Here is a 57,671-nt window from a genome sequence, read left to right on the forward strand (position 1 = left end):
GAGACGATGCCGCCCTTGGTCGCCGCATAGGCCACGGAGCCGCCGAAGCCGCCGCTCATCCAGCCCTGCGAGGTGAAGTTGATGATCCTGCCGCCCGTGCCTTGCTCTTTCATGGTGCGGGCAACAGCCTGGCACAGGAAGAACGAGGCCTTGAGGTTGACGTCGTGCTGAATGTCCCAGTCGGCTTCGCTGACATCGAAGACGCTTGCCCTGCGGATCAGCACAGCCGCCGTCTGCACCAGCACGTCAAGTCTGCCGAATGCTCCTACCACCTGTGCGATCAGTTCGGCATGACCACTGACTGGCCGCAGGTCGTGGCCGATCGCCAGATGCGGTCCGCCTTCCATTTCCCCCACCTGCGCGTCGACACGGCCCTGGTCGATGTCGACCACAGCAACGCGCGATCCGGCCGCAGCAAAGGCCAGGCAGACCTCGCGGCCGATGCCGCCCGAACCGCCGGTGACCAATACGGCTTTTCCTTCGAGGCCGGAGCCGATGTCGAACGCCATGGGTTCCTCCTGTCAGCTTTCCGACGGTGGCGCGATCACCGTCTGTTCGGTGACGAAACACGATTGCGCCTCGCGCATGAATTTCTTGCGGTCTTCCACCAGCATCGAGTGGAACGGCTCGGTGGCGAAGGCCTTGTGCGCGTCCTCGATGCTGTCGAACCAGACCTCGCCGACGCCGTCCCACGCGGCGTCTTCCGGAGACCAGCTCTGCACGCGCCCGAAGCGCAAGCCACGGACACCAGGCATCTGGCGGACAATATCGGCATGCGGGCCGGTCCAGTGGGCGAAGAACTCTTCCTTGCTGAGCCCCTCCTTGCGACGCAGGAAACTGACGCGCTTGATCATGATGTGGCTGCCTTTGGCGGAATCTGGAACAGCTCCAGCGTAATGCCGTCATGGATGCGCAGATAGGCCGCTTGCGCGCCGATGTTGGGGCCACCGTCTATGGCGACCGGACCGTCTGGAGAGATCGGCCGGGCGCCGCAGCTGACGGCCCGCTGCCAGACCGCGCGGGCATCGGAAACCTTGAGGCAGAGATGCACATTGCCGGGGTTGGCCGTCACTTCGTCATTGGAGCTGCGCTCTACGGCCTGATAGTCGAGCAACTCGATCACGCCACCGCCGGGCAAGTCGACAAATGCCGCCTTGATGGTGATCCCGGGATAGCCGACGACCCGGCTGAGATAGGGCCGGTCGAGCACCGTGCTCCAGCGTGCCGGCCTGCCGAGAAAGCCCTCCCAAAAGTCGAGCGCGGCCTGCAGGCTGGCGACGCTCATCCCGATGTGATGGACACCTTCGATCGCTTCGATAGCGTCAGGCATGTTGCCGCCTCATATCCTGAACAGGCGCTCGGCATTGCCCGAGAACATCGCTGTTTGTTCCGCCGTGGAAAATCCGGAAATGATCTCGGCATACGCATTGATCACATCCGGATAGGAACTGAACATGCGGTCCACCGGCCAGTTGGTGCCGAAGACGACACGGCCGGTTCCGAACGCCTCGATGCTGCCGAGCACATAGGGACGGATCGAATCCACCGTCCAAAGCGGATCACCCATGCCGAGCCCGGATATTTTCATGGTAACATTCGGGGACTTGGCCATCACATCCATTGCCGCCCTCCAGCGCTGGAAGCTCGCGGCATTGCGGCCCAACGGGATCGCGCAATGGTCGATGCAGATTTGTATTTCTGGGAAGCTGCGCGCTAGGTCGAGGATGTCGTCGGCCAGTTCGGCGCGGGTGTCTATGCACGAAACAAGGTTGCGCGGTCCGAGTTCGGCAAAGCCGCGGCGCCATGCCTTGTCGATCAGATAGCGCCCGTCGCCGAAATTGCGGATGCCGCGCACATTGGCGAACTTCAGGTGCCGGTCCAGCACCTGCGCCGCGTCGGGCCGGGCCAGATGGCATTCCGCGACAACGCCTTGCGGATAGCCGGTCTTGTCGGCGAAGCTCTGCAGCCATTCGGTCTCGACCACCGGGTCGGGCGTGTTGACCGCCGCCTGCACATGCACGGCCTTGGGGACGTTGGCGAAGCGGATTTCGGCGATGTAATCCTTGATGAAATAGTGCTGGGATTTCAGCGGGTCGGTGTCGGGCAGGAAACCGTGCACCGCATCGGGCTCCAGCCAGCCGTAGCGCAATTGCGCATGCTTCATGTCGTGCAGATGGAAATGCGTGTCGACGAAAGGAATATCAGCCATGGCGGCGTGCCTCGACCGGGTGAATGGACACCGCATCGGCAATGGCTTGGCCGAGCGAGGTTGTCGACGCATTGCCACCCATGTCAGGCGTCAGGTTTTCGACGGAAGCCAGCACGCGCTCGATGGCCACGACAATCGCGTCGGCGGCATCCTTGGCACCGAGATGTTCCAGCATCATGGCGCCCGACCAGATCTGGCCGATCGGGTTGGCGATGTTCTTGCCAGCAATGTCGGGTGCGGAGCCGTGCACCGGCTCGAACATGGACGGGAACCTTCGCTCCGGGTTGAGATTGGCTGAAGGCGCGATGCCAATCGTTCCGGTTACAGCCGGACCAAGGTCGGACAGGATATCGCCGAACAGGTTGCTGGCCACCACGACATCGAAGCTTGAGGGGCGGCGCACGAAATGCGCGGTCAGGATGTCGATGTGGTATTGCTCGGTGGCAATATCGGGAAAATCGCCTGCGACAGCGCGAAACCGCTCGTCCCAGAATGGCATCGTGTGGATGATGCCGTTGGATTTCGTCGCGGAAGTCAACCTGCGCTTGCGCTTGCGCGCCAGTTCGAAGGCGAACTTCATCACCCGGTCGCAGCCGAAGCGCGTCAGCACCGTGTCCTGGATGACCATTTCCTGGTCGGTGTCGGGGAACATGCGGCCGCCGACCTCGGAATACTCACCCTCGTTATTTTCGCGCACGATGTAGAAATCGATCGCGCCTGGCCGTGCCAGCGGTGAGGGCACGCCCTCGAAGAGCCGCACCGGCCGCAGATTCACATATTGCTGGAAATTGCGTCGGATCGGCATCAGCAGCGTCCACAGCGATTCCACATCGGAGACGGTCGGCCAGCCGATGGCGCCGAGAAAGATCGCATCATGTCCGGCAATGCGGTCGAGCCCGTTCTCCGGCATCATCCTGCCAAGTCTGGCATGATGATCGCAGCCCCAGTCGAGATGATCCCATGCCAGATCGATGCCGAAGACACGCGCGGCCGCCTCGACGACTTTCACGCCCTCCGGAACGACTTCCTTTCCGATTCCGTCTCCTTCGATGACCGCGATCTTCGCTGAAGGCATGGTTCTCTCTTCTCTGGTGCGGTCTGGGGGTTCAGGAAAAATATCGTTTCAATTAATAGCCAGCCTGCAGGAGCATTGCAAGTGCGTCTTGTGCGGGCCGCGTGGCCTCGCCGCCATTCGTCGATTGTCGGCGAGAAAGGCATGGTTTCGATTCTATGGGGCTCAAAATGGGCAAGAGCGGCAATTGAATTTCGCATATATGCCTTGAATCTCCTGTCTTCGACGGGAAATTCAGCGCCGCCCTGGCGTGGCACCATGCGCTTATCGGCGGACTCCGCGGCGGTGGCCGGCGCGGTCGCTCCAAAAATCGCTTGCATCAAACAATAACGTTTCAATATAGTCAGTCGGGAGTGGGAGCTTGGCTCCCGGAGGAGCATGCAGACATCGGGTCTCGATCTCGTCGCAACGCGGTGAGGTGATAGCCACGCGTTGTTGGCATGTCGAAAGACAGGGAGCACCATGGGTTCGCCAATGCGCAGCCGCCGCGCCATTGTAACCGGAGCCGGCAGCGGCATCGGCAAGGCAGTTGCTTTGCGCCTCCTGCGTGAGGGCGTCGATGTGCTGGCGGTCGACATCGATGCGGCCAGGCTGGACGATCTGGCGAGCGCCGATTGCCGGATCAAGAGCGTGGATCTCACCGACCCGGCCGGGCGCGCAAAGCTGGCGGAGGCCGCCGACGGCGCCGACTACCTGGTCAATTCCCACGGCATCATCATGGTCAAGTCGATCTTCGACATCACCCTGGAGGACTGGCGCCAGGTACAGGCTGTGAATGCCGAGTCGGTGTTTTTCCTGTGCCAGGCCATCGGGCCGAAGCTGAAGCCGGGCGGCGCCATCGTCAATCTGTCGTCCAGCTCTTCCAAGCTCGCCTCCACGGTCGAAGTCGCGGCCTATGCCGCGTCCAAGACGACGATCCTGTCGATCACCCGATCCTTCGCCTATGCGCTCGCCTCCCGGCCGGTCCGGGTCAATGCCATCTGCCCTGGGATCATCGATACGCCGATGCAGGACAATGTGCTCGCCAGTGTCTCCAGGCTGCGCCGGACGGAGATCGCCACACTCGAGGAGGCGCGCACGCGCACCGTGCCGCTGGGGCGCGCCGCCAGTGCCGATGAATGCGCCGGCGCCATCTGGTTCCTGCTGTCGGACGAGGCAGCCTACATGACCGGGCAAGCGGTGAACTTCACCGGCGGCCTGGTGACCTGGTGAACGGAGGATAAGCATGAAGAAGCCGATGATCACACGGGCCAGGGGGCTTGGACATCCGGAAGGTCCCTACGAACTCGACGATGGGCGCGTGATCTATGCCAACACCTATGCCAGCGAGATTGGCGTCTGGGATCCGAAGACCAACAACCAGGCTACTTATGCCTTTGTCGGCGGTGGTCCGAACGCATGCATGCTTGGCAGCGATGGCGCCGTCTATTCGACGCAGACGCCGAATGTTGGCACCTGGGTCGCCCCGGTCCACCGGCCGCCATCGATCCAGAAGACATCGGCTGGCGGCAAGGTCGAGATATTGGTGAGCGAGGCCGATGGCGTGAAATTCGACGGCCCCAACGATCTGACTTTCGGTCCGGACGGGCGGCTCTATTTCACCGATTCAGGTGACTGGAACCAGGCCGAAAAGCCGCATCCGGGACGCATCATCGTCATCGAAAAGAACGGCGTGGCCAGAATTCTGGAAGAGCTCGACCATGTCTATCCCAACGGCATCGTCGCCGAGCCGGACGGATCGATCGTGTGGGTGGAATCTTACACGTTGAGCGTTGTCAGGCGGAAGCCTGACGGCACCAAGACGGTCATCCACACGCTGGCCGAAGGGCATATTCCCGACGGCCTGAAGATCGATGTCGACGGCAATCTGTGGATCACGACGGTCGCCTCGGGCGGCGTCGACGTGCTCTCCCGGGAAGGCAAACACCTGCACTTCCTCGACGTCGGCGGCACCTTGCTCAATTGCTGTTTCGGCAAGGGCGGCAAGCTGTTCGTCTGCGACATGGGGCCGTTCGACACCTCCGGCGCCGCCATGACCGGCCAACTGGTCGAAGTCGATGTCGGGGTAGAAGGCATGCCGTTGTTTCGCGGCGCGATTGGTTAGGAAAGTCCATCATGAAGATTGCCAAGGTCGAAGCGATTCCGGTCAGCTATCCAGAACCGAACGACTTCAACGCGCTGCGTCATCTGTGCCTGGCCAAGATCACCGCCGATGATGGCCAGGTCGGCTGGGGTGAATCCATTACCCAGTTTCCGGAGGCGAATTTCGCCGCCAAGGCGATTATCGAGGGCATGGCGCCCAATCTGATCGGCAAGGACCCGGTGCAGACCGAGGCGCTGTGGCGGCAGAACAAGCAGCAGGCTTGGTGGTATGGCTATCATGGCGGCATTGCCTCCTATGCCACCGCAGCGATCGACATCGCGCTCTGGGACCTGAAGGGCAAGGCGCTCGGCCGCAGCGTGCTCGATCTGCTAGGTGGCTGCGTGCATGAGCGGCTGCCGGCAATCGCATCGTGCCATGCCCATTACGAATCCATCGAGGAGATGGCGCAGGAAACGGCGGAGTGGGTCTCCACCGGACTTCAAGGGCTGAAGACCGGTTTCGGCAAGCGCGGCAACGCCAATCTCGGCTACGACCACAAGCGCGACGTCGCCTATGTCAAGGCGATGCGCGAAGTGCTCGGCGACAAGATGCTGATGATCGACAATGGTATCAACATCAAATGGGACGTCACGGATGCCGTGCGTCGCGCCAAGGCGATGGAGGAGTACAACCTCGCCTGGATCGAGGAACCGCTGGGCGCCTGGGACCCGGAAGGTTACGCCAACCTGCGCTCCAAGACCACCACGCGTATCGCCTATGGCGAGCGGGAGTGGACCCTGGAGCAGTTCGAGCGCGTGCTGGCCACCGGCACGGTCGATGTCATCGGCGTCGATCCCGGCCGCGCCGAGGGTATCACCGGCTTCAAGAAGGTGACCGAACGCTGCGAGTTCTATCGCAGGCAGGCCAACGCGCATGCCTGGTCGTCGGCCATCGTCACCGCCGCCAGTCTCGCCATCTCGTTCAATTCGCCGGCGTGCAAGCTTTTCGAGTTCAAGCCGCTGCGCAATCCGATGCAGCACGACCTCGTCACCAAGCCTTTCGAGCATGTCGACGGCTGGGTCTACCCGCCGACCGGGCCTGGCCTCGGCATCGAGGTCATCGAAGAGGTGGTCGAGGGATATCGAAGCGAAAAGGTGCTCGGCAGACTTTAGACCGGAAGCAGAAGCTCAATTCAAAATGGGAGGAAATCGTGAGGAAAATCGTACAATACGGAATGGCCGCGGCACTTGGTTGCACCATGCTCTCCGCCGGTCATGCATCGGCGCAGAATGTCGACACGCAGATCCCTTTGACCGGCGAGAAGGTCGAGGGCGCGCCCTTCACGGTCAAGCGTGACTGGGGAACCTTCAAGCTGGCGGATCGCATCGCCGCCAAGGTCAAGGCCGGCGAAAAGATCAACTATGTGTTTTCCTATCAGGCATCGGGCATTCCGCTGTTCTCGCCGCAATTCGCCGCGGGCTTCGACATGGGCTGCAAGATGGCGCAGCCGATCTATCCGATGAACTGCGCCTCCATCGCGCCGGTTCAGAACGATCCGAACCAGCAGGTGTCGCAGATCGAGGCCAAGCTCGCCGCGGGCGAGATCGATTGCATCGGCATCGAGCCCGTTAGCGGCGACTCCATGACCGCCATCACCAACAAGCTGATGGACATGGGCATCCCTGTCTTCACGTCGGGCGTGCCTTCCAACGGGCATGAGTTCACCCGTTTCACGCAGATACCTCTCCAGGAAGGCAAGTATGCCGCCGAGACGGTGCTCAAGTGGATCAAGGACAACAACAAGACCGATATCAAGGTCTTTGCCGTTTCGGGTGGCGATCCCACGGTTGAATGGGCTCAGGGCCGCATGAAAAGCTTCGTCGATACAATCAAGGCCGCCATCCCCGACGCCACCTTCGTTACGACCGAGGCCAACGGTCTCAACACCAGCTACGAACCCGGCCAGACCTACGACACTTACCGCTCGTTCCTGACCGCCAATCCTAACGTCCAGTTCATTGAAAACGTCGACATCGGCGCCGAGCATGCCGACCGTGCCATTGAGAGCCTTGGCCTTGTCGGCAAGGTGTTCACGATCGGATGGAACTCATCGCTCGGCCAGCTCGACGGTATCGAGAAGGGTATCCAGGTGGCGCAACTCGATCAGCGCTGGCCCGATCAGGCTGGCTTCGGTTCGGTGGCCTGTGCCGCCTTCCTGAAGAACGGTGAAATCCTGCCCAATACGCAGACGCTGAAGGCCGTGCTGAAGGACGGCGTCGCAAAGGCCCGCGAAGAACTGAACCGCACGATGGGCCAGTAAGGTCTATAGGATAAGGCGAGCCGCGCGACCCGCGGCTCGCCTTCTGCTTTTTCTGCCATGAGGATGCGATGACCAACACCGAAACCACGCAGTCCGCGCCGCGCCCGTCAATGTCCATGGCCGGCAAGGCAACGATCGACGTCGCCTTGCGGCTCGGGGGGCTGTTTGCCGCCATTGTTGTCGTCGCGCTCATCTTCATCGCCATCAATCCGAACGTCGCCAATCTCAACATGGGCGGCTCTGTTCTGCGCTCGATGAGCTCGGTCGCCATCATGGCGCTTGGTTTGACGCTGGTGATCGTCGTTGGCGAGATCGACCTGTCGTTTGGCGCGATTTACGGGCTTGCCATCAACTCCCTGGCCGTGATGTGGATCGTCCACGGCATACCCGTCTATTTCGCGATGCCGCTGGCCATTCTCGTTGGCGCCCTTGTCGGTCTCTTCAACGGCATGCTGGTGACGCAGCTCAAGATCCCATCCTTCATCGTCACGCTAGGCAGTTACAACCTCCTGTACGGTGTCACCTTGTGGGTCTCGAATACAGGGACCTTCAACCCCGCCTATCCTCCGGCCGGGAAGACCGTGCCCAAGGGGGAGCTCGACTTCTTCGTCGGCCTCACGCAAAGCATCGGTTCTTTCCAGCTCTCTATCGAAGTGATCTGGATGATCGCCATCGCTATAGTCGTCGGACTGCTTCTCCATCGATCGCTGTTCGGCTTCCGGCTGATGGCCATCGGTGGCAATCCGGTCGCGGCGTCGCTAGCCCGCTTGCCGGTGCGCAGCTACAAGGTAATGGCTTTCGTGCTTTGCGGCGTGCTGGCCGCGGTCGCGGGCGTGCTCGATTTCTCCTTCATCCAGACCAGCCAGCCCAACACCGGATTGTCCGCCACGTTTCCCGTCTTTGCGGCGGTTATCATCGGTGGCGCCAGCCTTTCCGGCGGCAAGGGCACCGTGATTGGAACGCTGGGCGGCGCTTTGCTTCTGGCGGAACTGCAGCTCGGCCTCTCGATCCTGTCGCCCGGCGCCTATGTCCAGCAGATTTTCCTCGGCGCGGTAACAATCGGCGCGGTGGCGCTGGACCTGTTCCTGACCAAGCTGCGCAAGAGCCGCTCGTCATGACCCCTGTCCTGGAGCGCGGCATTTCACTTCGTGGCGTGGCCAAGGCCTATGGCGCGACATTGGCATTGGCGGGCGTCGATCTGGATCTCAGGCCCGGAGAAGTCCTCGGTGTCGCCGGACCCAACGGCGCCGGCAAATCAACGCTGGTGCGCATGATCGCGGGCGAGGAGCGGCCGACCCTCGGCAAGCTCACCTTCGACGGCCGCTCCTGGTCGCCGGCCGATGAATGGCAGGCCGTTGCCGTCGTACACCAGGAGCCGCAGCTCTTCCCAAACCTAACCGTGGCCGAGAACGTCATGGTTGGCCGCGAGGGTAGTGGCAACAGCCATCCTGTCCTCAGCGCAGCCGACGCCGCGGTGATGGACGCGCTTGGCATCGGGCACCTCAAGGACAAGGCGCTGGAGGATTGTTCACTGGCGACGCAACAGCGTACCGAAATCGCCCGCGCCGTGGCCCGGGATTCCAGGGTGTTCTTGTTCGATGAGCCGAATTCGGCGTTGACCGCCGAAGAATCCGATGAGCTTTTCCGAGAAATCCACAAGCTGGCGGCATCGGGGCGCATCGTCGTCCTGGTTACGCATCGCCTCGCCGACTTCGTGGCTCATTGCGACCGTGTCGCGGTGGTGCGTGATGGCAAGGTGCGCGTCATTCTGGAAGGCGATGCGCTGACCGAGGATGCCATAGCGAGGCAACTGGTCACGGAAAGCGCCGCCAGCTTGACTCTGGCAGTGCGCGATCGCGGCCATGACTTTGCCGGCCACCCGCCGCTTTTTCAGACGCTCGACTGGACGCATCGGACGGCATTTTCAGATATCGCCTTCGAAGGTCTTCCGGGCGAGATCATCGCCTTGATCGGCGTCGAAGGTTCGGGCGCGCGCGAGTTGCTGCGCTCGTTGGCCGGGCTTGAGAAGTGCACGGGATCGATCCAGATCGGCACCATGTCGGGATCGGTGGCACTAGACATGCTGACGGCCTATGTGCCGGCGACGCGTCAACTCAGCCTTTACAGCAACTTTTCCGTTGGTGAAAATCTGTTGGTGCGCCTGGGTTATCCGCAGATTGCAGGCGCGGGCTACATGTTGAAGATGCGGCAAATGAAATCGCTGGCCAAGGCGGCGGTGTCGCGCTTCCTCGTCAAGACAGGAACCACGACTCAACCAATCCGCTCGCTGTCAGGCGGCAACCAGCAGAAGGTCGCCATCGCGCAGGCGCTTCACTGCGCCCCGAAACTGCTGCTGCTCGAAGAGCCGACACGCGGCGTCGACATCCACAGCAAGGCCGAGATCTATCGCCTGCTGCGCGACTATGCCGACCAGGGCAACACGGTGGTGATTTTCTGCACCGAAGTGCTGGAAGTCTACGAAGCCGCCGACCGGGTGCATGTCGTGGCGGACGGTGCCATGGCGCATTCGTTGCGGATCGCCGATTATGCACAGGTCGAGCAACTGGCGACCGATATCACACGCCTTGAGCAGGAAAGTCGCAAGGACGAGGCCGCCTAGAGCAATTCCGGGAAAAGTGTGAAACGGTTTTCCCCTTGGGAACTGCGTCAAAAAAAGAGATAGAATGGTTCGGCGTTTCCGTGAAATGATGAACCGCTCTAGGGAAATTCGGGAACAGGGGGTCCCGAAAAGGCCATTCAACCATCGCCGCGGCCCGCGGCGATCCTCCTTGGTCGCAAAGCACCGCCTACACGCGATATTTGCTGATCGTGCTCTGATCGAGGACGAGTCCGAAGCCGGCCCCTTGCGGCACGTCGTAGCTGCCATTGTCGAATTTCGACCGGTTGGCGACGAGGGCGTAGAACATTGGATCGCGGTCCGGGTGAAACGTTTCCAAATATGTGCCGTTCGGAATCGAGGCCAGCAGGTGGGCGGATATCTGCGGTTCCTCGTGGTGGCCCATCTCGACGGTGAAGCAGGAGGCAAGTGCTGCGACGCGGCGCCACTCCGTCGGCCCGCCGCCCCAACTGGCGTCGAAATTGCAGACGTCGATGGCGCCCGACATCATCAGGTCGCGGCAGCCGGCGCGGCTGATCTCGCTCTGCCCGGCGGCGATCGGAATGCCCGTCTGGTTGCGGGCCGCCGCCATGTCGAGCCGGTCATTGTACCAGCGCACCGGTTCCTCGAACCAGCGGATGTTGAGGTCCGCGGCAAGGCGCGAAAACGCCACGGCTTCCGCCAGGCTCCAGCCCTGGTTGGCATCGACCAGCAGTGTGAAGTCGTCGCCCACCGCACTGCGCGCGGCCCGCACGCGCTCGGCATCCTCCTTCGGCGTGCGGCCGCCAACCTTGAACTTGCAGCCGGAATAGCCACTGGCGCGGATCTGCTCCATCTCGCGGCCGAAATCGGCTAACGTCTTGTTTTCCTCATAATATCCGGCGATACAAATGACCGGGAGCTTGTCCTTGTAGCCGCCCCAGAGCTTGTGCAGAGGCATGTCCAGCGCCTTGCCGATCGTGTCCCAAAGCGCGCTGTCGACACAGGCCTGCGCGCACATGGCAAGCTTGCGGTCCCGCAATATGTTGTAGCTCGGCTTGCGCATCGCTTCCCAGCAGCCTTCGATGTTGAAGGCGTCCTTGCCGATCAGCAGCGGCTGGATTTCATCGAGGATGATCCTGACCACCTCGGCCTGGGTTTCGAATTCGTCCCCATTGTAGACCTCGCCGACAATTCCCTGCGCGGTGTAGATGCGGGTGATGATCGTGCAGCGGTGGGTCATGAAATAATTGCTGCCCCGGAACGTGCGGGGCAGGGGCATGCAAAGCGGCACGCATTCTATGCGTTCGATCTTCAGCTGTGCGACCATGATGAGCTCTGATGTTGAAACAGAAATAGAAACGTTTCCAGAATAGTCCGGCCACTCTCCGGAGGTCAAGTGCCGGCGCGTTGCTAATCTCCTTGCCCGAATGGCCTTGGACACGTTAGACTCAAGTTTTATATGAGTTTCGGCGGCTTGATGCGACGTCTGACCCGAGGGGTCGACAAGGGGGCTGCGTGAGGAAGGGCATGGACAAGCCGGCGACAATACGGGATGTGGCGCGCGTTTCCGGCGTCTCTGTCGGAACCGTTTCACGGAGTTTGAACGCACCTGAGACCGTCAGGCCGGGAACGCTTGGCAAGGTGCGCGCAGCGATCCAGCAGCTCGGTTTCCAGCCCGATTCGCGTGCGCAGAACATGCGTCGTCGAAATACCATGACTGTCGGCTTCGTCATCGACGATATTGCCAACCCCTGGCATGCCAGCTGCTTCAAGGCGGTTGACGCGGAAATGCGCCAGCGCGGCTACTCGCTCTATCTGATGAGCACCAACGGCCGCGCCGCCGAAGAGGCGGCCGCCATCGACATGCTGCAGCATGGTCGCGCCGATGGCATGATCATGACCATCAACAACGAACAGGATGCCCGCACCATCAAGCGCCTGAAGGAATTGCGCGTTCCCTCGGTACTGCTCGACCGCGACATCCCGCTCGATATCGACGCCGTGCTGACCGAGCATGCCACCGGACTGCGGCAGGCGACGAGCTACCTGATCGAACTCGGACATCGCCGCATCGCCATTATCACCGCCGGCAGCGACATCCGGCCGGGACGTGAGCGGGTACGCGGCTTCATCGAGGCGTTCCAGCGCAGCGGGTTGCCGGTGCCGGAAGATCTGATCCGTTCGCAAAGCCTGTCGGTGGATTTCGGTTTCCGCGAGGCGACAGCCCTCCTGCAGATGCCGGAACGCCCGACAGCCATCATCGCTGCCGGCAACCGCATCCTTGTCGGCGTGCTGCGAGCCATCCAGCAGCAGGGCGTGTCCGTGCCCCAGGACATTTCGCTGATCGGCTGCGACCGCTCGGATGTCGCGTTGCTTTATCCGGGACCGATCACGCTCATCGACCGGCCCGTGGAGGAAATCGGCCGCACCGCAGCGCAGCTTCTGCTCGAGCGGCTCGGCGGCCACAGCGATCGTCCGGCACAACGCATAGCGTTCCCGACGCAACTGATCATGGGTGGATCCTGCCTGCCTGTTCCGAAGCGATAGAGCATGATCCCGAAAGGTGGCGTTCGGCTTTCTCGGACAAACGGTCCCGTTTGTCGAGAGATCACGCTCAAGCAAAAAAGATTGAGCCTGCCTCAGGCGTGGAAATTTTCCTTACCGAGCTCGATGCGCCTTGTGCGCTGGAACTTGATCAGCCGGTCCAGCGACACCGCCATCACCGTCACCGCTCCGGTGACGAAGGTGCTCCATGTCGCATCGATGCCGAAGAAGATCAGCCCGCTTGAGATCACCTGGATGATCATCATGCCGATCACCGCGCCGATGATCGTGCCGTGACCACCCGACAGCGGCGTGCCGCCGATGATCACGGCGGCGATCACCACCAGTACGAAATCGCTCCCTTCGTTGGGATCGATGGCGCCGCGGAAGCCGACATACATCACGCCCGAAAGCCCGCAGATGGCACCCATCAGCACCAGCGTCTGCAGGCGCACCCAGGCGGTTGGAATGCCGGCATGGGCGGCGGCTTCGGGGTTGCTGCCGACGGCTTGCACGCGGTAGCCGAAGCGGGTGCGGTGAAGTACGACATGCATGGCGAGCGCCAGTGCGATGAAAACCAGTGCCGCCACCGGCACGATGCCAAACAGCTTGTCGGAGATCATCGAGAAGAAGCTGCTGCTCTGGTCCGCGGGCACGATTGCGCGTCCCTTGTTGACCACCAGCGACAGGCCTTGGAACATCGAATAGGTGCCCAGCGTCACGATGATGGCGGGCAGTCGCAACGTGACGGCGATCAGGCCGTTGATCAGGCCGAGGCCGGCGCCGAACAGCACCCCGGCAAAGGCGGAAAGCCAGGGGTCGATGCCCGCGACCATCAGCAGCGCCGCGAAGACCGCGGAGAAGTTGAACATCCAGCCCACCGAAAGGTCGATCTCGCGGATGGCAAGCAGGAACACCATGCCGATGGCCAGCATGCCAAGGAACGTCGTGTTGCCCAGAAGCGAAAACAGGTTGATCGGATTGAGGAAGCGGGGCCGGGCAAAGCCGATGATCGCCATCATTCCGACCAACGCGATGATGACGCCGATTTCCTCGGGAATGCGAAAACCACGCCGGGCAGCGCGGGTGGCCGATCCGGCGAGCGGCGGAATGAGATCGGTCTTGCTCATGCCATGTCCCCCTGGCGCACTGGCTTGCTACGGTTCGCACCGGGCATTTCGCCGGTATTGGTCAGATGCAGAACCGTGTGGCTGTTCATCTCGGCTCCCGTGACCTCGCCGGCGAGCCGGCCTTGATAGAGGACGAGGATGCGGTCGCAGAGCCCGATCAGTTCGGGCAGTTCGGTCGAGCTGAACAGCACGATGCCGCCATTGGCCGACATCTCGCGGATCAGCGCGTAGATTTCTCGCTTGGCGCCGATATCGACACCGCGCGTCGGATCATCGAGCAGGAAAACCTGGGGCCCGATCTCCAGCCATTTGCCGATGACGACCTTCTGCTGGTTGCCGCCCGACAGCGAGTTCGCCAATGCATGCGGCAATCCCTTGATGCGCAGTGCGTCGATCTGGCGGTTGGAGCGGTCAAGCGCGGTCTTAGGCGAATACCAAGGCGTGCCCCAGTCACGCGCGCCGACGACCACGTTGGAGATGTTGAACAGGATGGATTTGTCCAGCATCAGCCCGTTGCGGCGGCGGTCTGCCGGAACGAGGCAGACATTGCGCCGTGCCGCCTCGGTCGCGCTTTTCGGCAGGCTGCTGCCGTCGGGAAACTGCACTTCGCCGCCGCGCGCCCTGCGCATGCCGAACAGCATGTCGAGAAGATCAGCTACGCCGGACCCTTCAAGTCCGGCCAACCCGACGATCTCGCCGGAACGCGCGGTGAAGCTGACATCGGCCAGCCTGCCGCCCGCCAGGCCCTTGACCGTCATCTGCGGCCGTGTCGCGCCTACCGTCGACGGCAAGGGAGGTGGGAACAATGCCTCGCGCTGCTGACCGATCATGCCTTCGATGACCTGGGGTATGGTCAGTTCCGAACGATCCTTCGTCAGCACATCGCGTCCGTTGCGGGTGATCGTGACGCGATCGGAGATGGCGAAAACCTCCTCCAGCCGATGCGAGACGTACAGCATGGTGATGCCCTTGGCCCGCAGCCCTTCCAGCACCGTGAACAGCCGCTCGGTCTCGCGCTGGTTGAGCGCGGAATTCGGTTCGTCAAGGATCAGCAGCCGGGGATGCTCGAGCAGCACGCGGGCGAGTTCCACGAGTTGACGCTCGCCGATGCTGAGACGGCTGACGGGTGCGTGCACATCGACGTGCAGACCGAGTTGCCGAAGCAAGTCGCTGCTGCGCGCCTCCATTTCGCGCTTGGAGATCAGGCCGCTTCGCACCGGCTCGCGGTTGACGAACAGATTGGCCAGCACCGACCGCTCGGGAAACAGGCTGAGTTCCTGATAGACCATGCCGATGCCATGCTGGCGCGCGGCATTGGGGCTGTCGATGGTCACAGCGTGGCCGTCGAGTTCGATGGCGCCACTATCAGGCCGGACGACGCCGGCAAGCACCTTCATCAGCGTCGATTTGCCGGCGCCGTTCTCGCCCACGACGGCGTGGATCGTGGCCCGCTCGACGTGCAGGCTCATGTCCTGGAGCGCGATAACGCCGCCATAGCGCTTGGCAAGATTGCGCACGGAAATCATCGGCGGACCGGACATGATCTTCCCACGAGATAAGGGGCGGTCCTGAGACCGCCCCCGATCTTGAAATGGATTGCCGAAGCCGTCACTCGGATTCCGCGGAGATCGGCTTTGGCGTTGCGGAGAGCATGTCGGCGGTAAGCGTCGTGGTCCATGCCTTGTAATAGGCTGCCGTCGCGGCCGGATCGGCCGCCAGCTTTTGCGCCTCATCGAACGAGACGGATGGCAAGCCGTTACCCATATCGACCTTGTCGGCGGTGACGATCTGCGAGCCGGCATTGTAGAAGCCAGCGCTGAGCTTCTTGCCGCCCTTGATCGCATTGACCAGCAGGGCAACGGGCAGGTAACCCTGTACGAAAGCGCTCTGGCCGATCGTCACATAGGCATGGCCTTCCTTGACCGCTTTGAGGTTGAGTTCCGTCAAGTCGTAGCCGCCGGCGACGAACTTGTCGCCATTGGCGGCGTTCAGCTTGCCAAGGCTGGTGACGTCCGGCGCGCACAGGCCGATCAGCGCCACGGCTTCAGGATTGGCGCCATAAAGCTGTTCCCAGCGGTTATAATTGTCGACGGCGGAAACCTTGACGTCGAACGGACCGAGCACCTTCAGACCTGGCGCTTTCTTCAGCGATTCCTCGACGCCCTTGGCGCGGTTCTCCAGAACCGGGAAGCCGGGGAAGCAATTGCCAAGGATAACCGTGCCCTTGGCGCTGGCACCGCCAAGCTTGTCGACCACCATCCGGCCGAGGATGCGGCCGCTTTCGACGGATTTCTCGCCGACATAGGGAGCATTGACCTCCGTCGACAGCAGGTTGAACTGCACGATCGGCACGCCACCGCCGATGATTTGGTTGAGGCCCTTGGCCATGGATTCGCCGGGCACTGATGTCGCGATGCCTTGCGCGCCCGAATTGGCGAAGGTCTGTACCAGTTTCAGTTGACCTTCGGGCGCGCCGCCCGCTTGCTGGGCGACGACGAGCTTGACGCCGAGATCGGCTGCGGCGGCCTGCGCGCCGTCCTGTATCTGCTGGACGAAGGGGTCGCCCTGCGCATGGGCGACGAAACCTATGGTGATGTCTTCGGCATGGGCGCTCGACATGCCAAGCGCCAGCGCGATGGCGCCGGGTACGAGTGTCGGTCTGGTCTTTTTGATGGCCATTGATCGTTCCTCCCTGATTGTCGTTTAAGGCTGCAGTGCGCGGTCGGGCGCCATGGCGTCCAGAATTCCGGTCGCTCAGATGGCCGTCAGGCCGCCATCGACGAACATGAACGAGCCCGTCATGTAGGAGGCGTCGTCCGACGCCAGGAACGCTACGGCGCCGGCGATTTCCTCTGGTTCGGCGCCGCGCTTCAGAGGTATGTTCTGCACCTGCCACTCATAGACCTTGGGGTCGGCCACAAGTTCGCGTACGATGGGCGTCAGTGTGAAGCCGGGCACCACGACGTTGACGCGGATGCCTTCGGGAGCATGGTCGACAGCCATCACGCGCGACAGTCCATGGACGCCGCCCTTGCTGGAGCCGTAGGCGACATTGGCGGGCGTGCAGCCGGACATGCCGGTCGGCGAGCCCGTCAACACCACCGCGCCCTTGCCGGCGGTGGCCTTGATGGCGGCGACGCCATGCTTGCAGGTCAGGTACATGCCGGTCAGGTTGACGCCGACGATCTCATCCCACGCGGCCTTGGGCAGCCCGTCCACCTTGCCGTCGCGTTCGCCCGAAAAGATGGCGGCATTGGAAACGAGGATATCGAGCCGCCCAAATGTATTGACGATGCGTGAAAACGCGGCTTCAACCTGAGCCTCTTGCGTGACGTCGGTCTTGATGGCGATGGCGCTGCCGCCGGCCTTTTCTATCTGCTCGGCGGTTGCAGCCGCTCCCTCGCCGTTCCAGTCGAGGATCGCTACCTTGCAACCTTCGTCTCCAAGCCGCAACGCAGCGGCCCGGCCAATTCCCGAGCCGGCGCCAGTGATCGCAGCGACCTTGCCCCGCAGGCCCCGCATTCGACACCTCCATCATTCGCCAAGTCGACATCTGGTCGCTCTAAGCTCAGCAGCTCAAAACAATATCGTTTCCGAGAAACCTGTCAAGACGGCAGGACACCAGCATGAAATCAGCAAAAAACCCTAAATTTGTGACGAAAAGAAGCTGATGAATTGAAATATCGTTTCCATCATTTTGTGTTATGCCGGCTAGATGTCGCCATCCCGTCGATAAGGCTCATGTGACGATGGGCTGTTGACCGCATCCGGTTCCGCCCTGCACATAGGCGGTTCGGGCGGTCTAGGTGTGCAGTCCCTAGGTGTGATGGTGCATCATCAAACCTGAGTCGTCAGGATGAGGATGCTCAATGGCAAGTGTTCTTCACGGCAGCGCCCGCACGACGCCGCGTCCTCGAGCCGAGTTCCAAGCGTCGCAAGAGAGCACCCGCTCCCTTGCCGCCCGCTACGGGGTGAACCCCAAGACGGTTGCCAAGTGGCGCGGTCGGCTTAAGCCCGGCGGTTTCACCATCTGCCAAGCGCTTTGGTATCTCGCCAGCGCATGTCGGGCGATTGCTGAAAGATGCCGGGAGCGAGGGCCTGCTTGGCTATCTAAAGCCGGCATCGCCCTTGAGCCGCGCCCTCGTCACGACCTCCGATCGCCCCTTTGGTCGAAGCCGAACTTCACGTGGGGCTAGGCCTACTGCACACCTGTCCCCACCGCTCGCGCAGTATGAAGTAGCAAGATTGAAGCCGTTTCACAGGATGGTGGCTGCTCGCCAAGCGGTACCCCCAAATTGCCCACAACTGGCCCTGTTCAGGCAAGCCACTGATTTTTAGTCTCGGCTTATGTTCGCGACCGTAGCGGTTAAAACTCGAGCCGAATATGCCACTGGCGCGTACAAACGGCTGCCTCAAAGCTGCACGATGAGGAATGTGGTCTGCCAAACAGCGCTCAAGGGGAGAAACCGGACATGGAAAGAAGAACATTTCTCAAGGCGTCGCTTAGCGGGGGCCTGCTCCTGGCGGCTCCCTACATTGCAAGAGCCTCGGCCAACGAGCTGAGAATCCAGACTTGGGAGGGTTACACGGAGCCTGAATGGCTCAAGCCATTCGAGGAGAAGCACAATGTCGTGTGCAGGGTAGCTTTTACGACCTCCGATGATGATCTGTTCACGAAGGCTCTGGCAAGCAAGGGCGCCGACTTCGATGTGTTTGCCCTGAACACCTCTCTGGTGCCGCGCTACGTCAAGGCCGGACTTTATCAGCCTCTCGATCGCAAAAAGCTTCCCAACTACGAAAATCTGGCACCGGTATTCCACGACAATCCACTGACGTTCGTTGACGGAGAGGTTCGAAGCCTGCCCTTCGCTTGGGGATCGAATCCGTTGATCTACGACCAGAACTATTTCAAGACGCCGCCGGAAAGTTGGGGCGTGCTTTGGGATCCGAAACTCAATCAACAAGTAATGATGGTGGACGATTCCATCAGTGCAATTTCGATGACAGCGCTCTATCTAGGTTTCGAGGATCCTTTCAATTTAAACTCCGATCAATACGATGCTATAAAGAAAAAACTGATCGAACAGAAGAAGGTATTGCTGACTTATTATGCCGGATTTGCCGATGGCGTCAGCTTATTTGCCCAGAATAGCGTAAAGGCCATGTATTCGATGGGCGAGCCGCAGGTGAAAAGCCTGAAGGACAAGGGCGTCAACGCGGCGCTGACAATTCCCAAGGAAAAGGCGACGGGCTGGCTCGACGGATGGATGCTCAGCCCCGGGTGCCGTAATGTCGAGCTTGCTTACGCCTGGTTCGATGCCTGTCTTGCCAAGGATACCGGCAAGTCCATGACCACCAAACTTGGCTATGGCAACACCACCGATCTGGCCGCCAACCAGGCTGCCGGGCTAACCTATGCGGATAAGCTGGTTTGGTACCGAATGACCGATGACTTGCCCTTGCGGACCAAGCTTTGGAATGAGGTCAAGAACGCATGAGGGCGGCGGTGATCGCTGATCCCAGGACTGATACCTCTCGCGGCACGCATCCCGATACGGGGCCGGTCTTCATGCGGGCTTCATCAGGGGAACGTGGCGACCGGACAGGGTCTGCCGGCGAGAACTGCTTGCTGCTACGGGCAATATCGAAGACCTATGGCGGCGAGCATGCGCTGCATCCGACTGACCTTGAGGTGAAGAACGGCGAGTTCCTCACCATTCTTGGGCCGTCAGGGTCTGGAAAAACGACGATTCTGCGACTGGTGGGTGGCTTTGCCCGCGCATCGTCGGGCCGGATCGTTCTTGATGGGGAAGATATCACCGAGCTTCCTTCAAGCAAACGGCCTTGCAACACGGTGTTTCAGGACTATGCGCTCTTCCCCCACAAGACCGCTGCCGACAACGTCGGCTACGGTCTCATGGTCAGGGGTATACCAGCGCAGAAGACGGCGGCGAAAGTCAGCGAGGCGCTCCGCTTCGTCGGCTTGGAGGGCATGGCCAGAAAATATCCTTCGCAGCTTTCGGGCGGACAGCAACAGCGTGTCGCGCTCGCCCGTTCGCTTATCTGCGCTCCGCGGGTGCTGCTGCTGGACGAGCCCCTGTCGGCGCTCGATGCCGATATGCGCCGGCAGATGCAGCATTTTCTGAAGCGTATCCAGAAGGAAATCCGCACGACGTTCATTTTCGTGACGCACGATCAAGAAGAGGCGATCACCTTATCCGATCGGATCGCGGTCATGAATCAGGGGCGGTTGGAGCAACTCGGCACGCCGTCCGAGATTTACTACCGGCCAGCGACGCATTTCGTGGCTACGTTTTTAGGCGACAACAACATCATGGAGGCCACGGTGCTCACAAACGGTGCGCTCTCGCTTCCGGTCGGCCCGGTCGAGCGCCCGGTTTTCCATGGCCAAGGCGCGCAAGCTTTCTGGGCCGCCATTCGGCCTGAACGCATCAGCCTTCCCAAGGAACCGGTTTCGGGATCAATCAACATTCCGGCCAAGGTTGTCGACGTCGCTTTTTCCGGCGCGCTGACGACGTTGCGGATATCGCCCATAGACACGCCGGACCACACGTTCATGGTCAAACTCACCAGTTGCCGAGGAACCGAAGAATTCACCACCGGATCATCGGTGCTGGCCGCCTTCGATCCTGCCGACCTCTCGTTCTTCCCGAGAAAACCCTCGTGAGCGGTACCATCGCACCCGGTCGTGTTGTACGCGCCCAGCATAAGGCACAAAATCCAATGGCTGGCGGTTGCTGTGCCGGATGGTCGAACGGAGGCGCGAAGTACATCCCATGATTTCAACGGCTGCGCCCAACGAAAGCGCGAAGCAAACCTGGTCGGGTATTTACACCACAAGGGCGCGCGCTGCGCGGGCTGGCCTGTTCGTGCTCGTCGCGCTTGTGCCGTCAGTGCTGGTCCTTCTCCCGACACTCACCTTTGTGGCGAATTCGTTTTTCGTCGTCGACAACGGCGAAATCGTCAAGACCTTCACGCTGTCGAACTACGCAACATTTTTCCGTGACGCCGAATATTGGAATGTTTTCATCAATACACTCTGGCTCTGTTTTCAAGTTGCGCTGGCTTCGTTGATTCTTGCCTACCCGATTGCCTGGTTTATCTGGCGCCTCCCGGAGCGATACAGGTACGGGTTGCTGTTTCTGATAATTCTACCGCTGTTCATGAGCTACGTGGTCAAACTTTTTGCCATCCGATCGATCCTCGGGCTTGATGGTTTTCTCAATCAATTCCTGGTTTTCACCGGGTTTATCGACAGACCGTACATGGCGTTTCTGTTCAGCCGCAACGCGATCATCGCGGCGCAGACAATAATGTTCCTGCCTTACATGGTGCTGCCGATCTTTCTCAATCTGGAGCGGATTCCGCCTTCGCTCATCCAGGCCTCGTCGGACCTGGGTGCCTCGGCGGGTACGACCTTTCGGCACATTGTCCTGCCGCTGTCGCTGCCGGGCGTCGCAGGCGGTCTCGTCTTCGTCTTCATCATGTCGCTGGGCGACTACATAACGCCCCAGATGGTCGGCGGCATGACGGGACATACATTCGGGCGAGTTGTGTGGTCGCAATTCGGGGTAACATATGACTGGCCCCTCGGCGCGGCGTTCGGCGTGGTGCTTGTGCTGATCTGCACGACGTTGGTGGCGGGCGTCGGGCTGCTATCGCGCCAACGGAGGATTTAGCATGCTGACCACGACTGAGCGCGTCGCCATCGTGCTCGCCGGTGCCGTATTCGCCTTCGGGATTGCGGTGACGTTTGCGCCGATAGCCATAACGCTCATGCTTTCGATATTCCCGCTGCAGGCCGGGACGCCCGATTTCCATGCCGGAAGCTTTGATGCCTATTGGGCGCTCGGAAATGAACGCGATCTGCTCGAGGCACTGGTGAATAGCATCGTGGTCGGCGGGGCGGCGACCGTCATCTCCGCCATTTTGGCGATTGTCCTGGCACTCTACGTCGATAGTCGCCGGGCGATTGGCAGGCCTTTTCTCGAGGCGGTTATTTACCTGCCCTTCATAATGCCACCGATCATAACAGGTCTGGCGCTGCTTCTGTTCCTCTCGGCGACGCATGTCGAGCGTAGCCTTATCACCGTCGTGGTTGGCCATGTCGTCCTCGTGGAGGCGGTAACCTATCGGCTCGTCTCCACGCGACTGGGTAACTTACCGCTGTCCCTGTACGAAGCGTCGGCCGATCTGGGGGCAAGCAGCGTACAGACGTTTCGGCATATCGTCCTGCCGCAACTCTACGCGCCTTTGATTGTCGGAATGATGCTGTCCTTTACGATTTCATTCGACGAGACGCTGTTGACGCTGTTTCTGGCTGGGGCCAATACCACGCTGCCGCTTACGCTGCTTGCCATGATGCGGGTCGGCTTTTCGATGGATATCAATGCATTGGTCGTGCTGGTCATCGCCACCACGATTTTGATAGCATGCCTCGCGGCAGCGATTTTCCGCAAAACGGCAATGCGGTTTTGATACGGATGTCATTCAAGATCAGACCCCCAAGCGGGCTGGTAGATTATCTGCTGATTTCAATAAAGGCCGCTTTCAGGGCCGCGATACCTATCCGCGTCGCTTTTTCGTCAATCCCGGCGTAGCCGAAAATCGCCCCGTGTTGACGCGGAAGGTGACTGTATTGCCGAGACAAGGGCGAGAAATCGACGCCTTGGTGCTGGGCCGCGCTCAAGAGCTCGAGGTCGTCCAAGGGCTTCTTCAGGTGGCCGACCAACTGCATGCCGGCGTCGCTCTCGGCGATCGTCAGCCATTCGGCCAAATGCGCCCGAGACTGCTCGATGAAGAATTTTTGGCGGCCGGCGTAAAGCTTTCGCATGCGTTTCAGATGGCTGGCGAAAAAACCTTCGTCCATGAAATCGGCCAGCGCAACCTGCAGCAGCAGCGGAGGGTAGTGGGCGGTGTTGCTGACGACGCGCTTCAGGCCCTGCGTCAGTTGTGGAGGCACAACGATAAAGCCGATGCGCAAGGACGGGAACAGTGTCTTGGCAAAGGTTCCCATGTAAATGACGCGGCCAGACTTATCCAATCCCTGCATGGCTGGGATCGGGCGCCCCCGAAACCTGTACTCGCTGTCGTAATCGTCCTCGACCACCCATGCGTCGTGACGCTCGGCAATCTGTAGAAGCCGAAGCCTTTCTTCCATGCGCATGACATACCCCAGGGGCCACTGACACGACGGAGTGACGAAGATCAGGCGCGGGGCCGCTCTGTTGTCGTCTTCGAGCGACCATCCGCCTGGCAGAACCGGGAGTGGCACAGGCCGACCGCCGGCACTGCGAATTGCGCTGTGAGCGCCCAGATAGCCAGGCTCCTCAATCCAGCAGACGTCCCCGTCGTCGATCAGCAGTCGCGCCAGAATGTCGAGGGCGGCCTGCGTCCCGTTGACCACGACAACGTGATCCGGCTCGCATTCAACGCTGCGCGACACGCGCAGATACTCGGCGATCGCAGCCCTCAAACGCGGATGACCCGCGACCCAATGGTAGCCGTAGAGATCTTCATGGGCATAGCGGGCATGCCGCTTCAGCAGCCTTGCCCAGGTTGCGAAAGGAAACGACTTGATTTCGGGGTAGCCTGGATGAAAAGCGATCCGGTTTGGTATCGTCCGATCGCGAGGCTGGCTGACCATGACCTCGCCACGCCTGGAAAGAGATGGGGTTTTCGCACGCACAACCGCATTGCGCGAACGGACGGCATCAGACGGTAACGTCGCAACCCATGTTCCGGACCCCAGTCTGGATTCGAGATAGCCTTCAGCCAGCAACGCGTCATATGTCGCCAGTACCGTATTGCGGCTGATACCGAGGTTTTGCGCAAGAGCGCGGGTAGCGGGAACGCGGGTGTTCGGCTTGATGTCGCCGGAGAGGATTTTTGCTCTCAGGCTATCGTAAAGCTGCCGATGGATCGGGGCGCTCGCGCTTCGCTCAATCGTCAACATGTCCAGCAGGGACTCATTTCGTCGTGCGGCCAGACGTCGTGCGACCAAGTGGTTCCCCCGCAATGGCATATTCTACAAATGCGCGCCAAGCCACTATGGCTGCCTAGGCGAGACCGATCAACAGCACTCCTTTCATGCGAAGGCTCATCGCGAAAAATTCACCACCGGCTTTTGCAAGTGGTACCTGCCGATTTGTAGAAACCGGCACTTATGCGGAGCCACGGCATCGATTAGCAGGTTGAGCAGGAAATTTGTGAAGGTGGTGACATGTATATTGTCGGACAAGAGGAAATCGATGCCGTCACAGAGGTGATGCGTTCGGGCAAGTTGTTCAGATATGGCGAAGGCAGCCAGTGCGATGTTTTCGAACGCCGCTATGCAGGTTACCTCGGAGTTGACCATTTCGCGCTGTCGGCGAGCGGCACTTTCGGATTGGCTGCCGGTCTCATCGGCCTCGGCATTGGTCCTGGCGACGAAGTTCTTGTTCCCGCACATACCTATATGGCAACGGCGACGGCGGTGCTCGGTGTTGGCGCGATTCCGATTATCGTCGATATTGACGAAAGCCTCACGATCGATCCGATGGCGGCCGAAGCAGCGATAGGACCTCATACGCGCGCCATCATTCCCGTCCATATGTGGGGGGCCGCTTGCGACATGGACGCCATCATGGCGCTTGCCGAAAAGCATGACCTCCTGGTGCTCGAGGACGCCTGTCAGGGCGTTGGCGGAGGATATGAAAGCCGCAAGTTCGGTTCGATCGGCCATGCCGGTGCCTTCAGCTTCAACTACTATAAGAACATGACCAGCGGCGAGGGTGGCGGGATCGCGATCAACGATCCCAAGGTCTTCGAGCGCGCAAAATGCGCCATTGATCCCTGCGGCTTCTACTGGAACGGCCGTAGCGACTCGGTCTTGCCCTTCGCCGGCATCGGCGCGCGGGCGTCTGAGATCTCCGGTGCGATGCTGAATGCGCAACTCGACCGGCTGGATGGAATGATCGAGACGATGCGGGCCGAAAAAAAGCGGATTCTGGCTGGAACGGCTCACCTTGGCAATCTTGGCCTGCGGCCAAACAAGATGAACAGCCCGGATTACGACTGCGCGACGCAGGTCATGTATCTGTTGCCGTCAGCCGACGCGGCGCGTCGTTTTGCGGACATTTTTCCGAGTGTTATCGCGAGCAAAACCGGACGCCACACCTACACACAGTGGGACCAGATCATGACCGGCGAGGGGGCCGCGCATCCTGCTCTAAATCCCTTCGATCTGCCACAGAACAAAGAGTGCCGCAAAAGCTACAGCAAGGATATGTGCGCTCGCTCGCTCGATGTTCTGGACCGTACCGTGATGATCGCCACCCACCCGCTACATTCGGATCAGGAAGTTGAAGATACCATTCACGATATCGGTGTCGCCGCCCGGGTCGTTCTCGGCGACCTCGCTGCCGATCGGGCCGAAATGCGCGGTAAAAATGCGGTCGATGCCCGCAAGTTCGACATGAAAAGTGAAATCACAAAAGGGGTGTGAGCACTCTCCACCGCAATGCAGACGACGCGATCTAAATAACGTTGGCAAGATGGAGGACGCATTGGTGAGGCGTTCATATCAAGGAGGCCAGTTTGATGCAAAAATCAGCTAGTTTGCTTGCGGCGCTCGGTGACCACATTGAAGATATTAAAAAGCATATTTCCTCGATGGAGGAACAGACTTTACGCGATCTCGCGACAAATCTGCCATCGAGAGCCCCCGTTGGAAGCCCCGAAATGGTAATGTCAGTGCTGGTTTATCGCGAGATCGAGAGGCGGGTTCTGGAAAATCAGACGGCGGACGTTCTGTCATTTCCCAGCCAGCCACAATAGTTGATTTGGCGTGCAGACCTTCGATAAGCTGACTGAGAGGTTGATCAAAATCGCGAACTTGGACAATGCAATAGCGATTGTCGACCGGGCAGCCGACCGGAAGGCGTCGTTGCTCAAGGCCTATTCCGCTGGAGATGGTGACCTTTGTCCGCAATGCGCTTTGTGCAACGGAGCGTTTTTAGCAATGCGAGCAAAACCTGGTGACGCGAAGGCCTATAACCTGTTCGAATGCATAGGCTGTGGCCTTGAGGTCGAGGTCCATTTCCGTTGACGCTCAACGCTTGCGACCCTTGGGCCCGATAATTTCTTTCTAGACTAGCCATTCTTAAAGAGGTCCATTCGTAAGTCGGTCGCGCGCATTACGGGTCCCCACGCGTAGCGGCTCCGCACGAGCAGTCGCCACGATTGGCGCGTCGATCATCTGGCTATCGGCAAACCGAGCCGCACAGTTGCTATCGCAGCAACAACGTGCTTGGCAAAGTTGCCTCGGATATGCAGGCCTGGCCCAATACCCGGGGACCGCACGCTGACTTGGACAGCGAGGGTTCTCCATAGCGAAAGCGTATAGAGCGCATTTGAAAAATGTATTACCTCCAAAGTCCTGATTGCCCGATAGTCCCTCCCGGGTTCCGCTGAACTCAGCGTGCACAAGGCTCAACGCCCGGCACTAAGGGAGGAAAAATTGACGAAATTCGCAACTGCGTTGCGATCGCTTGCCGTTGTCGCAACGATCGCCAGCTTCAGCCCGGCAATTGCCGGCGGCGTGGACGAGCTGCCGAAAAACATCCAGGACGAACTTTACAACAAAGACATGATGGATCCGATGCAGCCGCTCGCGGAGAGCGCCTATCGCGATTGGAAGCCGAAGAAGGGTCCCCCGTGGACGATCGGTTATGCCAGCTCATACGCAGGCAATACGTGGCGCGCTGACGTGATGAAACGCCTGCAAGAGGAGCTGATTCCGAAATGGAAAAAGCTCGGTCTAGTCAAGGATGTGATCATTACCCAATCGAACTTGAATGACTCGACGCAAATCCAGCAGATGCGTCAGCTTGTCGACCAGGGCGTCGATGCTATCATCGTCTGCTGCTCTAATCCGACTTCGCTCAACCAGACTGTTGAATACGCTCACCAGCGTGACATCCCGGTGTTTTCGGCAACCGGGTATCTGACATCTCCATATGCTGTAAACGCTTCGGCGAATTTCGTGGTCGGCGGCAGTATGCTCGGCGAATGGATGGCCAAGCAGATCAATGGCAAGGGGAATGTTCTCGTCGTCGAAGGTATTCCTGGCGCTTCCGCATCGGACTCACAGAACGTTGGCGTGCTGAAGGCGTTGGCGAAATACCCAGATATCAAAGTGGTGGGCCAGGTCGCCGGCATGTGGACCGACCAGGTTGCACAGTCCGAGATTCAGAAGTGGCTGGCCACCAATCCTGGCGATCTGAACGGCATCATCATACAGTCGGCGTCCGAACTGGGTGCTTTGCGCGCGTTACAACAGAGCGGACGCGATATGGTGCCTTTCTCGATCGGCGGAGAAGTCGGCGCGCTTTGCTATTGGCGCAACAACAAGGATTTCGTGAGCCAGGCGGTCCAGGCGTGGCCCCCAGGGGATGACTTTGAGTTTGCTTGGAACATCATGATGCGCACTCTTGAGGGACAGGGCCCGAAGGTCCAGTCCATCCTCACAAAGCCGCAGACGCTCACTTATGAGCAGCTCGAAAAGGCTATTCCTGCCGACTGCAGCGAAGATTCTGACGGCTGGTACAACGTCGGTGCTCAGAATTGGGCGAGCAAGGAGTATCTCGACCAGTTCTTCCTGCGCCCGGCCGACCCGGAAGCCTTCAAGGCTCAGTGACCGCCATAGGTCCGGCCACCCCGTCGCATGTCGGCGGGGTGGCATTTCCGTCATCCCATGTAAGTCTAGCCGATCACACGTCGGCCATTTGGACCTGTAATGTCGTACCCCACTGTTGAACTCTCATCGGTCAGGAAGACCTTCGGGCCGACTGTGGCGCTGGGCGGCTGCAGCCTGACGGCCTATGCCGGCGAGGTTCACGCGATAATTGGTGGCAATGGCTCGGGCAAAAGCACGCTGGCCAAAGTCATCTCGGGCGTGCTGATCCCGGACAGCGGCCAGGTTTCAATCCTCGGCAAATCGGCCACGTCCCCGCATGAAGCCCGGCAGCTCGGCATCTCCAATGTGTTTCAGGAGGTGCTTGTCGCCGACGAGTGCTCCGTGCTCGACAACCTTTATTTGGGCGCGGACGGTCTACTGGGTTCGTCGATGAACAGGGAGGAAAAGGAAGCCAAGGCTGCTGCGCTGATGCGTGAGCTGCTGGGCTTCGACATCGACCTTTCCGGTCTTGTCGGTGAACTGCCGCTCAGCGTCAAGCAGTGGGTCACCATTGCCAGGGCCCTTCTGACCGATCCGAAAGTGCTGATTCTCGATGAGTCATCCGCCGCGCTCGACTTCGATTCGACGGAGCGGCTGTTCCGCAAGATGCGGCAGCTGAAGCAGCGTGGAGCCAGCATCCTGATCGTCACCCATCGCATCGCGGAATTGGTGCGCATCGCGGACCGGGCGACGGTTCTGAGAGACGGTGTGGATGTCGGCAAACTGGCTAAGGAAGAGATCACCGAGGCCAGGATCCTCGAGCTGATCGCGGGTGCTGAGCGCAGCGAGACGAGCCGGGATCAGCCTTTGCCGACGCGTCTGGGTGACAGGCCGGTGCTTCGTGCCACCGATTTCCGGGTCTGGCCGGACGCGACGGCGATCAATTTCAGCGCCTATCCCGGCGAGGTCATCGGGATCACCGGCCTGGACGGGCAGGGGCAGGCGGATTTCGTGAGATGCATCGCGGGCATCCAGTCACCGGTTGCCGGCCGGCTGGTGGTAGTGAACGACGGCAAGGCCAGCGAGATCGCCGATCTCGCGTCGGCACGCCGCAACAACATCAGCTATGTCAGCGGCGATCGTAAGAAAGAGGGCATCTTTGCCAATCTGAGCATCTACGAAAATCTGCTGCTCCCGGTCTACCGCGAGTTTCGCTCTGGCGGCGTGTTGAACTTCATCAACCGGACCAAGCTGACGCCGGTGTTCGAGTGGGAGTCCAGCAAACTGGCCGTGAAGATGGGCAGTCCGCAGAACCTGATCACGTCATTGTCCGGTGGCAACCAGCAGAAGGTGCTGATTGCGCGGGCGTTTGCCGAGAAGCCGGTTGTGCTGGTGCTCAACGACCCGGCGCGCGGCATCGATGTCGGGGCGAAACTGGACCTGTACCGCAACCTCAAGGAATTTGCGGCCCGCGGGAATGCCGTGGTCTTCCTTTCCAGCGAACTGGAAGAATTTCTGAATCTGTGCACGCGGGTTCATGTGTTTCGCAACGGTGCAATCTCAGCCGATTTCGAGCCGCCGTTCGATGGGCATGCCATCCTCAATGCCATGTTCGGCCGTCGCGCCACCGCGCGGTTGCCCGGGGAAGCCGCTAACGAGAATGGCCCGGGCAACCCGGCCAGGGTCACCGATAACCACAGTCCGCGACTTGAGCAGGGTCGGCCGGTGCCGAGGTCTGTGACCTTGCTGAACCAGGAGGTGAACCATATGGCAGCAACACCATCTTTTGTGCTGAGTTGTGCGGATATTGCGCCCGGCCGCGTCATTCCCGACCGGTTTACCGAGGACAACCGCCTTTCACCGAGATTGACCTGGTCCGGCCCACCGGAAGGCACGCGCAGTTTTGCCCTGGCCATCACGGATCCTGACCTGCCGGAGGCCTTCAATCTCCCCCGCTCGTTTGCCCACTGGTTGGTGGCGAACATCCCCATCGAAGCCAGAGAGCTCCCGGAAGGTGCGAGCGGAAGTCCGCGCATGCCCGACGGTGCCGTCGAGTTCAACAGCGACTTTGTCACATTCAAAATTCCAGGATTTGGCAAGGGATATGGCGGTCCCTGGCCACCGGATAGAGCGCACCGCTACTTCTTCACGCTCTATGCGCTGAAGGTGGACAAGGTCGAGCTGCCGGCAGACGCAGATCTTGGGGCATTCGCGGCCGCCGTGATGCCGGTTGCGATCGATGCCGCGTCGTTTGTTGCAGTTTACGGGCCCGCAAAGAAGTCATTGCCCGGTTAGGAACCAGACAGGAATTCCCCAATCAGGAGGATCAAATGAGTAGATATGGAAGCAGGAGTAGCTTTGATCTGGAGTGGATCGAGCGATGGGCGAGGAAGGTCAACGATGACCGGATTCTGCCGGTAATCGGGCGTTTTTTCACGAGCAAGTTCGTCCTGGGCTTCGATGACACGGAGTATCTCGTGGACGTGCGGGCGGGCAAAATCCAGAAAATTGCCCAGGGCCTGACGCCAAACGACATGGGCGTGGAATTTTGGCTCAAGGCGCCGAGCAGCGCCTGGTCGAAGTTCTCCATGGAAGTCCCGCCGCCGATGTTCAACGACATCTGGGCGATGGCGCATCCGCTGCACAAGCAACTGATCATTGAGGGCAATTCGCTCCCCTTCTGGCAGAATCTGCGGGCGCTGACGCGTATGCTCTCGCTGATGCGACAAGTTTAACGGCAGCGCAGGAGAGTTGTCATGAATACACACGATCCCATTGTCGGGCGTTATGTCTATGTCCAGTGCGAAGGCAAGACCTACCGGACCTATTACGAGGAACACGGCGAAGGCATTCCGATGGTCTGCCTGCACACGGCCGGGACGGACGGGCGCCAGTACCGCCACCAGTTGTGTGACCCGGATATCAGCCAGAACTTCCGCGTGATTGCCTTCGACATGCCGTGGCACGGCAAGTCGATCCCGCCGTCCGACTTCCACCTGATGGAAGACGAGTACAAGCTCACGACCAAGTTTTACTGTGAGTTCATCATTGCCTTCTGCCGGGCCCTGGAGCTGCGCAAGCCTGTCCTGATGGGCCAGTCGATGGGCGGCAACGTCTGCCTTGCGCTCGCGTTGCGCTACGAAAGCGAGTTTTCCGCTTTCATCGCTCTCGAGGCTTGCGATCATTCGCCGGGCTGGTGGATCGATCCGCTGCATCACCCCCACATCCATGGCGGTGAAGTCGTAGCGACGTCGGTATTTGGCCTCATGGCTCCCCTGTCGCCGGACGATTATCGCTGGGAGACCTGGTGGTATTACGCCCAGGGTGGCCCCGGCATCTTCAAGGGCGATCTGTACTTCTACAGCGTCGACTCGGATTTCCGTGACCAGTGCCAGAAAATTTCCGGCAAGGTGCCGATCTATTTCCTGACCGGCGAATACGACTTCGCGTGTACGCCGGAAATGACCCAGCGCACCGCAGAGAAGGTCAAGAATTCGGAATGCATCATCTTTGGTGGCGGCCACTTCCCGACGTCGGAAGACCCGGCCAAATTCAAGGAGGTCATTACCCCGGTTCTGAAGAAGATACTCAGTGCGGATCCGGAGAGGCGCGGACAAGGCAGCAATGCCTTCTCCGGGCGCAGCATCCCGGAAAGCCGCTCATCGTCCCGTAGTGAGCGGCCCGCCGAAGGCCGCAAGGTCATCGAGTTCTAGGTTGCGATAGCAACGAAAGACAAATGGTAATGTCGCAGTCCAGGGGTTCTCAAAACACCTACCTGTTGGTCCCGATCCTGCTGATCGCGCTGCTTCTGAGCACCGCGGTCATCAGGGGGCCGAACCTCGTGTCACTCTCGGGGTTTGGCAGCGCGATCATCGTGTCGGCGCCGCTGATCCTGGCGACATTCTCCCTGATGGCTCTGGCTGTGGCGGGACGTGGCACTGTCGACCTTGCGGTCGGGCCATTGCTCGCCTTCATCAACGTCACGATCGTCAAGCTCAACGGGCTTGGCATCGTGACCGGTCCCTTCGGCGTCATCCTTGTCGCCCTCGGGATTGGTGTGCTTTACCAGCTCTTTTTCGCCCTCATCATCATCTTCGTGCGTGTCCAGCCGATCATCGTGGCGCTCAGCGGCTTTCTGGCCCTGACCGGCATCAATCTCGTCATCCTCCCAAGACCTGGCGGCACAGCGCCCGACTGGATGTCGTCCTGGGGCCTCGGCAACACGATCTTCTCACCGATCCTGCTGATCGTACTGTTGGCCATCGCGGCCTGGCTGCTGTTCACCATGACCTCGTTCTACGCGAACCTGCGCTTGATGGGTTACGACGAGCGGGCGGCATACACGAGCGGCGTTCGCATCAATGTGGTTCGGATCGGCGCCCACGTCATCGCCGGTCTCTTCGTCGGCCTGGGCGCGATCTGCTATACGGCCCTGATTGCGTCAGGGGATCCGACGCAGGGCACCACCATGACGCTGACCGCGGTGACTGCTTTAGTGCTTGGTGGAGTTAGTCTGTCGGGCGGGCGCGGTGGCGTGGCGGGCGGCCTGCTTGGGGCTCTCAACCTGTTCCTCATCGGCTACGTGCTGGCCACATTCAATTTCGGCTCGACGCAAGCCTTTGTGACGCAACTCTTCTATGGGCTGATCCTGGTTCTGTCGCTCCTGCTGACCCTCCTGGTCCCGGTCGTCGGCCGGTATCTGTATTTCATCTCGCCCTTTGCCGCGTTTGTCGTGCTGGGCTGTGTGGTGGTGGGGATCATGCTCCACATCAGCACCCGCGATACCTATGGCGTGGCAGTCGCCGGCGAGGCTTTGAAAGCCGATCCGGACCTGTTGACGCGATATCTGTTGCTGCCGGTCCCGCAATCAGGGGCCGGTTCGGCGCTGCCGGATCTGACGCCGCTGCAGAAGATCGTTTTCGGGTTTGCCGCCATCCTGGCTGTGCTGACATTCACGGTCCGCGTCATGGTGGCCGAAGCCGTCTCGGTGCGCCTTGGCGCCTTCATCTACGTCTTCGTCTCGGCACTCATCCTGCTGCTGTTTCTTGTCGTCGGCGAGCAAAGCCACGCGACAGCTATTCCAGCGGCAGGGCACTCTATGGAGGTCGCGCCATGAGCCAGACAGTCGGCGAGGGTGGTCGCGGCGGCGCACTCTTCATTCCGCGGTCGCGCGCCATGATCTGGTTCAACCTCGCGGCGACATTCGTCGTCGCCGCAATCAGCTTCGGCCTGGGCTTCTGGCAAGGGATCAGCGCCCAGATGGTCATTCTCTACACGGTCGTTCTGGCAGCCGTCCTCTTCTGGCTGATCAATTACGTCACCATCATCTTCGAGACCCGCTCCCAACCCCTCGAGGACACCGCAGCCGCGTCCGGTGCAGACGGTGTCTGGGCCGGCAACCGGGTTCTGATCACCACCATGGCCGTGATGCTGATCGTCTATCTTCTGATCACGGCCACTGTTCCTTCGTTCAGGACCCTGGGCAACCTGATCGCCTTCCTCCTGCTGGAGGCGATCCTGGTCTTTGCCTTCAAGGTCAGCAATCGTTTCGCCCATGGCCGCAGCGCCTTCATCGGGCTGATCGTGCTGCTCGCGCTGGTCGTGATCAGCTCCTTCACGATCAACGGTTTCCTCTCCGCGGCCAACATCAAGGCAATCCTGCTGTTTGCGGCCTTTCTCGGCATCGCCTGCGTCGGCCAGACGCTGGTGGCGCTGCTCGGCGGTCTGGACCTCTCCATCCCGTTCGTGATCGGTTCCTCGAACATCGGGCTGCTGTTCCTTATCGGCCTTGGCGTGCCGCCGTGGCTAGCGCTTGTCTTCGTGCTGGTGATCGGCGCGGGCCTCGGCTTCCTCAATGGCGTGCTGTCCTATCGCCTGCAGGGCCAGGCCCTCATCCTGACGCTGGGAATGGGATTCTCGATCGCCGGGCTCGTTCAGATCCTGACCAGCATAGGCTCATCGTTCGGCGGCAATGTCTTCGGAACCGTTCCCAAATGGCTCCAGAACCTTGCCGCCATGAACGGCCGCACGTTCGGGCTGGCGATCCCGCCGACCATCCTGCTGTGGGTGGTGATCGCGGTGATCGTGATTGTCGGACTGCGTTACTCGGCCTTCGGCCGGTACATCTACGCGCTGGGCGGTAATCGCCACTCCGCCAAACTGATCGGTGTTTCCGAGTTCAAATATTGGACCATCGCCTACACGATCAGCGGGTTTTCGGCCGCTCTGACCGGGTGCCTGCTGCTGGGCTGGAGCGGCGGCGGGTTCATCGGGGTCGGCGATCAATATCTATTCACAACCCTGGCCGCGGTCGTGATCGGCGGGACGTCCCTGATGGGTGGCTATGGCGGCTACGGCTACACCGTGATCGGGGTGCTCGTCCTGCAGGTGCTGAGCGCATTCCTTATCGGCATCGGCCTCAAATACGAATGGCAACAGTTCATTTTCGGTCTTCTGATCCTGCCGATGGTCGCGCTCTACGGCCGCGCCCCTCACATCAGAGCCCAGGTCTAGGGAAAGCCCATGTTTGGAACACTCTTTCAGTCCAGCGCCGTTGTCAGCACCGCGCTCAGCGTTGCCACTCTCGCCACGTTCGCCACAGCTGCCTTGGCGATGTTGGGTCTGACTTGGACGCCCGAACGCTGGCGGGTCCCGGTGGCGCTGTCGGGCGTGGCCCTCTTGGCTTCGGGAATGGAATACTACGGCGCATCGAACATCTGGCTGGCCGGCCAGCAACTCAGTGCAGCGCCGCGTTACGTCGCCTGGTTCGTGGTTCAGCCGATGCAGGTGGCATCGGTGTTTTTCTTCGCAAGCATCGCCGGCAAAGTCCCCGTCGGGGTCTTCTGGCGGACGTTGGCGGCCGCGATCCTGATGGTCCTGGCCCGCTATCTTGGTGACGCACGGATTTTCAACCCAACGCTTGGCGTGCTGCTGTCGATAGCGTTCTGGCTCTATATCCTTGGCGAGCTGTATTTCGGCGCCATGGCCGATGCGGTCAGCAAGTCGACGCGGCCAATCCGGCTTGGCTATTTCTGGATCAGGCTGATCATGACCATCGGCTGGGCAATCTACCCGATCCTCCTTTTCGTTGATGTCGTCATCGGCACGGGACATGTAGCACCGATCATCGTGCTCTACACCGTTGCCGACCTGATCAATCTCATCGCTGTCTCCATGATCGTCCTCGCCGTCGCCGGCGAGGAGCGTTTCTGAAGGCTGTCAATCTTCGCGCCGACCTGCTTGGCGCCCGCGGTTAAGTGGAGGATCTTCCCATGAATGGCTCGGATGTGATCGCAATCGTTATTCTCATAACGATCATCATCGCGATCGGTGTCTATCTGCTGCACTGGCTTTATCGACACTCGTCGAAAGACCAGTCGTTCGTTCGCACTGGCTTGGGCGGCGAGCGGGTTGTGATGGGCGGCGGTGCGCTGATTATACCGATCGTCCACGATATCACCCGCGTCAACATGAACGCGATCCCGGTGGAGATCAGGAGGCTCAGCGAGCAGTCCCTGATCACCAAAAACAAGATGCGCATCGACATCATCGCCGAGTTTTTCGTGCGGGTCATCCCAACGGAAGCCGGTGTGTCGACCGCGGCGCGGACGCTCGGCGAGCGCACCCAGAACCCGGCTGCGCTGAAGGAGATCGTCCAGGGCCGGTTTGTCGACGCGATGTCGGCGATTGCGTCGACCATGACGATGGATGAAATCCACACCAATCGCGGCCACTACATGAGCGAGGTCGCCGCACTGGCGGCGACGACGCTCGGCTCCAACGGCCTCGAGCTTGAAAATGCGTCCCTGACCAGTCTGAACCAGACCGCCATCTCTGTATTCAACCCGTCCAACGCCTTCGATGCTGAAGGTCTGACACAGTTAACCGAACAGATCGAAGAGCGCCGTCAGCTGCGCAACCGCATCGAAAATGAATCGCGGATTGGCATCAAGCTTAAGGATTTCGAGACCGAACAGAGGTCCTTGGAAATCGAGCGCGATCTGGAGTACGCCCGCATTGAGCAGGCGCAGGCGATCGAAATCCGTAAGGCCACGCAGCTGGCCGAGATCGAGGCGGAAAGATCAACGTCCACCATCAGCATCCAGAACGCCAGGATCCGCAGTGAGCAGGAAGCCGAGCGCATCCGTATCGCCAAGGACCGCCTGCTCGACTCGGAGCGCATCAACACGCAGTCCGAGGTCCGGTCGCTGGAGATCAAGAAGCAGCAAGAGACTGAGATGACCGAGATCATGTCGCGGCGCCAGCTTGAGATGCAGAGGATTCAAAACCGGCGGGAGGTTGAGGCCGAGCGCATCGAAAATGAGCAGCAGGTGAAAGAGTCCGAAATCCGGTCGCGTCAGGAGCTGTCCATCATCGAAACAACGTCCTCGGCCTCGGTCGACCAGGCCAAGCTTGAAAAGCAGCGTGAAACCGAGTCGCACCGCATCGAGACCGATAAAGCGATCGAGCTGCTCGCCGTGGCCAAGTCGAAGGAAGTGCGCATCAGCAACGAACTTGCCGAAGCCGACCAGGAAAAGGCACGGTTGCAGAAGCGCTATGATGTGGATGTCGAACGCCTCAGGGTGGACGAGGAAATTGTCCAGCTCGAGATCGAGAAGAACCAGAAGATCAAGCTCGCGGAAACCAAGGCGTTTCAGGAGATCCAGGACGCGTCGATCGCTGCCAACCGCCAGATCGACGAATTGCGCATCGCCGCGCGGAAGTTCGTCGACAAGTTTGAGATCGAGCAACAGAAGGAAGTCGAAATCGTCGACAAGGAGCGCCTCATCGCGGTGATCAACAAGTCGATTGAAGAAGCCTATGCCAAAACCGAGGCTGCGGAAGCCTTGAAGAAGCAGGTCGAGCAGGAAGAACAGGTCAATAGCGCCCGTGAGGAGGAAGTGGCCGGACGCATCAAGCGTATCGAGCTTATCCAGGCGTCGTCCAGGGTCGAGCGGGATGCTCAGCGTGTCATCTCGTCGGCAAAAGCCGAAAAGGAAGCGACCGAACTCAGAGCTTTGGCCGAGATCGCCGAATCCAACGCAGCCGAGGTCCGCTACGCCAAGGATGCCGCCGGTCAACGCATGCTCAACGAGTCGGAAAACACCCGCTCGGATGCCAGCAGACGCAGCGCCATCTACGAGAACCTCGTCAGCAATCTGCCGAGCATCATCCGCGAGACGGTCAAGCCGATGGAGAACATCGAATCGATCAAGATCCTGCAGGTCGATGGGCTTCCAGGTATCAACAGTCCGTCCGAAACCGCAGGCGCCGGCAATGGCGGTTCGGGCGGAGGCAATATGACCGACCGCGTGGTGAACTCCGCGATGAAGTACCGGACACAAGTGGCGTTCGTCGACGGGCTGATGAAGGATTTGGGCCTGCCGATCGAGAATCTCGGCAGTGCGGGCGGCATGTCGTTCCGCAACTTCCAAGGGCCTGATGCACCAAAGGACAAGGACGACTGAACGCGGCCCAAGGTAGCGAGTGCTTGTCATGACCCCGCTTGGCAAAAATGACGCGCTGGACCGCCACGCCTTGGTCATGGCGTGCTGGTTGGCGGCAGCCCTACCGGCTGCAATCCTGTTTGACTACGGGTTCGGGCAGGGTGGCGCACCTTACCTGTTCTGCGGGTTTGCCGCCGTTCTCACGGGGTTTGTGGCCCATGTGATTGTCAATGCGGTCTACGCGACAGGGTTCTCGCCGCGCGAACTGGGTTTGGGGCTGATTATCTACGGGGCCGGGCTCATCGCATTCGTGATGACGTCGCTCGTCAGCGCGCCCTTTGCGGCGCATAACTTCATGCCCCTGAGCGTCGGCTTTATCGTCACGGGAGCCGTCGTGATTTTCTACCTGATTACCCGCTTCGGGGCGCGTCAGGCGTTCGAAGGGTTCGATGCGATCCGCGACTTCCGTTCGGGGGAACGCGATCGAAGCCGTTCGACGGGAGCTCGCGAATGACCCCGCTGCTGGTTTCCACGCTCGGCATCATTGCGGTTTTTGGTCTCTATCTGGCCACCATCAGCGGTCGCCAAGCGCAGCAGGCGTCGGACTTCGTGGACGGCGGCCAGGCTCTGCCCCCCTGGGTGGTGATTTTCGCGGGCGCCGGGATTGCACTGGCCAGCCTTGGCCTTGCTGACCATCTCGCGCTGCTGGCCACGTTCGGCCTGCAGTACAATCAGGTCGCGGTCGGCTTGATCGTGGTCGCCCTGTGCGCCGCTCTGACGCAGAAGCGGATTTGGCTCGCGGCCCGGCTGACGGACCTGCGAACCCTTGGTGACCTGCTCGGCGACTATTTCGGCAGCACGACCCTTCGCATTTTCATGCTCGTGGTGTTGTTTCTCTTCAGCATTCCCTTTGCAGCCATGTGTCTGGCTCAGGCGGGCGCACTTGTAGGCGCCGCAAGCGGTGCCGATGTTCCGCCCGGACTGGCGATCTGGGCGATCGCTTTCGCTCTCTTCGTGTCGAGCGTCATCGGCGGCTGGCGCGGCATTGCCTATGTCGTTGCAGCCCAATCCCTGCTGGTGATCGTCCTGGTCATGTTTTTCGGCGGTTTCACAGGCTTCACGGTTGAGAAACTGGCATTCGCAGCTGGTGGTATTTGGACAAGCGCCGGCATCCTCCCGGACAAGATTCCGGGGGTCATCCAGTTCACGGCTGGGATCGGCAAGGCACCGCCGATTGGAGGCATCTGGACGGCCTTTGCGGGCTTGACCTTCGCGCTGTCACTGGCAGGGATCGCCATCAGTCCGGGCTTCAGCTTCCTCGGCATCACCAGCAAACCGCATCGCGCCTTTGCCTTCAGCCAGGTGTGGATGATTGCAGGCGTCACGGCCGGCGCGCTCATGCTCGTCGGGCCGGTTCTTGCCGCAGAGATCGCTTCCGGTGAATCCTTGACCGCCTTCATGTCACGGCTGGCCACAATTGATCAGATGGCCGGTGTCGGCTTTGCCGTGCTGTTGGTGGGATCAGCTCTTATTGCCATTGCTTTTTTCGCCGGGTCAGGCGCCTGCGTCTGCACGATCGAGCTCACCTCCCGTTATCTTGTGCCGGGCATGGACCCGCGTACGATAAGGTTTGCGGCTCGTGTGGCTCTGGCTGCTGTCTATGCAGCTGTCGCTGTGATCGCGAGTTACGCGCCGCTGAGCGCGACGATCTTTTCGTCCCTTACGCTCAGCCTCTCGGTCCAGCTCCTGCCGGCTGTTTTGGGCCTCTGCTGGGTGCGGTGGATCAGTCGCAGCGGCGTGCTCACCGGCCTCATCGTTGGAACTCTCTTCGTAGTGTTTACCGAGAGCTTTGGCCTGATCCTGTTCGAGCGGCTGTTCGTCGAGCTGCCGTGGGGTCGCTGGCCCCTGTCGATGCACTCGGCCGGATGGGGGCTGATTGCGAACTTTGCAGCCTGTCTGTTGGTGTCCCTGTTTACGCGAAGCGATGCGGGAAGGGATCGCCGGGACCGCCTGCACGAAGCGTTTGAGGAAAGCGAGCCGGCCCGGCTCGGCAGCCCCGCCGCGACAACCGCGAAATGGTCACTGACCTTGCTGTGGGCTTTCTTCGCCCTTGGGCCTGGCGCGATCCTTGGCAACACATTTTTCAGCGAGCCCATCTTTGCCGGCACCGTCGTGGCGCCAGGCGTGCCGTCCCTCCTGATCTGGCAGGTCCTGTTCTGGTTCGTGGGCATCTTCATAGTCTGGTGGCTGGCCTACCGGGGGCGGTTGTCCGTCATCGATGATCTGCCGCGCTGCAGGATCAAGCTCGTGCCAGACCCAAATCCCCTGTTTGAGCCCATCACCACACCCTGGATCGCTCGGCTCCTCAACCGAGTGACCGGCCGCTAGGGGGCTCATGTGGACGGCATCGATCTCAGGCGCTTGCGGTATTTCATAGCGGTCTGCGAGCATGGCGGGTTTTCCCGGGCGTCTCAATCGATTGGCGTGGCGCAGCCATCGCTCACCCGCCAGATCAAGCTGCTTGAAAAGGAAGTCGGAATAGCCTTGATCACCCGCAGCGGTCGTGGCGCCGAGCCCACCGCCGAAGGGCGGTTTCTTCTCGGCCAGTCGCGCATGCACATTGACGGCTTGGACGACGCGGTCCGGGAGATGCGTCAACGCTCGAATGGAATGAGAGGCGAGATATCGCTTGGCATCTGCCCGACCATAGCGTCGCTGTTTCTTGAACACATCCGTGCCTTTGTCGGGTCTCAGTATCAAGGCGTGACCCTGAATGTGGTCGAAGCTTACAGCGGTGACCTTGCCAGCCTGATGCGCGGCGGAAGGCTTGACGCGGCGCTCACGTATCGGCCGACCTCATCAGAGGGGCTTGATATTCTGGATCTGTTTTCCGAGCGGCTCGTGCTGGTCACCTCGTATTCGAGTGCCAAGCTCGAAGCCCCACGCCAGCTCATCGACATCAGTAAACTTAAGCTCATCCTTCCCAGCGAAATCCACGAGTTGAGGCGGATAATCGACCGGGTCTACCGCGTCAGGAATATCCCGCTCAAGCCAGAGCTGGAGCTCGATTCCCTCGGCGCGGTCAAAGCTGTCATCGGGGACAAATCCACGCAGTACGCAACCATCCTGCCTCACTCCAGCGTGGCCCGCGAGCTGGCTCAAAACATGTTGAGTGCCGCTCCGATCGCCGATCGGGACATGACGCGTACCATTGCGGTGGTCCGGCCGCAGGACAGGCTTTCACAGCATGACCTGCTCCCCGTCCTGATCGACGAAGTTTGCCGGCTGGCGCAGCGGCTGAAGAAATCCCTTGGAAGCGCGCGCGTCACGTCCTCGGCCCAGAGTTAGAATAAGTTGGCGATCGAGGCATTGCCTCAATAACAAAATGTTATACGGTAGCCTTCCATTCCAATGCAGGGAGCCGGATTGGACCTCCGTCAGCTTAAATACTTCTCCAAGGTCGTTGAAAGCGGATCCTTCTCAAAGGCCGCCACTCAACTGCACGTGGCGCAGCCAGCGCTGAGCCAGCATGTGCGGCACATGGAGGAAGAGCTCGGCTTGGCGCTGCTGCATCGCGGTCCGCATGGTGTTAGCACAACCGAAGCCGGCACGCGTCTCATGGTTCACGCGAAGCGCATTCTTGCCGAGTTTGCAGAAATAACCGACAGCGTCAGGGGAGCGGCGATCGCCCCTCGTGGCGAGGTCCGGTTCGGGTTGCCCGGCACCGTCAGCGAGCTGATGGCTGCACCGCTTATCGAGGCAGCCCGCGAGCGGTTTCCCGAGGTGCGTATTCGCATCGTCGAAGCGATGAGCGGCTACATTCTCGAATGGCTCAAACGTGGCGAAGTCGACCTGGCAATGATCTACGCCACATCGGATCCGCGAGGGTTGGCGGTGCATCACGGCCTGTCTGAGGAAATCTGTCTCTTTGCCAGCACGGCGATGCCGGGCATTGATGCCTTCCCTGGCTCGTCGGTAGAACTGCGCGACGTCGCCAGTCTGCCGCTGGTCGTTCCAGGGCCCGGACATGGGCTGAGAGAGTTGATCGACGCGGTGGCCATCTCCGTGCAGGCCGTGATCAATCCAGCCATTGAGATCGATTCCTATACTCAGATCAAACGGCTGGTGACCCGTGGCATCGGCTACGGCATCCTGCCAAGAATGGCGATCAACACGGAATCGCAGGCCGGGCTGTTCCGGGCTTGGAGTTTCAAAACCCCGGCCATCACCCGGAAAGTCTATCTTGCCTATTCCACCGAGCGGCCTTTGCAGACAGCGCCACGGGCCGTCGGACAGCTCTCGTGGGAAATCCTCCGGCAGCTGGTGCGCGACCAGGTGTGGAGTGCGGACCTGACCGACGAAACGCAGCGCCCGGATCTTTTCGGCTAAGCCTTACTTGCCACGGCGAGTGTACCGTTTCGCTATACCTCCCATTACAAAACGCTATTTGACGGAGGCACCCCTTCCGGTGCGAAGGTATCCCAAAAGCAGCATAAGGAGCGAGCCATGCCAGGCGCGCTGGAGGGAACGACCGTCATTTCACTGGAGCAAGCCGTCGCCGCGCCGGTCGCGACGTCCCGGCTCGCCGACGCTGGCGCGCGCGTCATTAAACTGGAGCGGCCGGAAGGCGATTTTGCGCGCGGCTATGACGACTACGTCCATGGCCTTTCGAGCTATTTTATTTGGAACAACCGCGGCAAGCAGTCCTGCACCGTCGACTTGAAGCAGCCGAATGACCTTGCATTGGTCGAATCCATGCTGTCCACCGCCGATGTGTTCGTCCAGAACCTTGCGCCCGGTGCAACCGACCGGCTGGGCATCGGCAGCGCCGATCTTCGACGCCGATATCCCAGGCTGATTGTCTGTGACATCGCCGGCTATGCGCCGGGAACGCCTGACCATCATCGAAAGGCCTACGATCTGCTGATCCAGGCCGAAGCGGGTCTGGCGGGAGTCACCGGGTCAGCGACGTCCGGACCGACCCGGGTCGGCATATCGATCTCCGATATCTCAACAGGGCAGGGGGCTTATGCGGCTATTCTTGAGGCGCTGATCATGCGCAGTCGTACCGGCGAAGGCGCCCATCTGCAGATTTCGCTGTTCGACACGCTGGCCGAGTACATGAACGTGCCGTACCTGACGCGACACTACGGTGGCATGGAGCCGCGCCGGCTTGGGCTGGCCCATACCTCGATTGCACCGTACGGCCTGTTTAAGATCAGTGACGGCGAGATTTTGATCGCGGTCCAGAACGAACGCGAATGGGTGGTCTTCTGCGACAGCGTCCTTCGCCAGTCAGCGATCGCCTCCGACCCGAGGTTTGAGCGCAACGTCTTACGCATCAAGAATCGCGAGCCGCTCGACGCCTGCGTGCAGGAGATTCTCGCCAGCTACACGATGGCGACATTATGCGAACTGCTCGATCGGGTCCGCATCGCCTATGGGCGCGTTTCCACCATGGCAGATCTCGCCACGCATCGCAGTGCGACGAAGGTGATGGTCGAGACGGCTGTGGGGCCCGTCGAGCTCTTTGCCCCGCCAGTCACCGTGAACGGTCAGCGCCCGGTCCTTGGCAGGGTGCCGACACTTGGCGAGCATGATTTGGACCTGAGGCAGGAATTCAGTCCCAGGGATCGTGCAGGTACCCAACGGATAGGAAATGCAGTGCTATGAGTTTGACCCGCGACCTGACACGGCTGATCCGGGAAAAGCCGGTGACCGACAGTGACCTCAAATGGGCGTCGCTGTTCGTGCTGGACACGCTTGGCTGCGCCCTGGGCGCTTTGCCTACGGCGCCGGCGCGCATGCTCAAAGCCGTGGCGCCACCGGAGCGCGCGGACACCGCGCGCAAGGCGTTCTATCTGGGTGGGCTGTCGCATATCCTGGAAATGGATGATCTGCATCGGGATTCGGTGACCCATCCGGGCAGCGTCGTGATCCCGGCCGCATGGGCGGTGGCACACGACCAGGACCTCGGTGGCGAGGCCTTCTTGAAAGCGGTGCTTGCGGGCTATGAGGCCTGCTGCCGCATCGGCAATTCCGTCGGCAAAAAGCATTACCGGGTCTGGCACAACACCTCAACCTGCGGGCCGTTCGGATCGGCAATGGCCGTTGCGGAACTCATCGGCCTTGATGACGACAAGACGGTATGGGCGCTGGGCAATGCGGGCACGCAGTCGTCGGGGCTGTGGGAGTTTTTGGCCGAAGGTGCCATGAGCAAGCATCTTCACACGGCCAGGGCGGCCGAGTCCGGCGTCCTTGCGTCTTTCCTGGCCAGAGAGGGCTTCACTGGCGCGGAAAACATCCTGGAAGGCGACAAGGGTTTCTACGCGGGCCTCTGCCCCGACCCGATCCCCGAGGCTGTGACCGCAGGGTCCGAGCGTCCGTGGCAACTGATCAATACGTCGATCAAGCCTTGGCCTTGTTGCCGGCATACGCACCCCGCCATCGATGGCGCGATCGCCCTCCACCACGAGATCGCCGGCGAACCCATCGCCCGGGTCCTTGTTGGGGCCTATCGCGCTGCCCTCGATGTGTGTGACCGGCCGTCGCCGGAGGATCCCTATAGCGCCAAGTTCTCGCTGCAACATACCGTCGCCATCGCCCTAGCAGATGGCCGGGTCGACCAGGCCAGCTTCGATTCTGATGCACGCCAGCGCATGGTGGGCGAGCGTCAGAAGGTCGACGTTGACCTCGCGCCTGGGATTGAGGCAGCTTACCCCGAGTCATGGGGTGCCGAAATTCAGGTCGAGACGGTCTCCGGCCGGCGCCTTTCGGCGTCTCGCCATGACGCCAAGGGCGATCCAGACAACCCGGTGACGGCGGCCGAGCTCACTGAGAAGGCCCACACGCAACTCGTCGCCGGAGGCTGTTCGGGCGCCCGTGCCGACGCCTTGATCAGCGCGATCCTTGGCCTGACTGACAACCGCCCGGTGCGCGCGCTGAACCTGTTTGAAGACACAGGGGATGCGCGTCCTCAGGTCCGTGCCGCGCGGAGCGCCTGATGTTCAAAGACTTCGACCATGACGACATCCGCGAAGCGGTGCGCCGGCTTTGCGAACAGTTTCCAGGCGAATACTGGCGCAAAATGGATGCGGACAGGTCTTATCCCGTCGATTTCGTCAACGCCCTGACCGAAGCAGGCTACCTCGCGACCCTGATTCCGGAAGAGTACGGCGGATCAGGCCTGACGCTGTCGGCCGCCGCCGCAGTGCTTGAGGAGATCCAGCGGGCTGGCTGCAACGGTGCGGCATGCCATGCGCAGATGTATGTCATGGGGACGGTTTTGAGGCACGGCAACGCCTCACAGAAGGAGATGTACCTTCCGAAGATTGCCTCCGGCGAATTGCGGCTGCAGGCGTTTGGCGTGACCGAGCCGACCAGCGGCACCGACACGACATCGATCCGCACCTTTGCGCGCAAAGACGGCGATCATTACGTCGTCAACGGGCAAAAGATCTGGACCAGCCGGGCCGAGTACTCGGACCTCATGCTGCTGCTGGCGCGCACCACGCCCAAAGACCAGGTCGCGAAGCGCACCGAAGGACTTTCGGTCTTCATCCTCGACATGCGTGAGGCGCTTAAGCAGGGGCTCACCATCCGTCCGATCCGGACGATGATGAACCACGCCACAACCGAGGTGTTTTTCGACAACGTCAAAGTTCCGGCCGAGAATCTAGTCGGCGAGGAAGGCAAGGGCTTCCGTTACATTCTTTCGGGCATGAACGCCGAGCGGATTCTGATCGCAGCTGAGTGCGTGGGCGACGCCAAATGGTTGATCAAGAAGGCCTCGACTTATGCCTGCGAACGCAACGTCTTTGGCCGTGCCATTGGCGCCAACCAAGGCATTCAATTTCCCATCGCGAAGGCCTACGCCAACATGCGTGCGGCCGAACTGATGGTCCGCGAAGCCACCCGCCTTTATGAAGCGGGCCTGGACTGCGGCGCGGAGGCCAACATGGCCAAGATGCTGGCTGCGGACGCGTCAAACGAGGCTGCAAACGCCTGCGTGCAGACCCATGGCGGTTTCGGCTTTGCCGAAGAATACGACGTCGAGCGCAAGTTCCGTGAAACCCGGCTTTACCAGGTGGCACCGATCTCGACCAACCTCATCCTGTCCTACCTTTCCGAGCATATCCTCGGAATGCCAAGGTCCTATTGACGGGGCAGCACGTGGACGCGCCAGAACAGAAGCCGTTTGCGGAATGGGTCGGCCGTCAGAGCGAGAGCTGCGATGTCGTGTCCGAGCGGCTGGTGCTGAGCTATAAGGCCATTTTCGAGCCGCATCTGGCGCCTGCAGCGCCTGATCGGGCACCTTTGGGCATTCACTGGTGCCTCTCGCCGGCGATCGCCGGCATGGACCAATTGGGAGCTGACGGTCATCCGGCCAAAAATCTGGCTTTACCCCCGGTCCCGCTGCCGCGTCGCATGTGGGCGGGAGGAGAACTGCAGGTCCTCGACGCTTTCCACATCGGCGACAACGTCCGTCGGGTGTCAACGATCCGCGACATTACCCACAAGCAAGGCCGCTCGGGCGACCTCTGGTTTGTTGTGGTCGGCCACGACTATCACACCGACAGAGGCCTTGCGCTGACCGAGCGCCAGGACATCGTTTACCGGGAAGCCGCCTCGTCCGACTCCGGCCCCCGACCGCCCAGTGATCCCGCAAAGGCAAAGCCGATCGTGATCCGCCCGGCCAATGAGGTTTGGTCGCTTGTTCCATCCACGACACTGCTGTTCCGTTACTCGGCACTGACGTTCAACGGCCACCGCATCCACTACGACCTCCCTTACGCGACCGAAGCCGAAGGCTACGACGGTCTGGTCGTGCATGGCCCCTTGCAGGCAACAGTCTTGCTCAATCTCGCAACAGTCCAGGGTAACGCGATACCATCGGTGTTTCGCTACAGGGGGGTTGCCGCTGCCATAGCAGGTCACGAACTGACCTTCAGGGCGGGGATTGATGGGCAGCGGCTTTGGACACAGGGCGCCGGCGGTGCGGTTCATATGGAAGCCGAAATCGAGCGGGGGGAGGTCCAATAATCATGTCTGACGCCTTGGTCGCCATCGCCCCCCTCTTCGTCCCGGCCGACCGCCCGGAGCGCTTTCAGAAGGCCGACCGATCAGGGGCCGACGCCATCATCATCGATCTTGAGGATGCTGTTGCGCCTGCCGGCAAAGACGCCGCGCGCGCGAACCTCGCAGGCGCTCTGGCGCTGCAGAATCCTACCTTTGTGCGGGTCAATAGCGAAGACAGCGTCTGGTTCGATGCCGACCTCTCGACGATGAAGGAACTTGGCCTGCGCCGTATCTGCCTTCCTAAAGCGGAATCGGCCGCAACACTCGACAGGATTGGCCAGGTCCTGGGCGAGGACGTCGAAATTCTGGCGCTGATCGAAACGGCGAGGGGACTGGAATCCGCTGCGACCTTGGCCGGACACGCTCGCGTCGTAAGGCTCGCGTTTGGCCCCGCAGACTTCGCGTTGGACCTTGGTGTGCCAGCGTCGGACGCTTTTAGAGCTCATGCCCTCATGCGGCTGGCCGTGGCGAGCCGGGCTGCCGGCAAGGCTTTGCCCTTGGATGGCCCATCGTTTGAGGTGTCAGACCTCTCCAGCCTCGCGTCCGAGTGCCAGCAGGCGATTGGCCATGGCGCTGGTGGAAAATTGTGTATTCATCCTTCCCAAACCGCTTCCGTCACCGGTGCGTTCCAACCCAGTGAAGAGCAACTCGCGTGGGCACAGCGTGTCGTCGACTCCTCCCAAGACGGCGCGGCGCGCCTAGTCGACGGCAAAATGATCGACGCTCCTATCATCGCCCAGGCCCGTGCGCTGCTTCTGCGGGGCCGTCAACAGCCCAATAAAGGTGTTTAGCCATGGCCGTATCAGCGACACTTCTCAGCAGGGTCAAGGACAAGGATCTAATCCGCGAGGCAGGATTGATCGGCCAGGACTGGCTCGACCGATCGCAGTCCGGCCGCACCTTCGACGTCACCAACCCGTCGACGAATGAAGTTCTTGCAACGCTGCCGGATTTCACCCGGGCGGAGATCGCCAAAGCCATCGACCTGGCCTATGTCGCTCAGAAGGACTGGGCTGCCCGCACCGGCAAAGAACGTGCGGCCGTCCTGCGGCGCTGGTATGATCTGACCATCGAGAACATCGATGATTTGGCGACGATCCTTACCGCCGAGATGGGAAAGCCGTTTGCGGAGGCTAAGGGCGAAATCCTCTACGGAGCGTCCTACATCGAATGGTTCGGCGAAGAAGCCAAACGCGTCTATGGAGACACCATTCCCGGCCATGCTCGCGACAAACGCATTGTCGTGATCAAGCAGCCGGTTGGCGTCGTTGGCGCTGTCACGCCCTGGAATTTCCCGTCGGCGATGGTCGCGCGCAAGATCGCTCCTGCGCTGGCCGTGGGTTGCTCGATTGTGTTCAAGCCGGCCGCCCTGACGCCGTTGTCTGCATTGGCGCTGGCCGTGCTCGCCGAAAGGGCAGGGGTTCCGGCCGGGCTCCTCAGCGTCGTTCCGATCACCAAGAGCTCGGATTTCGGGGATGAGGTGTGCGAGAATGAGAAGGTGCGCAAGCTGACATTTACCGGATCTACCGAAGTCGGCCGGACCCTCATGGCGCAAGCGTCGGCCCAGGTCATGAAACTCAGCATGGAGCTAGGCGGCAACGCGCCATTCATCGTGTTTGACGACGCTGACGTTGATGCCGCCGTCGAAGGCGCCATTGTCTCAAAGTATCGCAATGCCGGGCAGACTTGCGTCTGCGCCAACCGTCTCTATGTGCAGAGCGGTATTTACGACGCGTTTGCCGAAAAGCTTGCCAGGCGTGTGAAAGCCTTCAAAGTCGGCGACGGCTTCGCCGAAGGGACGGAGATCGGCCCGCTGGTCGACGATCGCGCCGTGGCCAAGGTCAGGCGCCACATTGAAAACGCCGTCTCACAGGGCGCCAGCATCGCCGCTGGCGGTCCGGATCATCCGTTGGGCGGCAACTTCATTTGGCCGACCGTGCTGACCGGCGTGACGTCCAAGATGGCGGTCGCCCGTGAAGAGACCTTCGGTCCTTTGGCTCCGTTGTTCCGCTTCGAGACGGTCGAGGATGTCATCGCGATGGCGAATGACACCGAATTCGGGCTCGCGGCGTATTTCTACGCCAAGGATATGGGTCGGGTTTGGGCCGTGGCCGAGGCGCTCGAATACGGCATGGTCGGGATCAATACCGGCCTGATTTCAACCGAAGTCGCGCCATTCGGCGGCATCAAGCAGTCAGGCTTCGGTCGCGAAGGCTCGAAATATGGTCTCGAGGATTTCCTCGAACTCAAATACCTGTGCTTTGGAGGGCTTGCCAATTGAGTCGGAAGGCTGCAGGAGCGCGGATTGCAAGAGGATTTCGCCCACCTGCGAGGGCAGCTTGGTGGACATTCCGCTCTCAGCCCATTTCCGTCATTCGCTGCACGGAAGTTCCTGGGTACCTGCGGATATATCAAAGCCTGTAATAGTCGCGTTCATCATCCCTAATTTTAGGCACAGCGGGTAGAGATCGCATCGCAGGCAAGCTGCATTCTGCCAGTCTTTGCTGCTAAGGCGTGTTCTTTCGCGGCTTGCGAGCTCTGAGCAAGGCTGCGGGAGCCGGTGCGCGCCATACGACCTGGTAGGCTTCCACCACATTGGTGGCAGTAACGCTGAGGCCGGGAAGCGCGATCCAGGGCGGCGGCTGGCGCTCGAGCAAACCGAGAATGGTGGCGATGCCGGCGGCAACGCCCTGATCGTAAGGCAACTGCGCGGCAATGCCCCTGATCAGGCCGCCACCGGCAAGATCGGCCGCGACATCGTTGCCGAGGTCGACGGTCGTCACCGGGATCGTCTTTCCCGTCTCGCTGATCGCGGCGACGGCGCCCGTCGCCGGCACGTCCCAGACAGCGAACAGGCCCGCAAGATCGGGATTGGCCTGCAGCAGACCAGCGGTCGCAGCCTTCGCCTGCGACACGTCGGCAAACTTGCCGCGCACAAGCGAGAGATCCGGCCTGTGGGCAGCGATCCACTTGCGGAAGGCGATTTCGCGCTCGTGCGTGGCGAAGAAATCCACACCATAGGCCAGGACCCCGATCTTGCCGCCCTCAGCCACATGAGGCGCCAGCAACTCCGCCCCGATCTGCCCCAGGCCGAAATTGTCGGTGGAGATGACGCTGACATAGTCCTTGCCGGGCAGCATGCCGGTCGGAGCATTGTCGAGCAGCAGAAGCTTCTTTCCGGCGGCCGGTATCGCACGATGAGCAGCGGCCGCCCGGCTGCTGCCGATCGGAATGGAAACCACGGCATCCACCGGCTCGGTGGCAAGGCGCTGCAATTCGGAAATCTGCCTGTCGATGTCGAAGGCGCAGTCGATGACCTCGACGACCGCCGCACCATAGCGGCCAAGCGTGGCGACGATCCCGGCCAGTTCCTCCTTGGCCCAGTCGCTCATCGTGGTGTGGAGAACGACGGCGACCGAAAAGTGCCGGTTGCGGGCGGCATCGGCGTCGGCATCCGACAGTCCGACCTGGTTGGCCGGAACCGCTCGTTCGCCATGCGGCCCAAGGCCGGTGATTGCCATCGCTCAATCCTCCTCAGGCGCCAGCAGCGCTCGATCGATTCCGCCGATACTATGCAAGCGTCCCGCCCGGTGGCCTGGGTTTAGCCGGCCGGGTGCTGATGTCGAGCGCGGCCCGTGCGAGAAAATCCTTGAATTCCGGATGCTCGCGTGGTGAGCCCAAGGTAATCCATCCCTGCAGGAATCTCGGGTCGAACAGCGCCTCAGTCACGACCTGCGCGGCGCCGACCAGTCCGGCCGAACCGCCCATCTGCGAGCGCACGATGCGCAGGTCGCGCGTAACCACCGGATGCGACTGGCGATAGACCGCCTCGCGCACGGCTGCCAGCAGGATATCCCCGGTCTCGGCGACGTTGCCGCCGAGCACGATCAGCGATGGGTTGAGCAGGTTGGCCATGGGCGCCAGCACTTCGCCGACCGCGCGGCCGCAGCGCCCGAGAAGGTCGATGCAAAACGGGTCGCCCAACTGGGCACCGTGGCCGGCATCGGTAACCGCAACCTCGCCGGCACGCGCCAGCACCTCGGCGAGGTAGGGACTGCGCCCGCTTTCTCCGGCCTGACGGGCCTCGCGCTCCAGCACCTCGCTGCCGGCGACAGCCTCGAGATTTCCACCCTCGATAAAGGTGTAGCCAATCATGCCGGCAGCACCCTGGGCGCCACGATGCAGCGCGCCTTCCGAGACGACGCCGGCACTGATGGAGCGCCCGAGCTTGACGAAGATCATGTCGGTCAGGCCGACGCCGCTGCCAGACTTCAACTCACCCATCGTCATCGTTTGAACGCCGCTTCGCGCCCAGACCGGCGCGTCGACAAGCGCGGCCAACTGCTCGACGAAGGGAAATCCATCCCAATTCTGGAACGCTTTCAACGCCGGCGCGAATAGCCGCTGGCCATCGGGCTTCTCGACGGCTCCGGGTACCGCCAGCCCCACCCCCCAGATGCTGGCCTCGCTGCCGTGTTCTTCCAGCATCCAGGCAAACAGCGTCGCCAGCCGCTGGAGCACCGGCTCGGGTCCTGCCCCGAGTTCGACGGCCTCGTGATGTTCGGCCAGCAGGCGTCCCGACAGGTCCGAGACGCCGACCGCCAGCGAGGAATGATCGAGCACGGCGGCAAGGATCATCCCCATGCGTGGACGGAAGCGGACATGGCGGGGCGCGCGTCCGCCGATGGCGGGGCCGAGTTCGCCTTCTTCGATAAGTCCGAGCCGAAGCAGCGTGGCAAGGCGGTCGGTGACGACGGCGCGCCCAAGCTCGGACTGGTGCTCCAGCTCCTGGCGGGTCGTCGCTGTGCCGGTCCGCACAAGGTTGAGCAGCGCGGCCAGGCTGCCATGCGCGGATTCGCTGACGCGCGGCCGGCCAGCGGCACGACGTGGCGCGGCGACCTCGGTGCTGTCCTCGCCCATATCCTTGCCGCGCCTCATCTGCCGATCCTGCGGTGCCGCCACGTCGACCAGGCCAGGGTTATCTCCGTGCCGTCTCAGCTCAACGCACCCATTTTGCCATGGGTAACGTGGCCTCATTTACGGATCAAGTGATAACTTATGCTTTTTACAAACAAAAGTATGCCAACTTCTGCATTTTAATGATTGACGAAAGCTGAAAGGAGCGCATAAGTATCGGCAGGCTCGGAGGAGGGCCCAAGCGCGGCAGACCTCGCGAAGGCGACGGATGCCGCACGAGCATCGGCCAAACAACAATGCCGCGATCCGCGCTGGGCGGGGTCGCGCGCCGACTATGCATGGGAGGATACGAGATGCCGGTGAAACTGGCCTATCATGCCAATTGCTGGGGTCCGCTCGGCGGCAATGCCGTCGGCGTCACCTCCATCATCCAACTCACCTATCGCACCTTCGGCGACATGGAGCAGGCGATCCGTGACATCGGCGCGGCAGGATATGCCGGGACCGAACTCTTCGACGGCAATCTTCTCGACTATGAAGGACGCCATGGCGACCTGCGCGCTGTCTTGAACCAATCCGGCGTCGCCCTCGTCGCCGGCTACTCCGGCGCAAACTTCATCTTCGACGATATCCTCGGCGAGGAGTTGGCGCGCATCGAACGCGTGGCGGGTGCTGCGGCCGAACTCGGCGCCGAGCATCTGGTCGTCGGCGGCGGTGCCAAGCGCGCCAAGGGCCGCCAGCCTGATGATTTCAAGCGCCTCGGCGCGGCACTCGACAAGGTCATCGATATCGCAACCAAGGCGGGCTTGCGTGCGCACTATCATCCACATCTGTCGACCATCGTCGAAGGTCCCGACGACGTTCGCGAGGTTTTCAAGCATACCGCGATCGATTTCTGTCCGGACACCGCCCATCTGGCAGCCGCGGGCGGTGATCCGGCCGCGCAGATCCGGGAATTCAGCAAGCGTATCAGCTACGTGCACCTGAAGGGCTGGCAGCAGGATCCCTTCGCCTTCACGCCGCTCGATCGCGGCGATCTCGACATGGCGCCGATCGTCCAAGCACTGAAGGACACCGGATTTTCCGGCTGGATTGCCACCGAACTCGATGCCTGGCCCGACCCCAGGAGAGGAGCGGAACTCAGCATGAATTATCTGAAAGAGGCTTTGAAACAGAGTTGAACCGACGGGTACTGCGCCCGTCCTCAGGGAGGAGACCTAAGATGACACGTTTCAAGACAATAGCCGGGGCTTTCACGGCGGCATTGCTGGCCACCAGTCTCTACACCGCTGCACCCGCCTTCGCCGACCCGGATTCGGCACTTGCCGAGCTGCAGAAGACGGTGCTCTCCAAGGGTCCTAACGGCGAAGCCCCGGCGTCGGCGGCATCCGTCAAGCTGACCGACGAAGAACTGGCAAAGATAAAGGACATGAAGGCGACGGCGGCGATCGTCATGCACTATGGCGGCAATGACTGGTCACGTGCACAGGTCGCCGGTCTCAAGGATCAGTTCGGCAAGATGGGCATCGAGGTGATCGCCACCACCGATGCCGGCTTCAAACCGGAAAAGCAGGTCGCCGATCTCGAAACGGTGATGGCGCAGAATCCGAAGATCATCGTTTCGATCCCGACCGATCCCTCGGCGACGGCCTCCGCCTACAAGGCCGTCGCCGACAAGGGCGTGAAGCTCGTGTTCATGGACAACGTGCCGACCGGCTTCGTCGCCGGCAAGGATTATGTCTCCGTCGTCTCCGCCGACAATTACGGCAATGGCGTCGCGGCGGCGCATCTGATGGCCAAGGCGTTGGGCGGCAAGGGCGACATTGGCCTGGTTTTCCACGCCGCCGACTTCTTCGTCACCAAGCAGCGCTATGAGGGTTTCAAGAAGACCATCGCCGACAACTATCCCGACATCAAGATCGTCGCCGAACAGGGCATTGGCGGGCCGGACTTCACGGGCGACGCCGACAAGGCAGCGTCGGCAATCCTTACCTCCCACCCGACCATCAACGGCATCTGGGCAGTGTGGGACGTGCCGGCTGAAGGCGTTATCTCGGCGGCGCGCACCGCCGGTCGCGATGACCTCGTCATCACCACTTGCGACCTCGGCGAGAACGTCGCCATCAACATGGCTAGCGGCGGTTTCGTGAAGGGCCTCGGTGCCCAGCGTCCGTTCGACCAGGGCGTCACCGAAGCCTTGCTCGCCGGCTATGGCCTGCTCGGCAAGGAGGCTCCTGCCTTCGTCGCCTTGCCGGCGCTTCCGGTCACCAGGGACACGCTGCTCGCGGGCTGGAAGGCCGTCTATCACGCCGAGGCGACCGACAAGATCAAGGGCAGCATGTAGCGCGCCCCGCGGCCGGCGCACTCCCTGCCGGCCGCACCTTTTTTCAATTCAACAGGAGACCATCATGACCAGGACGCTCAACGTGGCGATGATCGGCGGCGGCTTCATGGGCAAGGCCCATGCGCTTGCCTATGCGGCAATGCCGATGTTCTTCTGGCCAGCCCCCGCCATTCCCGTGCGCAAGGTGGTGGTCGATATCACCGAGGCGTTGGCCGACGAAGGCCGGCGCCGCTACGGGTTCGAGGAATCATCGGCTGACTGGCGCGCGGTGGTGAAGCGGCCAGACATCGACGTCATCGATATCGTCACCCCGAATGACAGCCATGCGGCGATTGCGATCGCGGCCGCCGAGGCCGGCAAGCACATCATCTGTGAAAAGCCGCTGGCGCGCGGCGGCGACGAGGCAAAGACCATGCTCGACGCGGTCAAAAAGGCCGGTGTCATCCATATGGTCGCCTTCAACTACCGTCGCACGCCGGCAGTGGCGCTGGCCCGCCAATACATAGAGGAGGGCCGCATCGGCAATATCCTCAACTTCCGCGGCACCTATCTGCAGGATTGGTCGGCCGACCCCGATTCGCCTCTGTCCTGGCGCTTCCAGAAGAAGATCGCCGGCTCGGGTTCGATCGGCGATATCGGCACCCACGTCGTCGATCTTGCCCGCTATCTGGTCGGTGAAATCGCCGAGGTCAGCGCGCTGGTGCGCACCTACAACAAGACGCGGCCGATCGCGCGCGGCAATCTTGACAGGCTGGGTGCCGCCGAGAAGAACACCGGTGCCGAGCGGGCCGAGGTCGATGTCGACGACGAGGTGGTGACCCTGCTGAAATTCGCGGACGGCGCGATCGGCTCGCTTGAGGCCACCCGAAACGCCTATGGCCGCAACAATTTCATCACCTTCGAGATCCATGGCACCAAGGGCTCCATTGCTTTCAACTACGAACGGCGCGACGAATTGCAGGTGATGTTCGCCGATGACCCCGCCGATGCTCGCGGCTTCAGGACCGTCTATTCCGGTCCGGCGCACCCGTATGGGGCCGGACTGTGGCCGATCCCGGCGCTCGGCATCGGCTATTCAGAAACCAAGATCGTCGAGTGTTTCGATTTCTTCTCGGCCATCGTCTCGGGCAAACAACCTTCGCCGAATTTCGAAGATGGCTACAAGACCGAACGGGTCGCCGACGCGCTGATCGAATCGGGTGAAAGCGGCAAGTGGACCATGGTACGGTCATGACTGCGGCGACGCCTGTTCATGCGGTTGAGATGAAGGGCGTCACCAAATCCTTCGGCGGCGTCAAGGCGCTGGTCGACGTCGACCTGCAGGTGGAGAAAGGTGAAATCCATGCCCTGCTCGGCGGCAACGGCGCCGGCAAGTCGACCATCCTGAAAGTGCTGAACGGCGTGCATGTGCCGGACACCGGCACCATTCTCGTCGACGGCAAGCCACTGGCGGAGATCTCGCCCGAAGCCTCGCGCCGGGCGGGGATAGCCATGATCTTCCAGGAAATGAGCCTGATCCCGACGCTGACGGTGGCGCAGAATGTCTTTCTGAACCGCGAAGCCAAGGGCGCGTTCGGTCTGATCGACGACCGCACCGCCGAAAGGCGCACCAGGGAACTGTTCGACATGCTGCAGGTCGAGGTAGACCCGAAGGCGACGGTCGGCAATCTGGGCGCCGGGCAGCGGCAGCTGACCGAAATCGTCAAGGCGATCTCGCAGAACGCCAGGGTCCTGGTGCTGGACGAGCCATCGACGGCGCTGGCGGTGTCCGATGTCGAGCGGCTCTTCACTTTCCTGCGCAAGCTGAGATCGGAAGGCGTCGCCATCATCTATGTCTCGCACCGCATGGATGAGATCGCCCGCATTGCCGACCGCGCTACCATCTTGCGCGATGGCCGCCACGTCATCACCGCATCGCTATCGGAATTGCCAATCGAGGCGATGATCGAGCACATCGTCGGCAAACGCTCGCGCGGCCTGTCGGATGTGGTGCGCGGCGAATCGAACGTCGGCAAGCCACTGCTTGAGCTCGAAAATGTTTCGGGAGAGCTGAAGCCCAGGAATGCCAGTTTCGTCGTCCACAGCGGCGAGGTTGTCGGCCTTGCCGGCCTGCTCGGTTCCGGGCGTTCGGCGATCGCGCGTGTCATTGCCGGCATCGATCCGATTGTCGAAGGCGAGATCCGCATCGCCGGCAAGCCGGTCGCGATCACCAGACCGAGCGACGCCATCGAAGCGGGCGTGGCGCTGGTGCCCGAGGACCGCTTGCGCCAGGGCGTCATATCGGAGCATTCGGTCGCCTCCAACATGACGCTCGCCGTGCTCGACCGGCTGAGCAGCAATACGTTCGTGTCGAAGAAAAAGATACGCGACTTGACCGACGAACAGATCGCAAGACTGCGGGTCAAGACCGCGTCGCGCGACAGCGCGGTGCGCACGCTTTCGGGCGGCAACCAGCAGAAGGTCGTTATCGGCAAATGGCTTTCGACCGAACCGGAAATCCTTGTCCTCGACGAGCCGACCTCCGGCATCGACATCGGCTCGAAGTCGGAGATCATCATGCTGGTGCGCGAACTCGCCAAGGCCGGCAAGGCGATCATCATGATCTCCTCGGAGCTGTCCGAGATGCTGTCCGCTTGCGACCGCATTATCGTCATCGCTGAAGGCCGTGTCATGGATGATATCAGCCGCAGCGATCTCGACGATCCGTCGGCGCCCAAGGACGATCCGATCGCGCAGCTGCAGGCGGCCGAGCGCAAGTTGCAGATCGTCATCCAGAACGCTCTGACCAAGAACCAGGGAGGAACACATGTCCGCTAGCCAGGCTGCCGGATCGACGTCTTCGCTCACGGCGAGGCTTGGCCTCACCAACTGGCGGCAGAATATCATCTACATCGGCTTCGTCGTGATGTTCATCATTTTTGCGGTCACGCTGTTCGACAAAGGCTTCCTCAATCCCAACAACCTGCTCAACATCGTGCGCCAGACGGCAATGATCGCGGTGATGGCGATCGCCATGACCTATGTGCTGTCGGCCGGCGAGATCGACCTGTCCGTTGGGGCGGTGGCGGGACTGGCCTCGGTGACGACGGCAATGGCGATCGACGCCGGCGGACCGCTCACCGGTGTGATGGCCGGTCTCGCCACCGGTGTTGTCGTCGGCACCTTCAACGGTCTGTTGACGACGAGGATCGGCATTCCATCCTTCCTCACGACGCTGGCCATGATGGGCATCGCCACCGGCACCGCGATGTGGATCAGTGATACGGCGGCGGTGCCCATCATCTCGAAGAGCTATGCCTGGATTTTTGGTGGCGGCAATGTCGGACCGGTGCCGGTGCTGTTGATCTGGATGCTGGTGCTGGGCGCTGTCGGCCATGTCGTGCTGAGGCGAACGAGCTTCGGCCGGCGCGTGCTGGCCACTGGTGGCGGCGAAATCGCGGCGCGCTATTCCGGCATCGACACCAAGTCGATCAAATTCCGCGTCCTCATCATCTCCGCCATGGCGGCCGCGCTGGCTGGCATGCTCTATGCCGGGCGGTTGCAATCCGGACGCTTCCAGCTCGGCCAGGGCGACGAGTTGTCGGTCATCGCCGCGGCGGTGCTTGGCGGCACCAGCCTGTTCGGCGGTTCCGGCACGGTGATCGGCACGATTGTCGGCGCGCTGATGATCGGTCTCATCAACAATGGCCTGATCCTGATGGGGCTGGAGTTCAGTCAGCAACTGATCGCGCGCGGCGCCATCATCATCCTTGCCGTTGCGCTCAGTCAGGGAAGAAAGTGACATGACGGTTCCCTACACGGTCATCGGCACTGTCGTTGCCAAACCCGAAACTCGCGAGGAACTGCAGGAAATCCTGTCGGGCTTCGTCGCGCCGACACGTGCCGAGGACGGCTGCATCAACTATGATTTTCATGTCGACCCTGCGGACCCTTGCGTGTTCATGTTCTACGAGAACTGGCGCTCGAAGGGCGATCTCGACCGGCATCTGGCGATGCCCCACCTGAAGCCGCTGTTCGGGCGCCTCGACGACCTCGTCGCACGGCCGGTCGATGTCCGTCGCTTCGTCATGCTGAGCCAGATAGCCGATTGACGTCCGGCAATGGTGTCAGCTTGCTGCTCAGATTTCCCAGAAAAGCGGTGACTTCCAAGATGGTGATCCGATGAGCGATCGTTTCGAACCCATCCGTCTCGGCATGGTCGGAGGCGGGCAGGGCGCCTTCATTGGCGCGGTGCATCGGATCGCGGCGCAT

50 protein-coding genes and 2 pseudogenes (2 of these 52 cut by a window edge) are annotated in these 57,671 nt (G+C 61.1%); 39 read left to right on the top strand and 13 right to left on the bottom strand.

The features are described 5' to 3' along the window. The 5 genes in view from FFS37_RS03970 to FFS37_RS03990 are tightly spaced (at most 12 nt apart) and all read right to left on the bottom strand, a layout consistent with a single transcriptional unit that may run on beyond the window. Nucleotides 1-509, bottom strand: the 5' portion of a protein-coding gene (locus FFS37_RS03970) for an SDR family NAD(P)-dependent oxidoreductase (RefSeq protein ID WP_137929614.1). 259 nt of this gene lie to the left of the window's left edge; 509 of the gene's 768 nt are visible here — the first part of the coding sequence; its start codon is at nt 507-509; the stop codon falls past the left edge of the window. Between the two features lie 12 nt (nt 510-521). Beyond that, a complete protein-coding gene (locus FFS37_RS03975) occupies nt 522-854 on the bottom strand; it encodes an EthD domain-containing protein (RefSeq protein WP_137929615.1) in 333 nt (110 codons plus the stop codon). After that, nucleotides 851-1,330 carry a VOC family protein gene (locus FFS37_RS03980; RefSeq protein WP_137929616.1) on the bottom strand — a complete coding sequence of 160 codons (480 nt, stop codon included), beginning with the start codon at nt 1,328-1,330 and terminating at the stop codon, nt 851-853. Before FFS37_RS03980 ends, FFS37_RS03975 begins: the two co-directional genes overlap by 4 nt. 9 nt (nt 1,331-1,339) lie before the next feature. Next, nucleotides 1,340-2,209: an amidohydrolase family protein gene (locus tag FFS37_RS03985; RefSeq protein WP_171026152.1), complete on the bottom strand. Its 870-nt coding sequence runs from the start codon at nt 2,207-2,209 to the stop codon at nt 1,340-1,342. Beyond that, nucleotides 2,202-3,284, bottom strand: coding sequence for a tartrate dehydrogenase (locus tag FFS37_RS03990; RefSeq protein WP_137929618.1), 1,083 nt, complete (start codon nt 3,282-3,284; stop codon nt 2,202-2,204). The genes FFS37_RS03985 and FFS37_RS03990 overlap by 8 nt, the downstream gene beginning before the upstream one ends. A gap of 459 nt (nt 3,285-3,743) precedes the next feature. On the opposite strand from FFS37_RS03990, the gene FFS37_RS03995 reads away from it, so the two are divergent. The 6 genes from FFS37_RS03995 to FFS37_RS04020 all read left to right on the top strand — a co-directional run bounded on the left by FFS37_RS03995 (nt 3,744) and on the right by FFS37_RS04020 (nt 10,304). Beyond that, complete coding sequence (locus tag FFS37_RS03995; protein ID WP_137929619.1) at nt 3,744-4,493, top strand: SDR family NAD(P)-dependent oxidoreductase; 750 nt, start codon at nt 3,744-3,746, stop codon at nt 4,491-4,493. 13 nt (nt 4,494-4,506) lie between these two features. Beyond that, nucleotides 4,507-5,385 carry an SMP-30/gluconolactonase/LRE family protein gene (locus FFS37_RS04000; RefSeq protein ID WP_137929620.1) on the top strand — a complete coding sequence of 293 codons (879 nt, stop codon included), beginning with the start codon at nt 4,507-4,509 and terminating at the stop codon, nt 5,383-5,385. Between the two features lie 11 nt (nt 5,386-5,396). Next, complete coding sequence (locus FFS37_RS04005; protein ID WP_137929621.1) at nt 5,397-6,536, top strand: mandelate racemase/muconate lactonizing enzyme family protein; 1,140 nt, start codon at nt 5,397-5,399, stop codon at nt 6,534-6,536. A 38-nt stretch (nt 6,537-6,574) separates the two neighbouring features. Further along, nucleotides 6,575-7,684 carry a sugar ABC transporter substrate-binding protein gene (locus FFS37_RS04010; RefSeq protein ID WP_137929622.1) on the top strand — a complete coding sequence of 370 codons (1,110 nt, stop codon included), beginning with the start codon at nt 6,575-6,577 and terminating at the stop codon, nt 7,682-7,684. A 68-nt stretch (nt 7,685-7,752) separates the two neighbouring features. Next, entirely contained in the window at nt 7,753-8,802 is a 1,050-nt protein-coding gene (locus tag FFS37_RS04015) for an ABC transporter permease (protein WP_137929623.1), read from the top strand. After that, the gene (locus tag FFS37_RS04020) at nt 8,799-10,304 is read left to right on the top strand and encodes an ATP-binding cassette domain-containing protein (protein WP_137929624.1); all 1,506 of its coding nucleotides are present in this window, start codon (nt 8,799-8,801) and stop codon (nt 10,302-10,304) included. Before FFS37_RS04015 ends, FFS37_RS04020 begins: the two co-directional genes overlap by 4 nt. 187 nt (nt 10,305-10,491) lie before the next feature. Here the strand turns inward: FFS37_RS04020 and FFS37_RS04025 are convergent, their stop codons facing one another. Beyond that, nucleotides 10,492-11,610, bottom strand: coding sequence for a mandelate racemase/muconate lactonizing enzyme family protein (locus FFS37_RS04025; protein WP_137929625.1), 1,119 nt, complete (start codon nt 11,608-11,610; stop codon nt 10,492-10,494). Nucleotides 11,611-11,810: 200 nt separating this feature from the next. Between FFS37_RS04025 and FFS37_RS04030 the strand changes: the two genes are divergently transcribed. Then, on the top strand, nt 11,811-12,830 hold the full coding sequence (locus FFS37_RS04030; RefSeq protein ID WP_269750780.1) for a LacI family DNA-binding transcriptional regulator: 1,020 nt from the start codon (nt 11,811-11,813) through the stop codon (nt 12,828-12,830). 92 nt (nt 12,831-12,922) lie between these two features. Here FFS37_RS04030 and FFS37_RS04035 read toward each other — a convergent pair whose 3' ends face one another. The 4 genes from FFS37_RS04035 to FFS37_RS04050 form a co-directional block, all read right to left on the bottom strand. Then, on the bottom strand, nt 12,923-13,957 hold the full coding sequence (locus tag FFS37_RS04035; protein ID WP_137929627.1) for an ABC transporter permease: 1,035 nt from the start codon (nt 13,955-13,957) through the stop codon (nt 12,923-12,925). Beyond that, the gene (locus tag FFS37_RS04040; RefSeq protein WP_171026153.1) at nt 13,954-15,498 is read right to left on the bottom strand and encodes a sugar ABC transporter ATP-binding protein; all 1,545 of its coding nucleotides are present in this window, start codon (nt 15,496-15,498) and stop codon (nt 13,954-13,956) included. Before FFS37_RS04040 ends, FFS37_RS04035 begins: the two co-directional genes overlap by 4 nt. Nucleotides 15,499-15,565: 67 nt before the next feature. Next, nucleotides 15,566-16,636, bottom strand: a complete 1,071-nt coding sequence (locus FFS37_RS04045) for a sugar ABC transporter substrate-binding protein (protein WP_137929629.1) — start codon at nt 16,634-16,636, stop codon at nt 15,566-15,568. A gap of 75 nt (nt 16,637-16,711) precedes the next feature. Further along, nucleotides 16,712-17,479, bottom strand: a complete 768-nt coding sequence (locus FFS37_RS04050) for an SDR family NAD(P)-dependent oxidoreductase (protein WP_137929630.1) — start codon at nt 17,477-17,479, stop codon at nt 16,712-16,714. Nucleotides 17,480-17,826: 347 nt separating this feature from the next. On the opposite strand from FFS37_RS04050, the pseudogene FFS37_RS04055 reads away from it, so the two are divergent. The 5 genes and pseudogenes from FFS37_RS04055 to FFS37_RS04075 all read left to right on the top strand — a co-directional run. Next, nucleotides 17,827-17,964: pseudogene (locus FFS37_RS04055) on the top strand (IS481 family transposase); the annotation flags it as partial. Nucleotides 17,965-18,429: 465 nt separating this feature from the next. Then, a complete protein-coding gene (locus tag FFS37_RS04060; protein ID WP_137929631.1) occupies nt 18,430-19,455 on the top strand; it encodes an ABC transporter substrate-binding protein in 1,026 nt (341 codons plus the stop codon). After that, entirely contained in the window at nt 19,452-20,645 is a 1,194-nt protein-coding gene (locus tag FFS37_RS04065; RefSeq protein WP_232375562.1) for an ABC transporter ATP-binding protein, read from the top strand. The genes FFS37_RS04060 and FFS37_RS04065 overlap by 4 nt, the downstream gene beginning before the upstream one ends. Before the next feature lie 109 nt (nt 20,646-20,754). Then, nucleotides 20,755-21,657 (top strand): ABC transporter permease, encoded by a 903-nt coding sequence (locus FFS37_RS04070; RefSeq protein WP_171026154.1) that lies wholly within the window; start codon nt 20,755-20,757, stop codon nt 21,655-21,657. Between the two features lies 1 nt (nt 21,658). After that, nucleotides 21,659-22,456: an ABC transporter permease gene (locus FFS37_RS04075; protein ID WP_137929633.1), complete on the top strand. Its 798-nt coding sequence runs from the start codon at nt 21,659-21,661 to the stop codon at nt 22,454-22,456. Between the two features lie 43 nt (nt 22,457-22,499). Here FFS37_RS04075 and mocR read toward each other — a convergent pair whose 3' ends face one another. Further along, a complete protein-coding gene (gene mocR, locus FFS37_RS04080) occupies nt 22,500-23,981 on the bottom strand; it encodes a rhizopine catabolism transcriptional regulator MocR (RefSeq protein WP_232375563.1) in 1,482 nt (493 codons plus the stop codon). 219 nt (nt 23,982-24,200) lie between these two features. Between mocR and FFS37_RS04085 the strand changes: the two genes are divergently transcribed. The 20 genes from FFS37_RS04085 (at nt 24,201) to FFS37_RS04180 (ending at nt 48,440) form a co-directional block, all read left to right on the top strand. Beyond that, a complete protein-coding gene (locus FFS37_RS04085) occupies nt 24,201-25,463 on the top strand; it encodes a DegT/DnrJ/EryC1/StrS family aminotransferase (RefSeq protein WP_137929634.1) in 1,263 nt (420 codons plus the stop codon). Between the two features lie 95 nt (nt 25,464-25,558). After that, entirely contained in the window at nt 25,559-25,795 is a 237-nt protein-coding gene (locus FFS37_RS04090) for a hypothetical protein (protein WP_137929635.1), read from the top strand. Nucleotides 25,796-26,477: 682 nt separating this feature from the next. After that, entirely contained in the window at nt 26,478-27,656 is a 1,179-nt protein-coding gene (locus FFS37_RS04095; RefSeq protein ID WP_137929636.1) for an ABC transporter substrate-binding protein, read from the top strand. 99 nt (nt 27,657-27,755) lie between these two features. After that, nucleotides 27,756-29,930 carry a YbhB/YbcL family Raf kinase inhibitor-like protein gene (locus tag FFS37_RS04100; RefSeq protein WP_137929637.1) on the top strand — a complete coding sequence of 725 codons (2,175 nt, stop codon included), beginning with the start codon at nt 27,756-27,758 and terminating at the stop codon, nt 29,928-29,930. 35 nt (nt 29,931-29,965) lie between these two features. Then, nucleotides 29,966-30,370 (top strand): hypothetical protein, encoded by a 405-nt coding sequence (locus FFS37_RS04105; protein ID WP_137929638.1) that lies wholly within the window; start codon nt 29,966-29,968, stop codon nt 30,368-30,370. A gap of 21 nt (nt 30,371-30,391) precedes the next feature. Then, nucleotides 30,392-31,348 (top strand): alpha/beta fold hydrolase, encoded by a 957-nt coding sequence (locus tag FFS37_RS04110; RefSeq protein WP_137929639.1) that lies wholly within the window; start codon nt 30,392-30,394, stop codon nt 31,346-31,348. Between the two features lie 29 nt (nt 31,349-31,377). Beyond that, nucleotides 31,378-32,751 (top strand): ABC transporter permease, encoded by a 1,374-nt coding sequence (locus tag FFS37_RS04115; RefSeq protein WP_137929640.1) that lies wholly within the window; start codon nt 31,378-31,380, stop codon nt 32,749-32,751. Beyond that, the gene (locus tag FFS37_RS04120; RefSeq protein WP_137929641.1) at nt 32,748-34,148 is read left to right on the top strand and encodes an ABC transporter permease; all 1,401 of its coding nucleotides are present in this window, start codon (nt 32,748-32,750) and stop codon (nt 34,146-34,148) included. Before FFS37_RS04115 ends, FFS37_RS04120 begins: the two co-directional genes overlap by 4 nt. A 9-nt stretch (nt 34,149-34,157) precedes the next feature. After that, nucleotides 34,158-34,847: a bacteriorhodopsin gene (locus tag FFS37_RS04125; protein ID WP_137929642.1), complete on the top strand. Its 690-nt coding sequence runs from the start codon at nt 34,158-34,160 to the stop codon at nt 34,845-34,847. Nucleotides 34,848-34,906: 59 nt separating this feature from the next. Continuing rightward, entirely contained in the window at nt 34,907-37,102 is a 2,196-nt protein-coding gene (locus FFS37_RS04130; RefSeq protein WP_137929643.1) for a flotillin family protein, read from the top strand. Nucleotides 37,103-37,130: 28 nt separating this feature from the next. After that, the gene (locus FFS37_RS04135; RefSeq protein WP_137929644.1) at nt 37,131-37,595 is read left to right on the top strand and encodes a hypothetical protein; all 465 of its coding nucleotides are present in this window, start codon (nt 37,131-37,133) and stop codon (nt 37,593-37,595) included. After that, nucleotides 37,592-39,469, top strand: a complete 1,878-nt coding sequence (locus FFS37_RS04140) for a hypothetical protein (protein ID WP_137929645.1) — start codon at nt 37,592-37,594, stop codon at nt 39,467-39,469. The genes FFS37_RS04135 and FFS37_RS04140 overlap by 4 nt, the downstream gene beginning before the upstream one ends. Nucleotides 39,470-39,478: 9 nt before the next feature. After that, the gene (locus FFS37_RS04145) at nt 39,479-40,429 is read left to right on the top strand and encodes a LysR family transcriptional regulator (RefSeq protein ID WP_137929646.1); all 951 of its coding nucleotides are present in this window, start codon (nt 39,479-39,481) and stop codon (nt 40,427-40,429) included. A gap of 78 nt (nt 40,430-40,507) precedes the next feature. Next, the gene (locus FFS37_RS04150; protein ID WP_171026155.1) at nt 40,508-41,470 is read left to right on the top strand and encodes a LysR family transcriptional regulator; all 963 of its coding nucleotides are present in this window, start codon (nt 40,508-40,510) and stop codon (nt 41,468-41,470) included. A 117-nt stretch (nt 41,471-41,587) separates the two neighbouring features. Beyond that, a complete protein-coding gene (locus FFS37_RS04155) occupies nt 41,588-42,754 on the top strand; it encodes a CaiB/BaiF CoA transferase family protein (protein ID WP_137929648.1) in 1,167 nt (388 codons plus the stop codon). Continuing rightward, the gene (locus tag FFS37_RS04160) at nt 42,751-44,085 is read left to right on the top strand and encodes an MmgE/PrpD family protein (protein WP_137929649.1); all 1,335 of its coding nucleotides are present in this window, start codon (nt 42,751-42,753) and stop codon (nt 44,083-44,085) included. Before FFS37_RS04155 ends, FFS37_RS04160 begins: the two co-directional genes overlap by 4 nt. Further along, nucleotides 44,085-45,242 (top strand): acyl-CoA dehydrogenase family protein, encoded by a 1,158-nt coding sequence (locus tag FFS37_RS04165; RefSeq protein WP_137929650.1) that lies wholly within the window; start codon nt 44,085-44,087, stop codon nt 45,240-45,242. The genes FFS37_RS04160 and FFS37_RS04165 overlap by 1 nt, the downstream gene beginning before the upstream one ends. Nucleotides 45,243-45,253: 11 nt before the next feature. Then, entirely contained in the window at nt 45,254-46,123 is an 870-nt protein-coding gene (locus FFS37_RS04170; RefSeq protein ID WP_137929651.1) for an FAS1-like dehydratase domain-containing protein, read from the top strand. A 2-nt stretch (nt 46,124-46,125) separates the two neighbouring features. Further along, the gene (locus FFS37_RS04175; RefSeq protein ID WP_137929652.1) at nt 46,126-46,950 is read left to right on the top strand and encodes an HpcH/HpaI aldolase/citrate lyase family protein; all 825 of its coding nucleotides are present in this window, start codon (nt 46,126-46,128) and stop codon (nt 46,948-46,950) included. Nucleotides 46,951-46,952: 2 nt separating this feature from the next. Beyond that, complete coding sequence (locus FFS37_RS04180; protein WP_137929653.1) at nt 46,953-48,440, top strand: NAD-dependent succinate-semialdehyde dehydrogenase; 1,488 nt, start codon at nt 46,953-46,955, stop codon at nt 48,438-48,440. Between the two features lie 226 nt (nt 48,441-48,666). On the opposite strand, the gene FFS37_RS04185 is transcribed toward FFS37_RS04180, so the two are convergent. Together FFS37_RS04185 and FFS37_RS04190 are read right to left on the bottom strand one after the other, a co-directional pair. Further along, the gene (locus FFS37_RS04185) at nt 48,667-49,680 is read right to left on the bottom strand and encodes a substrate-binding domain-containing protein (RefSeq protein ID WP_137929654.1); all 1,014 of its coding nucleotides are present in this window, start codon (nt 49,678-49,680) and stop codon (nt 48,667-48,669) included. A gap of 49 nt (nt 49,681-49,729) precedes the next feature. Further along, nucleotides 49,730-51,097 (bottom strand): ROK family protein, encoded by a 1,368-nt coding sequence (locus FFS37_RS04190; RefSeq protein WP_232375564.1) that lies wholly within the window; start codon nt 51,095-51,097, stop codon nt 49,730-49,732. Nucleotides 51,098-51,429: 332 nt separating this feature from the next. Between FFS37_RS04190 and FFS37_RS04195 the strand changes: the two genes are divergently transcribed. The 7 genes and pseudogenes from FFS37_RS04195 to FFS37_RS04225 all read left to right on the top strand — a co-directional run. Next, entirely contained in the window at nt 51,430-52,257 is an 828-nt protein-coding gene (locus FFS37_RS04195) for a sugar phosphate isomerase/epimerase family protein (protein WP_232375565.1), read from the top strand. 41 nt (nt 52,258-52,298) lie between these two features. Continuing rightward, entirely contained in the window at nt 52,299-53,420 is a 1,122-nt protein-coding gene (locus FFS37_RS04200) for a substrate-binding domain-containing protein (protein WP_137929656.1), read from the top strand. Between the two features lie 64 nt (nt 53,421-53,484). Further along, nucleotides 53,485-54,654 (top strand): levoglucosan dehydrogenase, encoded by a 1,170-nt coding sequence (locus tag FFS37_RS04205; protein ID WP_137929657.1) that lies wholly within the window; start codon nt 53,485-53,487, stop codon nt 54,652-54,654. After that, nucleotides 54,651-56,237, top strand: a complete 1,587-nt coding sequence (locus tag FFS37_RS04210) for a sugar ABC transporter ATP-binding protein (protein ID WP_137929658.1) — start codon at nt 54,651-54,653, stop codon at nt 56,235-56,237. Before FFS37_RS04205 ends, FFS37_RS04210 begins: the two co-directional genes overlap by 4 nt. Next, nucleotides 56,227-57,201 (top strand): ABC transporter permease, encoded by a 975-nt coding sequence (locus FFS37_RS04215; protein ID WP_137929659.1) that lies wholly within the window; start codon nt 56,227-56,229, stop codon nt 57,199-57,201. Before FFS37_RS04210 ends, FFS37_RS04215 begins: the two co-directional genes overlap by 11 nt. 1 nt (nt 57,202) lies before the next feature. Next, nucleotides 57,203-57,511 carry a putative quinol monooxygenase gene (locus FFS37_RS04220; RefSeq protein WP_137929660.1) on the top strand — a complete coding sequence of 103 codons (309 nt, stop codon included), beginning with the start codon at nt 57,203-57,205 and terminating at the stop codon, nt 57,509-57,511. A gap of 70 nt (nt 57,512-57,581) precedes the next feature. Then, nucleotides 57,582-57,671 (top strand): annotated as a pseudogene (locus FFS37_RS04225) (gfo/Idh/MocA family oxidoreductase); its annotated part runs 153 nt beyond the window's last position; the annotation flags it as partial.

Source organism: Mesorhizobium comanense (genome assembly GCF_005503535.1).
GTDB classification, from domain to species: Bacteria; Pseudomonadota; Alphaproteobacteria; order Rhizobiales; family Rhizobiaceae; genus Mesorhizobium; species Mesorhizobium comanense.

Excerpts from the sequence above, each read along its gene's own strand:
- FFS37_RS03975 (WP_137929615.1), bottom strand. The coding sequence starts at position 854 with ATGATCAAGCGCGTCAGTTTCCTGCGTCGCAAGGAGGGGCTCAGCAAG.
- FFS37_RS03980 (WP_137929616.1), bottom strand. The coding sequence starts at position 1,330 with ATGCCTGACGCTATCGAAGCGATCGAAGGTGTCCATCACATCGGGATG.
- FFS37_RS03985 (WP_171026152.1), bottom strand. The coding sequence starts at position 2,209 with ATGGCTGATATTCCTTTCGTCGACACGCATTTCCATCTGCACGACATG.
- FFS37_RS03990 (WP_137929618.1), bottom strand. The coding sequence starts at position 3,284 with ATGCCTTCAGCGAAGATCGCGGTCATCGAAGGAGACGGAATCGGAAAG.
- FFS37_RS03995 (WP_137929619.1), top strand. The coding sequence starts at position 3,744 with ATGGGTTCGCCAATGCGCAGCCGCCGCGCCATTGTAACCGGAGCCGGC.
- FFS37_RS04000 (WP_137929620.1), top strand. The coding sequence starts at position 4,507 with ATGAAGAAGCCGATGATCACACGGGCCAGGGGGCTTGGACATCCGGAA.
- FFS37_RS04005 (WP_137929621.1), top strand. The coding sequence starts at position 5,397 with ATGAAGATTGCCAAGGTCGAAGCGATTCCGGTCAGCTATCCAGAACCG.
- FFS37_RS04015 (WP_137929623.1), top strand. The coding sequence starts at position 7,753 with ATGACCAACACCGAAACCACGCAGTCCGCGCCGCGCCCGTCAATGTCC.
- FFS37_RS04020 (WP_137929624.1), top strand. The coding sequence starts at position 8,799 with ATGACCCCTGTCCTGGAGCGCGGCATTTCACTTCGTGGCGTGGCCAAG.
- FFS37_RS04025 (WP_137929625.1), bottom strand. The coding sequence starts at position 11,610 with ATGGTCGCACAGCTGAAGATCGAACGCATAGAATGCGTGCCGCTTTGC.
- FFS37_RS04030 (WP_269750780.1), top strand. The coding sequence starts at position 11,811 with ATGGACAAGCCGGCGACAATACGGGATGTGGCGCGCGTTTCCGGCGTC.
- FFS37_RS04035 (WP_137929627.1), bottom strand. The coding sequence starts at position 13,957 with ATGAGCAAGACCGATCTCATTCCGCCGCTCGCCGGATCGGCCACCCGC.
- FFS37_RS04040 (WP_171026153.1), bottom strand. The coding sequence starts at position 15,498 with ATGTCCGGTCCGCCGATGATTTCCGTGCGCAATCTTGCCAAGCGCTAT.
- FFS37_RS04045 (WP_137929629.1), bottom strand. The coding sequence starts at position 16,636 with ATGGCCATCAAAAAGACCAGACCGACACTCGTACCCGGCGCCATCGCG.
- FFS37_RS04050 (WP_137929630.1), bottom strand. The coding sequence starts at position 17,479 with ATGCGGGGCCTGCGGGGCAAGGTCGCTGCGATCACTGGCGCCGGCTCG.
- FFS37_RS04060 (WP_137929631.1), top strand. The coding sequence starts at position 18,430 with ATGGAAAGAAGAACATTTCTCAAGGCGTCGCTTAGCGGGGGCCTGCTC.
- FFS37_RS04065 (WP_232375562.1), top strand. The coding sequence starts at position 19,452 with ATGAGGGCGGCGGTGATCGCTGATCCCAGGACTGATACCTCTCGCGGC.
- FFS37_RS04070 (WP_171026154.1), top strand. The coding sequence starts at position 20,755 with ATGATTTCAACGGCTGCGCCCAACGAAAGCGCGAAGCAAACCTGGTCG.
- FFS37_RS04075 (WP_137929633.1), top strand. The coding sequence starts at position 21,659 with ATGCTGACCACGACTGAGCGCGTCGCCATCGTGCTCGCCGGTGCCGTA.
- FFS37_RS04085 (WP_137929634.1), top strand. The coding sequence starts at position 24,201 with ATGTATATTGTCGGACAAGAGGAAATCGATGCCGTCACAGAGGTGATG.
- FFS37_RS04090 (WP_137929635.1), top strand. The coding sequence starts at position 25,559 with ATGCAAAAATCAGCTAGTTTGCTTGCGGCGCTCGGTGACCACATTGAA.
- FFS37_RS04100 (WP_137929637.1), top strand. The coding sequence starts at position 27,756 with ATGTCGTACCCCACTGTTGAACTCTCATCGGTCAGGAAGACCTTCGGG.
- FFS37_RS04105 (WP_137929638.1), top strand. The coding sequence starts at position 29,966 with ATGAGTAGATATGGAAGCAGGAGTAGCTTTGATCTGGAGTGGATCGAG.
- FFS37_RS04110 (WP_137929639.1), top strand. The coding sequence starts at position 30,392 with ATGAATACACACGATCCCATTGTCGGGCGTTATGTCTATGTCCAGTGC.
- FFS37_RS04115 (WP_137929640.1), top strand. The coding sequence starts at position 31,378 with ATGTCGCAGTCCAGGGGTTCTCAAAACACCTACCTGTTGGTCCCGATC.
- FFS37_RS04120 (WP_137929641.1), top strand. The coding sequence starts at position 32,748 with ATGAGCCAGACAGTCGGCGAGGGTGGTCGCGGCGGCGCACTCTTCATT.
- FFS37_RS04125 (WP_137929642.1), top strand. The coding sequence starts at position 34,158 with ATGTTTGGAACACTCTTTCAGTCCAGCGCCGTTGTCAGCACCGCGCTC.
- FFS37_RS04130 (WP_137929643.1), top strand. The coding sequence starts at position 34,907 with ATGAATGGCTCGGATGTGATCGCAATCGTTATTCTCATAACGATCATC.
- FFS37_RS04135 (WP_137929644.1), top strand. The coding sequence starts at position 37,131 with ATGACCCCGCTTGGCAAAAATGACGCGCTGGACCGCCACGCCTTGGTC.
- FFS37_RS04140 (WP_137929645.1), top strand. The coding sequence starts at position 37,592 with ATGACCCCGCTGCTGGTTTCCACGCTCGGCATCATTGCGGTTTTTGGT.
- FFS37_RS04155 (WP_137929648.1), top strand. The coding sequence starts at position 41,588 with ATGCCAGGCGCGCTGGAGGGAACGACCGTCATTTCACTGGAGCAAGCC.
- FFS37_RS04160 (WP_137929649.1), top strand. The coding sequence starts at position 42,751 with ATGAGTTTGACCCGCGACCTGACACGGCTGATCCGGGAAAAGCCGGTG.
- FFS37_RS04165 (WP_137929650.1), top strand. The coding sequence starts at position 44,085 with ATGTTCAAAGACTTCGACCATGACGACATCCGCGAAGCGGTGCGCCGG.
- FFS37_RS04175 (WP_137929652.1), top strand. The coding sequence starts at position 46,126 with ATGTCTGACGCCTTGGTCGCCATCGCCCCCCTCTTCGTCCCGGCCGAC.
- FFS37_RS04180 (WP_137929653.1), top strand. The coding sequence starts at position 46,953 with ATGGCCGTATCAGCGACACTTCTCAGCAGGGTCAAGGACAAGGATCTA.
- FFS37_RS04185 (WP_137929654.1), bottom strand. The coding sequence starts at position 49,680 with ATGGCAATCACCGGCCTTGGGCCGCATGGCGAACGAGCGGTTCCGGCC.
- FFS37_RS04190 (WP_232375564.1), bottom strand. The coding sequence starts at position 51,097 with ATGAGGCGCGGCAAGGATATGGGCGAGGACAGCACCGAGGTCGCCGCG.
- FFS37_RS04195 (WP_232375565.1), top strand. The coding sequence starts at position 51,430 with ATGCCGGTGAAACTGGCCTATCATGCCAATTGCTGGGGTCCGCTCGGC.
- FFS37_RS04200 (WP_137929656.1), top strand. The coding sequence starts at position 52,299 with ATGACACGTTTCAAGACAATAGCCGGGGCTTTCACGGCGGCATTGCTG.
- FFS37_RS04205 (WP_137929657.1), top strand. The coding sequence starts at position 53,485 with ATGACCAGGACGCTCAACGTGGCGATGATCGGCGGCGGCTTCATGGGC.
- FFS37_RS04210 (WP_137929658.1), top strand. The coding sequence starts at position 54,651 with ATGACTGCGGCGACGCCTGTTCATGCGGTTGAGATGAAGGGCGTCACC.
- FFS37_RS04215 (WP_137929659.1), top strand. The coding sequence starts at position 56,227 with ATGTCCGCTAGCCAGGCTGCCGGATCGACGTCTTCGCTCACGGCGAGG.
- FFS37_RS04220 (WP_137929660.1), top strand. The coding sequence starts at position 57,203 with ATGACGGTTCCCTACACGGTCATCGGCACTGTCGTTGCCAAACCCGAA.